This window comes from Falsirhodobacter sp. 20TX0035 (genome assembly GCF_028307215.1).
Taxonomy (GTDB): domain Bacteria; phylum Pseudomonadota; class Alphaproteobacteria; order Rhodobacterales; family Rhodobacteraceae; genus Falsirhodobacter.
The window spans coordinates 55,290-103,366 of sequence record NZ_JAQMHV010000011.1 but is presented as its reverse complement, the minus strand read 5'-3'; the positions used below and the strand labels follow the sequence as shown (position 1 = coordinate 103,366).

Genomic DNA, 48,077 nt, shown 5'->3' with positions numbered 1-48,077 from the left:
TCAGGCCCCGCGCAAACCGCATCAGGGGGGTCAATATTGGGCGCCGATAAGGGGTCAGTTTTGCGCGCCGATTGACACCTCGGTCGAAGGGTTCGGGCGCTTGGCGCGGGCGTTGGTCGAGGTCAGGACATAGTTCTGATCGCCCCGCATGTCGGGCTGGACCGGGGCCGAAGCCATGACGGCCACGCCGATCGATCCGACGACGCTGCCCGGCGTCATGGTGATGTCCCGGCATTGGCTGGCCAGCCAGTAGCCGCCCGAGGCGGCCAGCGGATTGACCAAGGCATGCACCGGCTTCACGGCCGCGCAGGCGGCGATGGCCTGCGCGGCCCCCGCGATGCCCGTGACGTAACCGCCGGGGCTGTCGCCCTCGATCACGACCGCCGTCACGTCCGCGTTGGCGGCCAGTTCGTTCATGGTCTGGATCAGCCCGAAGTAGGTGGCCCAGCCCAGATACCGCTCCAGGATAAAGCTGTTCGCGGTCAGCAGTCCACGAACGGGAACCACCGCCACCCCGCGATGGATGGTGAAGCGTTCGGCGTCGGACCGGGCCACCGCCCCGCCGGCCGCCACCTCGGCCTGCGCCTCGGTCGGAAGTTCGGCCGTCAACATGGTCTGGGCGTAGTCCAGCGCCATGGCGATGGGGGTGGAGCCAAAGAGGCTGGCAATGATCGGGCGCGTCATGCGTCGTCGCCTTTCGGTTCTGCGCCGCTGCCCTCTTTCCGGGTCATGTTCGGCGCGGGGTTCAGGATGTCGCCTCCTGCGGTGGGCGGCAGGCCCTCGCGGAAGCGCGCCTCGTTCGGGGTGATGAAGGGGCCGCCCGTGCCCTTGGCCAGCGCCTCGTAGCGTTCCTTGGTCGTGGCGCGCAGCAGGCTGTCGAAGTCGTGGCGCAGGAACAGCCCCGCCCGCCGTTCCTCTTCGGTCAGGATCGACAGGGACAGCTGATCCTCGACCTGGCTGCCCCAATGGTAGAGACAGTCGGTCAGGTAATCGATCGCGGCCTGTTCCGAGTTGGCCTTCACCCCGTATTCGAGGATCTGCAGCTTCGTGGGCGGCACCCGCCACATGCTGGCGATCTGCTCCCGATCGAGGCGGCGGCTGGCCAGCAGTTCGATGTCCGACGCCTTCAGGTCCAGGGTGGAGATGTCATCATCCTTGCCGAGGATCGGGAACCCTTCGATGTCGGGGTTCATCAAGGCTTCCTTGATGCGGCGCTGGTTGCGCCGGTAATCCTCATCGTTCTCGTAGCGGTCTTCCATCTTCACGACCGCCTTCATCGTGACGCCCGAGGCCGCCCGCGCCGCGGCTTCCTGCCCGGCCATGGCAAGGCCCATGCTCTCGAAGGCCACCTCGATCGGGGATCGGCCCGTCCAGCCATCCTCTGCCATGTAGCGCATGTGGACCATGGACCGGCCCGGCACCCGCCGGTTGATCTCCGCCCCGTCCGTGAAGTCGTAGAACCGGGCGCGGCCGTTGCGCAGGATCGACACCCCGTGCTGCGGGATCGTCTCGATCAGTTCCAACTCCCCCGCCCCGTCGCGCGGCGCGTAGGCGTAGGACACGCCCCGCAGCGCGAAGGCATAGGCCAGCATGTAGCGGGCGACGATCGAGGGGACGCCCGGCGAACTCTCAAAATTCAGCAGGTAGCTGGCCGGGTGCTGACGCACCTCGGATTCGCGGCCGTCGCTGTGCGTCTGGTAGACGTTCAATGGCACCTTCGACAGGTCGCCCGCGATGACGTTGCAACAGGAAAACACTGTGGCATGTCGCTGGGCGCTGGTCGGGGTGACGTGCGGCAGGGTCTTCACCCGGCTGCGGCCACCCCATCCCACGTCATGGACCCATCCGGCGGAGTGGGCCGTGCCCGTTTCCGGCACATCCACCTCCGTCGCGCTGGCCGAGATCACCGGCTCGGCGCGTTCGACAACAGGCACGGATGCCCCGCGCCCCATGATCCGACTGAGCAGGCTCATAGCACCTCGATTTCCCGCGCACGGCGTTTGCGATCCCCGGCGATCGCGCGGCCCACCGCCATGATGGCCGCGACCGCCGGATCAATCCGACCCTTGGATTTCTTCTTGTTCGGGCTGATGTTCTCGGCCTTGTCCATGTCCACCAGGACGTTGCCCAAGGCCCATCCTAGCACCGGGTTGCCCGCGTGGCGGATCCGGTTCTCGATCACCAGCTGCTCAAAGATCTTCATCGGGCTGGACATGCCCACGGCCCCCTGCCCGTGATCGACCAGCGGGAAGCGCCGGTTCTCCAACTCGCGGCGCATGTCGCGCATCCCCCAACGGTCGAAGGCCAGTTCCTGAAGGTCGAACCGCTTGCGGATCATCTCCAACCGATCGAGCAGCTTGTGCATCTCCATCGAACCGCCGGGGCCGTTGTGGACTTCCAGCCAGCGCTCATCGCGCCACGCCACGTAGTTACGGTTCTCGCTCTGCGCCCGTGCGATGAAGCCCTTCTCCCCAGCCGGCAGGAAGGAATAGCAGATCAGGTAGACAAGGCCGTTGTGCGGCACCGCCACCACGATCGCGGTCATGTCCGTGGTGCGCGACAGATCGAGGCCGACCCACGCCTTCTTGCCGTAAAGCATCCGGACATCGAACTCTTCCGATCCCCGGTCCCAGCTGTCGCGCCCGATCCACGTCTGTTCGCCCTCGGTCCAGAGGTTGAGGTGTAGGCGGCGGAAGTTCGGCATCCGCCCCTGGATGGCCTGCGCCCCGGCCAGGATCTCGCGGAAGTTCTCTTCCTTGAAGGCCACGCCGAGGTTCGGGTTGCCCATCTTCCACGCGATCGGGTCCGCCGGGTCCGCGTCCTGAGGCGGCTCGGCCACGTAGCCGAAGAAGCTGTCGTCGGTGACTTTGCCCGACACCACCTTCTCGGTGTATTCGCGCAACTCCCCGCAGATGGTGTTCCGATCGGCCCCGGCCGTGGTGATGGCCCAATCGATCGGCTGCGACCGCGCGATCATGGAGTTGGTGACGACCTCGGCCAGTTCCCGGTCGGTCCAGCGGTGAACCTCGTCGCGCGCGGCGAAGTGCGGGTTGATGCCGTCCGAGGTGTTGCCGTCCCGAGACAGCGCCTTGATGTAGCCCTCGGTCGGTGGCGTATCGATCTGCGACCGCCACGGCCGCATCAGCGCCGACAAGGCGGGCGAGGCGCGGATCATGCGCTTGATCTCGTTGAACAGCAGGCCCGCCTGGTCGCGGGTGGTGGCCGCGCAGTAACCTTGCGGGGCCGCCTCCCCGTCGAACAACTGCGTGAACAGCATCGGCACGGCCGTGTCGGTCGTCTTGCCGTTCTTCTTGGCCACCTGGTGGTAGGTGGACCGGAACCGGCGCAGCCGCGTGTCCTCGCGCTTCCACCCGAACACCGCCCCGTGCCGGAACACCTGCCACGGCTGGAGCGTCAGCGGCTTGCCCGCCATCGGCCCCGTGGTGTGCTGGATCATCTCGGCAAAGCGCGTGATCCGCGTGGCGGCCTTGGTGTCGAAGAACAGGCCCCGGTCCTGCGCCGTCTCAAGGTCGAGCAGATGGCGCAGACACGCCTTGTGAACCAGATCACCCGCAATCTCCCGCCCCTCGACCACGTCCAGGGCATAGCGGGAGACAGGGTGATCAATCGGGTCCATTCAGCATTTCCTTGAGATCCTTGAACAGGTCGCCCTGCCCGCCCACGGCCAGCCGCGCCTCATCGACGGGCGTCATCCCGAAGCGGGCGGCCAGCTGGTTCATGGTGGCGATCGCGTCCTGCCGCAGGCCCCACGTGGCCCGCTTCTTCTGCTGCAACCCGTTGCGGGTCTTCACTTCGTAGTAGTGGCCATAGGCGGCCAGATCGCCCGTGAACCGGATCAGGTCCGACACCGCCTCGCAATAGACGGCGAAGGGGTGGTGGTGATGCGGCTCAAGGCGCTTCTTCTGAACCATGATCGGGGCCAGTTCGCGCCAGGTCGTGCGGCCGTCCTCGCTCATCCAGTCGGGCGCATCGGGGACGCGGCCTTCGAAGTCGCCCTTCATCGGGACGATATTTGTCAGATGCGGCTTGGCACCCTTCATGCTCATCTCCTTCAAAAGTGGGCTTTTTTTCCCAAATCGCCGCGCGTGTGAAAAGAGGTACAGGCGTCGGTTAACGTGAGGGTGCCCCAATTCTCGAACACCCCCCGGTGGGGTCAGCCGATCCGATCGCCACGGCCGCCGTGCCAGACCTCGCGGGCTGTCTTGCGGGAATGGCAGGGCTTGCACAGCGCCTGCCAGTTCGATCGGTCCCACATCAGGCGCGTGTCTCCACGGTGCGGCGTGATGTGGTCGACCTCGGAGGCCGGGACCACCTGCCCCAACTCCCCGCAGTCCGCGCAGAGCGGATGCCGATCGAGGAACGCCTTGCTGCCCTCGCGCCACCGCCGCGTCTGATAGAACTCAATCCCCGCGCGCGCCGCCTTGCCCTGCTTCGCCGCCTGCTTCCGCGCTGCCTCGGACTGGAGCCACGGTCCGAGGTGATCGGCGCAGCGGTTGTGGCCCGGTTCGGCCAGATCATCGCAGCCCGGTTCGCAGCACAGCTTGCGCATGGCGACCTCCGGATACGAAAAAGCCCGCAAGGCGCGAACCTGCGGGCACAGTGGTGGATGATGACAAGAGATATGGATCGGACAGGACTAAGCGTCAATCCACTTTCTGATCTGTCAATCTACGAGCCGAAAGAAATCAGCGGAACGGAGCAAGATCGGCCACCGTTGTTGGACGCCACGCATCGCGCAGCAGGAGGCCATGATGCAATCCCCGATCCTCTACCACTCCAACGTCGAACAAATACAGGACGACGAAAAGCAGACCCATCACGATCTTGAGCAAGCACTTTTGCAAATCATGATGACCACATCCCAGAACTATGGTCACGCTGTCCGATCCGTTCATGCCAAAAGCCATGGGGTGATAGAAGCGGAGCTCGAGATCCTGCAGAACCTGCCGCCAGAACTGGCTCAAGGGATTTTTGCCACGGCCGGCCGACACCAAGCGATCATTCGCATCTCCACTAATCCTGGCGACCTTCTGGCTGACAGCATCTCGGTCCCACGCGGCCTCGCGTTGAAGGTCCTTGATGTGGAAGGCACGCGCCTGTCAGGCGCGCAAGGATCGACGCAAGACTTCATCTTCGTCAACGGCCCTGTATTTAGCGCCCCGAATGCAGCCGCGTTTGCGAAGAACCTCCAGCTTCTCGCGAAAACTACCGACAAGGCAGAGTGGGCGAAGAAAGCGCTTTCGGCTGTGCTTCAGGGCGCTGAGAAAACGCTGGAGGCGGTCGGCGGCGAAAGCAGCACCCTTCAGACGTTGGGCGGTGCGCCAAATGTCCATCCCTTGGGCGAGACGTATTACACGCAAACGGCCTACCGTTACGGCGACTACGTTGCCAAACTGTCCTTGGTGCCAGTGACTGAAACGCTCGAGAAGCACACCGGGGAAAAGATCAATACAAGAGGCCGCCGTGATGCGCTGCGCGAGGAAGTGGCGGAGGATATGCAGTCGGGCCCTGCCACATGGGACCTGCGTGTCCAGCTGTGCCGCGATCTCGAGAAGATGCCTGTGGAAGACCCGAGTGTTCTCTGGGATGAGGAACTGAGTCCGTTCGTTACCGTGGCGCGGCTGCATGCAGATCCGCAGGTGGGCTGGAGCGCAGAGCGCGCGAAGATCGCGGACGACCACATGCGCTTCTCGGTATGGACAGGTCTGGAGGCCCATCGCCCTCTCGGGTCGGTCAATCGGGCAAGACGCAGCACCTATGCCCTCTCCAGCGCATATCGTGCTGATTTCAACCGATGCCCCATTCACGAACCCGCAAAGATCGATCTTCCCTGAGCGATTGCGAAAGCCTGATTATGCCCGCTTCTCAGCGGGCGTAACCCTGCATCCGGTCGAGGGCAGCGGCCAGAGACTCCCGAAGCGAGGTCCGGTGCTTACTTTCGCTCAGCCATCCATGCGCCCGCAGCACCGCCGTCAGGTCCATTCCGCCAAGCACCACCATATCGACCAGCCGCCGATCGGTGATCCCCGACTTCGTGCCGCGCGCAGACGGCCGCACCCGCCGCACCGCCATCGCCTGACCCGTGCCGATGCGCCTATGGATCAGGTCCAGTTCCCGGCCCTCCGCCACGAACACGTCGATGAAGCCGCCGCCCTGCCCGCCACCGCCGTCCATGCGCGCCTCGAACGATGATCCCTTCATGCCGCCCGCGTTGTGCCGCTCCACCAGCGTGGCGTAGCGCTGGCCCATCTGGATCTGGCCCGGCGTGAACGGCGCGACGAACCCGTCCAGCGATCCCACCTTCTTGCGCCAAGCACGCTTGGCTACCATCACCATGGCGGTCAGCTGGCATACGCCTTCCCACCACTGGCCATCGACCCGCGACAGCACCTGCCATTCGCCAAGGTCGGACAGCCTCAGATCCTCCGCCACCTCGACGCTGTCCACCAGCCGCATCGGCCCGCGCGCCGGGGCCACGGCGGCCGCCGCCATCTCCTCGGGCGGCCGTGCCAGGATCAGCCGGCCGCGCACTCGCAAGGCTTCCTCGGCCATCCGATCCCGACCAGCCCGCCGCTGATCTTCCTCGTCTCGCGCGAACCGCACCCGATCGGCGTGGACGCCCAAGGTGTTCAACGCGCCCTGCCACGCCGCCTGCACCACGCGCTGGCTGATGGCGCGCAGCCCGTATTCCTCACCCAGATCGATAAGGCCCGCCATCGCGCCGTCCATCGTCATCGTCGTCATTCCGTCATTCCTTCACTGTCATCCGTCTTCGACGCGATCAGCGCCGTGCAAAGCTGGTGATCCCGGTGCCAGGCATCGAGCCATGCCGCGTCCGCCGGATTGGCCCGGTTCACCGCGTTCCATTCCCGCACCCGTTCCCGTCGCCGCCGGTTGTCTTCCGCCTCGGACCGCAGCTGACTGATCACATATCGGCCGGGCGGCGGGCCGAACTTCAGGGCGCAGTGGAACAACTCCACCACCCATCCCTCATCCAGCGCCTGCCGCCCCATGGCCGACTGGATCAGCGACATGGCATAGGTGTGTTCACGCGGCGGCGGCGGCTGGATTGCGTAGGCCCACTTCTGGATCATCACGAAGTCCGGCCACGTCGCCCCCGTCTTGCCCACCACCGCATGGCGCACGATTAGATCCCGCAGCCCGACCAGCTGGTCGCGCGGCAGGTAGGCCAGACGCTCGGCCAGCTTCCCCAGCCACTTCTCGTAATCGTCCGCGTTCGTGCCCTTGGGGCGCTTCATCCCGTCCTGCACCAGCGGTTCGATCAGAACCGCCTTCACCAGTGCCCGCCCGGTCGGTTCAACGTGATCCGTCATCGTCATCCCCTATTCCCCAGCATTCCAAGTTATCCACAGGCAAGGCGGCCAGAACTGTAGGCGGAGCGGAAAGTCTTCTTTCATTTCGTTTCCTCTCCTATGGCCCGGAACTGTTCCAAACTGTCGAAAACTGTTCCGGAACAGTTCCATTCTGTTCCACCCACAGAAATTATCTAACGGTGCCGGCTGTTTAACCCGCTGTCGAACCACTGTTCCCGCGCCCCGTGCATCATCGCGCGTTCATAGTCGGACTTGCGGCGGTTGCCCGTGCAGTTGGCCGTCAGCCAATCGTCCAGGCGGCGGACCAGCACGTCATCGGCCACGACCGCCTTGTCGCACCCGAAGGCCACCAGAGCCTCCCGGATGCGCTTCAGCCGCGCATAGACGGCCTTTTCCTCATTGCTCTGCTGGTGACGGATGCGCCCGTCCAGCGCCTCCAGCGCGAACTCGGTCACGACGCGATGCGCCAGCCGCCGTTCGCCCTCGCAATTCACCAGATACCACCCGTGCAGGGGCGACATGGCGCGGTTGCGCAGATCCTTCCAGCGGGCAAGGTCGAGGTGCAGCAGCTTGGCCAGCAGTTCGTCATCGTCCGGAAGGGTGCCCACCGGCCGCTGCTTCTGCGACAGCATGATCAGGTTCAGAAAGAACCAACCCGTTTCCGGCTGCATCTTCAGATAGGTGTCGCTGTTCAGCCAGCGATCGTGATTGAACATGACGAACCGATGCCCGTTCATGTTCGCGTCTTTGGTGATGGGGTATTCTTCCAGCGCGCCGACATCGACAAGCTGAACCCCGCTGCTGCGGGCTACGGCGTTCATGCCTTCACCCCTTCCACGGCCGCGCGAAGATCCGCAAGGAACGCCTCGGCCTTCGGCCCCGGCGCGGTGCGCAGGACCACCACGTCGCCCTCGATCGCTTCCGACCGGGCAAGGTAGTCGTCAGGCTGCGCGGACAGGCGCATGTCGCGGTGGAAGGCGGTGATCCGCTGCGGTCCATCCGGCAGGCGGCGGGCCAGCTGCTCCATCTCGTTCGCGGCCGACAGCCACGCGCTTTGGTCACATTGAAAAGTGGCACGGGACATCAGCGCACCGCCTGCCGCTTGGCGCTCACCGCCGCATCCGCTGCCAACAAGGAATACATGGCCAAGGTCAAGCGAATGCCCTCCTATCTTCGAAGTTGCGGGAATCATCGTGCAAGGCCACGGTCTTTGAAGAAGAAAGGGACTTGTGATGGTTAAACTGCTGGACTGGATATTCGCCCGCGCGGCCCACCCGGACATCGACTTCCGGAAGCTCGACACCAATGGATCGGTGACGCTGACGGTGACCTTGACGGCCGAGGATCTTAAAGACCTTGATGAAGAGGATCTGGATTTCGAAGATCATGACGACTTTGCGCCAGAGATGCCCCTCCCGCAGAAGGTTCCAGCGGGCCGCCAATTGGAGAACCTCTTCTGCTACATCGAATACCGCGATGCGAAGCGCAATCTTACCCGCCGCCCCATCACGATGCTGACCCTGAAGGGAGAAGGGGCTGATGTCGGCATCTTCGCCGTCTGCCACCTGCGCAAAAGCACGCGCTTGTTCCGTTGCGACCGGATCGAGAACGTCATCACGTCTGATGGAGAGATCACTGAAGGCCGTGCCTTTCTGCGCGACATACTGAATGTAGATATTGCCCCCGCACCCATTTTGGACGCTGCAGTTGCACTTCCGACCTTCCGCAGTCAGATCATGTCGCCGTTGACCGTTCTGGTTGCCGCAGCCAAGGCCGATGGCGACTACGACATCCACGAGATCGACAGCATTGTCTCTTATGCTGAGCGCGAGGCAATGCGCCTTCACATGGCGGGCTTGGTGTCCGACGACATGACGATCGAGGCGTCGGACGCACTTTGCACTGCGGTCCGAAACATGCGGCCCCAAGCGCGATCGCTTGAACGCCACATCATGAACGTGCTCACGCTGCCAGAGGATGCAAGACGACGCTTCAAAAAGGCGCTCGAAGCCGTCATCGTGGCCGATGGGCATATTCATGACCGCGAGACGGAGTTCTGGGTGGACTTTGATGCCTTGGCGCAGAAAGCGGGACATGACCCGATGGAAGCATGGGACGTCATCCAAAGCGCCGCCCGGCGCGCCGCAGAAAGCAGGGCTTAAGGCAGTCACCGCTGCCCCTCCAGTGCGTCTTCGGCATCCTCAATAGCCTCACGAACGTCAGCAAGCTCCTTCAACGCCTTTGCGCGTTTCTCGGGGCTGCTAGCATCGATAAGAGCCGCGACCAGTTCGCCGCTCTCGACAGCAATTCGCATGGCGGCTGCCTCGCGCGTGATCGCGCGCTGTGGGTCATCATCCAAAGACACAAGCCAGTCCGTGACCGGCGCCCGTCCTGCGGCCTCCTGCAACACGATCATGTCCATGATCGTCCAGTCCGCGTGTCCGTTCTTCTTCTGCGACAGCGTTCCGGCGGAATAAGGACGGTTTAGCCGTGCCTCCATCAGAGCCGCGACGGCAACGGGACCGCCAAGCTGGGCCATCAGTCCGTTCATGTGCGCTTTGACGGTAAGACGTTCATCGGTCACGACAAAACCTCATTTTCTGGCGGAAACGTTCGCGATGCTGCACATCGTGCATCGTAACGAGTGAAAGGGTTTACGAGTGGGCGGGAGGAGGTTATGGCGAGGCAGCCTCCCGCGTTCGTAAGAAATGCAGAAGGACCAGACGGCCGTGATGACGCAGACGCAGGACCACAGCTCATGCGGCGTCCCCCTGAGTGATCATGTTGCGGTGGCTTTCCGGCACCCACATTTCCACGGTGATGAGGCGGGCCGTCTCGCGCTGGATTGCTACTGCGAGTTCAAGGCCGGGTCTTTTGGACCCCTTCAGGATCTCGGAGAGGTAGCTCGGCGAACAGCCGATCAGGGCAGCGAACGCGCGCTGCGAGAGGCCGTTTTCGTCAAGGTAACGAGAAAGCTCGATCATGCGGCATTGATCGCAAATAGCGAACTACGCGTCAAGGACGATGTTCGCCATTTGCGACGTGCCTTCACAATGAGCGGACAGTATTAAGATTGCATGCGCTTGAAACTCAAAGAGCTACGCGAACGGAACGGCTGGACGCAGGACCAGGTCGCCAGTCGCGCCGGCATGAGCAAGAGCTTCTACAGTGAGATTGAAAGCGGAAAGAAAGCGGCCAACAGTAGACGGCTCCAAAAGTTCGCTGAGGTATTCCAAGTCTCGACCTTTGAACTCATCGACGACGCCTCGGTAGATGCTGAATTGTTCGATCATCTTCAAGTTTTACAGGGCTTGACGGATCAGGATCGGGCGGCAGTAATCCGTCACGCCCTCGGTCTCGCAGCAGACAAAGACTGATTTCCACCCTCACAACGACCTGCTTGCGCTGCTTAGGCGTGCTGCGGAGCAGCAACGCCAACAGCTTGGCACTCTCATCGTCGTCGATTCGCATAGGGTCTCCAGTGTTCCCTTTTGGTTCTAACACTGCTCCGCCGTATCGATCCACACCTTAGACGCGTAATCGCTGTTATTCGCAAATAGCGATTTGTCTTGTTGACACACAGTTCGCCATTTGCGAATTGTCCTCCATCGTATCCCCGATGGAGGCACCCATGCACTACATCCCCGACCAGCCTATCTCCGCCGTCACGACCCTGCGCGCGCCGCAGGTCCGCCGCCAGGTGGAAGGCGCGGCCCGCAACGCCATGATCGCCGTGCTGCTGATCTGCTGCGCCATCCTCCTCTACTTCATCCTGCACATTGGCGCGGGCATCCTGACCGACAAGACCGCGGCCACCGTGCAGCAGTCGATCGAGCGGGCGGCGATGTAATGGACGGCAGCACCATGTTTCCCGACGATGAACCGCCCCGCCCCGCCGGCCGCATCCCGATGCGCGAGACGGAGGCCGACAAGAAGGTCGCGCAGGACGTCTACAACGTCACAGCCGACGAACTGCGCCAGTTCATCGAACGCTTCGAGCAGCTGGAAAGCGAAAAGAAGGACGTGAACGAACAGCAGAAGGAATTGATGGCCGAGGCCAAGGGCCGTGGCTACGACACCAAGGTGATGAAGAAGGTCATCGCCCTGCGCCGCCGCAAGCCCGACGACATCGCCGAAGAGGAGGCGATTATGGACCTGTATAAAGCCGCATTGGGGATGCAGTGATGGCACCGGTCTACGTCAAACACGCCCGCCAACTGGTCGCCGTGGCTCAAGGCTTCGAACCGAACCCGGCCGACACCGTGAAGCTGCTGACCGACGCACTGGCCCACGCCATGCATCAGGCATCCACCTCACCCGATGACGCCATCGCCCACCTGCGCGACAGCTTCGAGACGATCGAGGCGGCCAAGGCACAAGCCCGCCACGCAAGCAGCGACCCCTACACCTTCAGCAGCACCGCCAGCACAGGAGGGTCATTCTGATGCCTCGTAATCTGATATCGCACATCCCTCAGTTTCCCTCCGGCTTTTGGATCGTGGGCGGCATGGCCATCAGTCCCATCTTCTACGTAGCTGCTGGCCTCTGCTGGTGGGTGTTCGCATGACGCCAATGCGCATCCTGATCGGCTGCGAAACGAGCGGCACCATGCGCCGCGCTTTCGCTGCGCGCGGGCACGACGTGTGGTCCTGCGACCTCCTGCCGGCCGACGACGGCAGCAACCGCCACATCATGGGCGACGTGCGCGATCATCTGGACCGGGACTGGGACATGATCGTCGTGGCGCATCCGCCCTGCACCCGCCTGTGCAACAGCGGGGTGCGGTGGCTGTCCGCTGCGCCCCGTGGCCGAACGCTGGAGGAGATGTGGGCCGAGCTGGAGGCGGGCGCGGATCTGTTCGCCGCCTGCTGGCGCGCCAAGGCCCCGCGTGTGGCAATCGAGAACCCGATCATGCACAAGCACGCAAAGGCCCTCATGCCGGCCGACCTACCCCGCCCGCAGATCGTCCAGCCCTGGTGGTTCGGGGAGCCCTACTTCAAGGCCACCGGCTTCTACCTGCGCGGCCTGCCGCAGCTGGTCGCGGCCAACCGCCTGACCCCGCCCCGCAAGGCCGAGGATCCGGCCCGCCACGCCGCCTGGTCGAAGATCCACCGCGCCAGTCCTGGCCCCGACCGCTGGAAGCTGCGCAGCGCCACCTTCCCCGGCGTGGCCGCCGCCTGCGCCGAACAGTGGTCACCTATGGTTGAGGAGATGGCCGCATGACCGCAGAACCACGGATCAGCACGATCTGGCTGTTGATGGCACAGTACGCCGGCAGACCGATTATTCCGATCGAGCAGGTGGCCGGCGACCACTTCCGGATGACCGTGCCCAAGCTTCTGGAGAAGATCAGCCGGGGTGAAATCGTGCTACCTGTTGTCCGCATGTCCGACTCGCAGAAGGCAGCGAAGGGTGTGCACCTCTCAGACATGGCCGACTACATCGATCTTCAAGCTGAGAAAGCACGGAAAGAAGCACGTCAGCTTAGCCGTTGACGCCGGTTGAACATCCGATGGGAGCGGCTGGATGTGGGATGAAGCGGCCATACGGACGAGCTTAACATATCTGCCCCAATGTAAGAAAGCTATACTCCTGAGCTTGCTTTGCGCTCGGTTTTCCAAGAAACATAAGGCATCCGTTTCAAAAGGCCGATGTCATGAACCACCTGTTCGATACTCGCACTGAGTGCTACTCACTCATGAGCACAATGACTATCGGAGATTACATCAGCCTGATCAAGGATGCACATGCTTCCAAAGGCGGCATCAAAGGCCAGCGCGACGCCTTGAAAACGACCAGCGCGAAGCGAATACGGGACCGTATGGTGTCCGATATTCGGCGTGGGGCAGTTCTCCCACCGGTGGTTCTGGGTGCGGTTGTTACTCAGGAAAGATTCCATGACCTTAGCGCGCGTATCGACAGCGCAAAAATATCAGAGGTGATGAGCGAAGATGAATTAGAGCAAGCGTCGATAATTGACGGCATGCAGAGAACAACCGCTCTTATGGAGGCGGTTGATATTGATATTGAAGTTGCGCGCCGTTCGATGCGAGTCGAGTTTTGGATAGCACAAAAGGTCGACAACCTCATCTATCGAATGCTTGTGCTAAACACTGGGCAGGTTCCGTGGACGTTATCAAGGCAGCTATCTGTAGTTTACTCCCCCCTACTAGCCGATATCCAAAAGAATGTTCATGGGCTGGGTCGGATATTCACACCAGATGACCCTGGCCGCAGGATTCAATCAGGTGAGTTTGGCGCTGAGGCCATAGTTGAGCTCTATATTGCGTTTTCACTTCGGAAAACTTCCGTTGATACCAAAGAGGCGCTTTCAGACGAGTTTTCGAGGCTCGACTTCGTCGACAACTTGTCCGATGCACATTTTCAAGAGCTGTTCTATGAAACGTTGTCCGCAATGGTAGCACTGGATAAATCGTTCTCGCGCTTTGATTCCGGAAAGAAGAGTAAGTTCAGCAAGGGCAGGAACATTTTTGACAGTCAGCCCGCCCGGATTGGCCTTATTGTAGCACTCGGGCAATACATCATTGGTCGTCCCGCAATGGAGCGAGAACATGATGTAAAGCTACAGCGCATCAAAGAAATGACACGTCAAGTGAGGGAACTTTGCCACAAACTTGATTCTCTGCAGGTCGAAGAAGTGGGGCACTTTCTTAAGCTTGACGTTCTATCCGAAGTGCTCGACAAGCGCGTTGGGCAAGTCGGCCGGTATGAACGCTCCGTATTTTTCGAGGCCTTTTCAGTTCTGATTCAAGAAGATTTCTCCGTGCCGTCTATGGAGCCGTGCTGGCGGGCCAACTGATGCCGAGGAATATGATTGCTGCGAACGTCGTCATCTTTGAACTGTTAGATGTGGCAGTATCCAGCGGTGGTTCCAAGATTCCGAATAGCGGATCGAAGCGTTGGATCAGCACCACACCGTCAGAAAGAGGATTTTTGCGAGATGCGCGCCTCGTGCATCTGATGAAGATTGGTGCGAAGCGATTGATATTGAACTTTGAGTATCAACAGCATTCGTATTTTGCCACTATCGGTTTTTCAGGTATTTTTGAAACAAAATACTTCGAAGAATTGCAAGTTAACTCATCCCACCTAACTGCTATCCTCTCGGAGGCAAACATTCCTCCATCAGCAAGTCCGCTAGAGATTATAGAAAATATTGGTGGACACGACAAAGACAGTGACCCTGATTACAACGGTCATGACGCTAAACTTTTATTTGATCTATATCCTAAAATTAAAGTGTTTAGAAGTGCGAATGGCATTGTTGCTGATTTCTGGCAGGCTTATTTTATAATATGCCTAGAAGAAACTATAGCCACAGGATCATGGATAAGTCAAAATCTGTTCGAATCTCTCACAACAATGTCCGAGTTAGACTCGACGAGAATTCCTTACTCAGTTCTTTGCAGGTCGATTTTCGATCATGATCAGAGCAGTCTATTTCTGGCGATGTATAGGTGCATCGAAGCTCTTTACTCCTATACGGCAACAATATCTCTGATGGCAAGTCTTGGCATCAAATCAAATTGGAAAACGGTTTCGAAACAACTGGAATTGGACCTCAAGTGGCATCCGCGGGAGGATGCTGCACTCCAAGGTTTATTCAAGAAGGTTGGACGCAAGGAGATCGACGATATCAGTTCTGCGATTTTTGTAGAGGCAGAGCCCAAAGACACATATGTGGCAAGAGTTGCGCGGGCAGTATACGACCTGCGAAATAAGACCGTCCATTATCGTCCAGTCCACCAAGAAGCAGATATCCAAGATATTGACTGGGGTAAACTTTGCTCCGCTATGAGTTGTGTCATTCTGGACGTATATAATGAATCCCTTTGAATTCCTTTCTCACATAAAATATCGAATATGATCTTCTTAAAGAGATATTTATCTTCACTTTGCGGGTGAACCGCTGAACGACTGCTATGGGGCTTTCGCGTGTCTGCCGGGCTGCTGGCCTGAAGACGGTAGCCAAGGGTCAAGCTTGGGGATCTAGGGCTGCGGGCTCCTTAAGTGCAGCATGGAACCATAGCTAAAACAGCGTGTTGTCTCTGCGACCGGCTTACGTCGGCTTAAGCTTTAGGAGACACCAATGATCAAACTGCTCGCATCCACCGCCGTTGTCGCCATGCTCGCGTCCCCCGTTGTTGCCCAAACTGCAACGCAACCGGCCGCAACAACGACCGCGACGTCCGACGCATCGGCGATGGGCTACAACTACACGTCCATGACCGGTGACAAGTCGGCTGAAACGTTCATCGGCAAGCGCCTGTATGTGTCAGAAACCGATGTCGACGCCAACGCCGAGATGACCGAGGTCGATCAGGAATGGGATGATGTCGGTGAGATCAGCGATCTGGTCATCGGCGAAGATGGGCAGGTGAAGGCTGTGCTGACGGACATCGGCGGCTTCCTAGGCATGGGAGAAAAGACGGTCGCAGTGTCGATGGATGATCTGGCGGTCATCAAGGACGGGGACTCCCCGAATGATTACTTCACCGTTCTGAAGTCCGACCGCGCGTCGCTCGAAAACGCACCCGAGTTCGAATGGCCTGAAGCTCAGTAATCCGTTATCACGCTCTTGATGAGGCGCGGCACCCGCCGCGCCTTTTTCATATGATCAGGCAGAGGCTGGCATCTTCGGTGGCAGAAGTCACTGAAATAGGGCCTGACAGGGCGGCCCGTACCACAAAAATCATACAAGCCCGAGCCGACCAGCAATAAGATCATGATTTTTTTAGACTAAGAGTCTTTGGCTGGGCCAATCGATCATCGGTGCAACGGCCAGCTTCGGCATCGGGTGGGAGAGGGTGTCTTCAACGCGCATTGGCGGATGGCCTTCCATGACAGCGCTAACTGCTTTGGCTTCTTCGGGCAGATCGTCATAAAGCAGAGGAGCGTCAAGGTCCACCGGGACCGAAGCGCCTTCGGGTGTGGCGCAGGCTGCGCAGGAAGGCGCTGACAGGCGGGCCCTGCTGTCCGCGTCGCGATATACGGGTGGTGAGGGGCCCTGTTCTTCGATATCGTGCCGCAAGTCATGGAACTGGAAGGCCGATGTTTCGAAAGTTGAAGGCGCGCGTCCGTTTTGCACGCGCGAATCTCGAGCTCTCCCTCCGGCGTCCAAGGCCCCGCGCTCACCGGCTGAACACCCCGCTGGTGGTGTCGGTGGCGAGCTATCCGCCCCGCTATGCCAATCTGGCACGCACGCTGAAAAGCCTGCTTCGCCAGACCGTTCGTCCCGACGCCACCATCCTGTGCGTGGATGAGGGGGACCGTGCCCAGCTCCCTTCCGATGTGCTGGCCCTGCAGGCAGAGGGGCTGACGATCCGGTCGGGCGAAGGGATACGCTCCTACAACAAGATCATCCCCGCGTTGCGTGCCTTTCCTGACAGTACGATCGTGACGGCGGATGACGATGTCCATTATCCGGCGGACTGGCTGGAAGGCCTTGTAGGGGTGAAGGAGGCCGAAGCGGAGGCGCGCGTCGTGTGCCATCGCGCCCACCGGGTGACGCTGGGCCCGGACGGAACACCTCTGCCCTATCGCCAGTGGCACTGGAACATCGACGGCCCCGACGCTGGCCCCCTGATTGTCCCCACCGGCGTCATGGGCGTGCTCTATGCACCCGGAGCCTTTCATCCCGACGTGACACGATCCGACCTGTTCATGAAGCTGTGCCCGAACACCGACGACATCTGGCTTTACTGGATGTTCCGGATGGGCGGCGAGCAAGCCCGCAAGACGCCCTCAATGATCCCGATCTACACCTGGCCCGGGTCGCAAGTCACCAACCTGCGTCGCAACAACGTTCGGGGCAACGGGAATGACCACGCGATTGCCGCTTTGGTGTCCCATTACGGATTTCCTTGACCGTCACGAACATGTCATGACGGATGCCGAGGGTCGGAGAAATCGAATCCATGCGTGAGCAGAATATCCGGATCGCCTACGGCACCGACATGGGACTGATCGGGCCGACCGCGCTGTCGCTCGACTCGGCGATCCGCTGCACGCCCGGGCTGTCGGATGTCGACATCCTGAGCGTGTCGCTCGACCACAAGGCGACCGACCTGCTTCGCCGCATCGCGGCCAACGGGAACGTCTCGCTGCACATCCACCCGATGAGGGACGAGCATTTCGAGAGTGCGCGTCATAAAGGCAAGCATGTTCCGAAGGCGGCGCTGGCCCGGATGTTCTTGCCGAGACTCGTCGACGGACGCGTGCTCTACATCGACGGGGACACCTTGGTGCGCCGCGATCTGGCGCCGGTCTTCGGCACGCCTCTAAACGGAAACCTTATCGGTGCGGTCCGGGATTTCGGTTGTTCCGAAGCGTTGAGCCGCATCAGGCGAGGCAAGTCCTGGTCCTACAAAGGGGCCACCAAGGACGCCATCGAGACGGTTGTCGCGCCATATGACGCGGATAGCTACATAAATTCCGGCGTGATCCTCATGGATTGCGCCGCCATCCGCGATGAGGATGGTCTGGCCGAGACCATGGTGCAGTTCGAGCGCGCGGCGGCCTTCCGGACCGTGGATCAGGACTTTTCCAACGCGCTGTTCAAGGGGCGCATCCAGCACCTGAACCCCGCTTGGAACGCATCCTGGGGGCGTAGTGAACGGCACCGATCGTGGATCCGGCAGATGGGCCACGAAGGTCCGGAAACCTTCCGGGAAAAGGACGGCATCCTGCACTTCCACGGCCCGTTCAAACCGTGGAAGGCGCTGCCCCGCAACCGCTGGAAGCGCAATCCGCTGGCCGTGGGGGCCTACAAGCTCGCCCTCTGGTCGTTCCGGCGGCGATACCCCGACGTCGCCTTCGACTGACGGTCGGGGGCACGCCCCTTCAGGGCATCAGGAACGACGGCAGCACATGCGCGGCGTGCAGCCAGTTCGTCATCTCGGCCAGCGGGATCAGACCCAGAAACACCAGCGCGTCGGCCGTGTTACGCGCCAGGGTGCCGGTGTCGAAAGTGACAGCGACGGGCGTGCGGAACTGGCCAAGGGCGGGCAGCATCCGCGGAACGCGGCGGGCGTAATTGTCGTATTGTGCGCCGAAGCTGTGGCGCAGAAAGCCTTCTTCCCGCGCGGCGGTCAGGGACAGGATCGTGAATACGATGCCGCCGAACAGTGCCGTCAGGATCAGGCTGCCCAGCATCAGCCCGAACCCGACCGCCCCGGCGGTCGAAAAAAGATAAAGCGGATGCCGACACAGCGAATAGGGTCCGTCCTGCATCACCGTCCGGTTCTTGCGCCCCCCGATGTAGAGGATGGACCAGAAGCGGCCCAGAACGGCAGCGACGACGCACAGGATGCCGGCTGTGTGCAGCAAAGTCTCGCCCAGCGCGTCCCAGGATGACGCGCTCAGCGCCAGCACGGGCAGCAGCGCCAAGGCGGACAGGCGCAACCCGGCGATGCGGATCTTCTGGTTGAAGGGTCGTTCAAAGGTGACGGTCATGCTGCCCTCATGATGAAAAGCCAAGCCAGCCTTCCAAAGCTTCCCAGCTTTGGTCCATCGGCCAGGCGGCGGTGTAGGGGATGGAGATGTGGCCGTAGCGGAACGAGATCTGGCGTTCGGCCGCGTCCTCATCATGGTTCAGGTTGGCCAGCAGCAGGGCTGAGGCGAGGCCGGTGCGGTCCGCGCCAGACATGCAGTGAATCAGCACGGGCTTGGGCGCCGCGCGCAGCAGGGCCATCAGCGGTGCCGCTTTCTCCGGCCCCAGCCGCTTGCCCGCCGACATGGTGAAGTCGTAATGCGCAAGGCCAAGATCGTGCGAGGCGGCGATCTCTTCGTCGTACCACGGCGTGCCTTCATGCGCGCCGCGCGCAGGTTGATCACGCTGCGCAGGCCCGCCCGATGGGTCCAGCGGGCCGAATCCTCGGCCGAGGGCTGGGCGGAGCGATAGGCCACCCCCTGTTCGACCGGGTGGAAGTTGCCCCGGATCTGCAGGTCGGCCAGATAGCCGCCCGGAAGGGCGAGGCATAGGAAGGCTATGGCGGAGAGGCGAAAAAGCAGGGTCTTCATGGCATCCACGAACAGGTGTTCCGCCTTGTCGTGCCCCAACCTGACACAAGCCTGAACGCTGGCGAATTTTCCCCGATCCCCTATGCTGCAGGGCGGAGGCGGCACATGCGGATCTTGCTGATTGAGGATGACAGGGGGCTCGGTTCGGCCGTGCGGGACCGGATCGGGGCGGACGGGCATGTGCCCGACTGGGCGCAGACGCTGGCCGAGGCGCGGGACTTTCTGTCCACGGTTCCTTATGACCTGCTGCTGCTGGACATGATGCTGCCGGACGGGCGGGGGCTGGATCTGCTGCGCGACATGCGGCGGGACCGGCTGGGCGTGCCCGTCATCATCCTGACGGCGCTGGACCGCATCACGGACCGGATCGACGGTCTGAACGCCGGGGCGGACGATTACCTTGTCAAACCGTTTGATCTGTCCGAACTGACGGCGCGCATCGGGGCCGTGGCGCGGCGCTATGCCGGCAACCCGAACCCCCATGTGCCCGTGGGCGGGTATCAGGTCAATCTGGCCGCCCGCCGGGTGGAGGGCCCCGAGGGCCCGGTGGATCTGGGCCAGCGCGAATGGGTCATCCTGGAAACCCTGCTTCAGGCGCGCGGCAGCGTCGTGTCGAAGTCGCGGCTGGAGGATCGCCTTTATTCCTTCGACGCCGAGGTGGAGAGCAATACGATCGAGGTCTATGTCAGCCGCCTGCGCAAGAAGCTGGGGCGCGACAGCGTGGAAACGCTGCGCGGCCTTGGCTACCGGATCGCGAAGTGACGGGGGCGCGCAGCCTGCGCCGCGATCTTGCGCTCGGCCTCGGAGCCGGGCTGACCGTGCTCTGGATCCTCGCGATGCTGGGCGCGTCCCTGATCATGCATGAAGAACTGGACGAGGTTTATGACAGCCTGATGGAGGAAACGGCCGACCGGCTGCTGCCCCTCGCCCTTGGCCGCGGCACGGAAAACCTGCCCCCGCAGGCCGAAGCGCTGCTGACCTGGGTGCTGCGCGACACCACCGGCGCCGTTCTTCTGCGGTCCGGAGAGGCGGAGGACGCGACCTTCGCCACCCCGGCCCCCGACGGGTTCAGCACGCTGGGCGATCACCGCCACTTCGTCCGCAGCCTGAACGGGCGCAGTCTGGACATCGCGAGCCCGCTGCAGGAACGGCGCGAAGCGATGCGCGGCGTGATGACGGCCCTGCTGCTGCCCGCGCTGATCCTGCTGCCACTGTGCCTTCTGGGGATCGTCTGGTTCACGAACACCCGCCTGTGCCCCGTGGCCGCCCTGTCGGCCGAGGTGGCGGGCCGTCATCCCGACGATCTGCGTCCCTTGGCCACCTCCGGCCTCCAGTCCGAGATCGTGCCCGTGCGGGACGAGATGAACCGCCTGATGGCCAGCCTGTCGCGGACGCTGGACGCCGAGCGTGCCTTTTCCGCCAACGCCGCGCACGAGTTGCGCACGCCCATCGCCGCCACGCTGGCCCATGTTCAGATGCTGCTGGCGGAAGCGCCCGACGGCCCGTTGCACGACCGCGCCCGGGTGGTGGAGGATGAGTTGAAGCGCGTGACGCGGCTGGTGGAAAAGATCCTGCAACTGGCCCGCGCCGAACACGCCGCGGTCGGCGGCGCCACGGCGGACGCGCGGGCGGTCCTGCGGCTGGTCGCGGGCGATTTCGGCCTGTATCCGGACCTGCCCGACGATCCGGTGCCCCTGCCCATCGACACCGACGCCTTCGCGATCATGGCCCGCAACCTGATCGAGAACGCGGTGACTCACGGGCAAGAGGTGGAGGTCGCCCTGTCGCCCGACAGCGTGCTGCGCGTGGCGAACGGCGGCCAGGTCGTGCCCGCCGCCGACCTTGCCCGCCTGACGCAGCGGTTCGAGCGCATGGGCACGCGCAACGCGGGCTCCGGCCTTGGCCTCGCCATCGTGGCGGCCATCGCCCGCAACGCGGGCTTCGGGCTGGAGCTTCTGTCCCCTCGCCCCGGCCGCCCTGACGGGTTCATGGCCGTCCTGCGACCGCCACAACCGGCAGCCAGTGTTCAGGCCGACTGATCGTCCTTCGGCAGCGCGGGCCGCGCGTCCGTATCGCCTTCACGGATGCCCGCCTTGAAGGCGCTCATCCCGCGGCCGACCTCGCCCATCATGCTGGCCACCTTGCCGCGACCGAACAGCAGCAGAACAACCACGCCGACGACCAGCAGATGGCTCATACTCATTGCACCGGACATCTCGAATCCCTTTCCCATGTCGCGCCAGATTACGCCCCGGGCGCTCCTTCCTCCAGAGAGGATGGCACCCTTGCGAGGTGACGCCGGGAAATGTGAATAGCCTGCAGATTGTGCATCTCTTCCCCCTCGGGTGGCCTTTTTTGTGCGTCCGACCTATAACCGCGGCAACAACAGAAGAAGGATCACGTTTTGCAAAGACTCCTGAGGGACGTCGCTCCTCTGCCGTTTTTCGGCTCCGCCATCGTGTCGCTGGGCCTGATCATCCTCGCCTGCGCCGCCCCCGAGACCGCCGCCGCCTGGTTCCAGGGCGCGAATGACTGGATCGTCCGCGAGGTGGGCTGGTACTACATGCTGGCCGTCGGCGGCTTCGTGGTGTTCCTTTTGATCCTTGCGATCAGCCCCTTGGGCAAGGTGAAGCTGGGGCCGGACGAATCCGTGCCGGATTACAGCCTCGGCACCTGGATCGCGATGCTGTTTTCCGGCGGGATGGGCATCGGCATCGTCTTCTATGGCGTGGCCGAACCCATCATGCACTTCTCTGCCCCGCCCGACGCGGCGGCGGGAACGCCGGCGGCGGCGCGGGATGCGATGGCGATCACCTTCTTCCACTGGGGCGTGCATGCCTGGGCGATCTATGCGGTCGTGGGTCTGGCGCTGGCCTATTTCGGCTTCCGCCGAAACCAGCCGCTGGTCATCCGCTCGGCCTTCCGTCCGTTGCTGGGCGACCGGGTGAACGGCTGGATGGGCGACATGATCGACATCTTCGCCGTGGTCGGCACGCTGGCGGGCCTTGCGACGTCGCTGGGTCTGGGCGTGGCGCAGCTGAACGCGACGGGCACCTACCTTCTGGGCCTGCCGCAATCGGTGAACGTGCAGCTGGTCCTGATCGTGATCGTCACGATCCTGGCCACGCTGACGGTGGCCACTGGCCTCGACAACGGCATCCGCCGGTTGTCGGAGTTCATCCTGATCCTGTCCTTCGTCCTGATGGGCCTGATCCTGATCCTGGGGCCGACGCAGTTCCTGCTGCGCGCCTTCGTGGAAAACATCGGACTCTACATCAACAGCTTCGTGTCGCGGACCTTCCACATCTACGCGTACGAGCCGACGGACTGGGTCGCCTCGTGGACGCTGTTCTACTGGGGCTGGTGGATTTCCTGGTCGCCCTTCGTGGGCCTGTTCATCGCCCGCATCTCGCGCGGGCGGACGATCCGGCAGTTCCTGCTGGGTGTGCTGTTCGCGCCGGCCGGCTTCACGGCGATCTGGTTCACCATCTTCGGCGATCTGGCCATCTGGCTGGACATGAACGTGGCCGGGGGCGACATCGCGCGCACCGTGTCCGAAAACATGCCCATCGCGCTGTTCACCGTGTTCGAATACCTGCCCGCCTCGAACGTGCTGGCCTGGCTGGCCGGGATGCTGGTGGCCATCTACTTCGTCACGGCGTCGGATGCGGGGGCGCTGGTCATCGCCATGATCACCTCGCGCCGCGACGTGGAGGAACCGGCCCTGTGGCTGCGTGTCTTCTGGGCCATCGTTTGCGGCGCCGTCGCAGGGTGCCTGCTTCTGGCCGGCGGGCTGGCCGCCGTGCAGATGGCGGCGGTCATCGCGGCCGCACCCTTGTCCGTGGTGATGCTGTTCATGTGCGTGGGCATCTGGAAGGGCCTTTCCGATGAGGTGGCGCTGACCGCCAGCGCCGCCCTGCCCAGCGCGCCCCTTGTCGTGAACGAAGGGGCGATGTGGCGCCGCCGCCTTGCGGCCATCGTCAGCCACCCGCGGCGCCAGCAGGTCGAAACCTTCCTGAACGGCCCTGTGGCGCAGGCGCTGGAAGCCGTGCAGACGGAGCTGAGCGCACGTGGCCACGCGGCCGAGGTGACGCGCGACGAAAGCGGCATCGCCCTGCGGGTGGATCTGGGCGAAACGGGCAGCGGCTTCACCTATGGCGTGCAGCCGATCAGCCAGCCGATCCCGGCCTTCGCCCTGTCCGACACGGGCGGGACCGCGCAGCCGCGCAACCGCTACTACCGCGCCGAAGTGTTCCTGGCGCAGGGAAGCCGCGGCTACGACATCTTCGGCTACTCCAAGGAGGAGATCATCGCCGACGTCGTGGCCCATTACGACCGCTTCCTGCACTTCGTGGCCCTGAAAGCCTGACGTATCGGCCCCGCGGTGGACATCCGCGGGGCCCTCCGGTATCCAACCCGGGCGAGGACGACCTCCCCCATCGGGCAGCATTCCGGGACGGCCCGGCCATCAGATGGGAAAGATCATGCGCACAACCTCCGACCGAATCCGCCACGCCCTCAGCTTCGAGGTCATCGGCCTTCTTCTTGTTATCCCGCTGGGTGCCGCCGGCTTTGGCCTGCATGCCGAGGACATGGGCGTCGTCGCCGTCGTCGCCGCCACCGTCGCAACGCTGTGGAACTTCGTCTACAACATGATCTTCGACCGGCTGATGAAGCGGTGGACGGGCAGCGTGCACAAGACCCTGCCCCTACGCGTCCTGCACACCCTGCTGTTCGAGGCGGGGCTTCTGCTTTTCACCCTGCCCTTCATCGCCCTCTACCTAGGGATCGGGTTGTGGCAGGCGCTGGTGATGGACGTGGCTTTCGTCCTGTTCTACCTTGTCTACGCCTTTGTCTTCAACTGGCTGTATGACAAGGTCTTCCCCCTGCCAAAGAACGCCTGAAAGGTCCGTGCGGCCACAGGTGAGCGGGCCCGTTCGGCAAGACCATGGACGCGCACAGCCGGTTCCTCACCCTCGCACGGATCGAGCTACGGGGCGTTAACCCTTCCGCCCTATCCTGCACGTGTTACGAGTTTTACAGACGTCAGTATCAAGGCCCGTACCTGTGGTGCGGGCCTTGCCTTGTCGAAGGCACCATGATCCGCCGGATCAGCCCATGCGCGGCGGGCGCTCTCTTCTCGGGCGTTCTGCCCTTGGACGCAGGGTGGTCCCCTTCTGCCCTGCGGCGCCCTGATCGTCGCCCCCATCCCCTGCGGGAACAAGCCCAGCGCTGATCAGGGCCGCCAGCATCGCATCCCGCGCATCCTCATGCCCCCGATCGCTTTCGAACGCCGAAAGGCAAATGCGGACCGCGTCATGATAAGCGCCCGCCCTGCGCCAGCGCCAGTGGTCCGTCAGGAAGATCAGCGCATGTCCACTCGCCCGAATGACATGGTGCACTCCGAGGACCGGGTTCTCGAACACAAGGGGAACAACCCAAAGATGCGACACATCCGCCTCCTGAGACTTTCATGCAAGTTTTATGAAATCGGTTGCACGACGATGTCCATCGTTAAACTTTGATGTCTCGGGTAACCTGTCCAAAAGCATATGAGCGTTTGTAGGAGGATGAGAGACGGGTAATACGACAAGTTACCCAGTAATCCTCCCCTTGATTAAGAGGATGCGGCAGTAGAATTTTCTCGTCGCTTGAGCCGCGGAGATTCAAACGCGGAAGACCCGATTCATCGAGCAGCAGATCATGGCGGTGCTGCGCCAGGCCGAAGGCAGCGTTGCGGTGCCGGACCTGTGCCGCAAGCATGGGATCAGCAGCGCAAGCTGTTACAAGTGGCGGCGAAGTATGCGGCATGGACGCGTCCATGATCACGGCGAAGGATCAAACGCGACAAGCCGGACATGCTCGCCGTTCCGGAAGCCCCGAACTTCGTCTGGTCGATGGGCGCCATGGAAGATCGCCTGACCGTGGTCGCCGGTTTCGGCTGCTGAACGTGCTGGACGACTTCAACCGCGAGGGCGTGGGCATCGAGGTCGATTTCTTGCTGTCCGCCGAGCGGGTTGTCCGGGCTGCTCCACAGATCATCGAATGGAGGGGCAAGCTTATAGCCATAAGGGTCAACGACCCGGAATACATCAGCGCGACGCTGACGATCTGGGCGGCAACGCAGGGGATCGCCTTGAACCATATTCAGCCCGGCAAGCCGCAGCAGAATGCCTATGTCGAGTGCTACAACAGCATCGCCCGATACGGATGACTTGACCTTTACATCTTCGAAACCATCGCGAAAGCCCAAACATCGCAACCGACTGGCTGTGGACTTACAACAACGAGCGCCCCAACATCGGCATCGGCGGGATAAACCGCCCAGAAACTGAAGATGGCTGCCTGATGTTTACTTCTGCGCTCCGTTGAAACGGGGAGGAGTACCATCGGACATCTATCAACCTGCACAACTTAAAGTAGATCATGAAGACGTTTCGTGTATCAGGTCGGCTGATCAGGGAGCGGTTTATCATGTTCAAGTTTCTTCTGCGCCTGCTCGGGCTGTCCAGCAAACCGAAGCGGCAACCTTCCTACCCTTCCGAGGAAGGCCCGTCCAATCGACCACCTCCGGGACACAAACCGCCAGGGGCTCCATCGTATCGTCTTCCGGTCCCCGCACCAGCGCCCGTGCCGTCTCACCTTCAGCCGGGACAAATCCTGAAGGGCAAGTGCCACGTCATCGATGGTGATACCATCGTCATCAAAGGCGCGCATATCCGCTTGGCGGGCATTGATGCGCCCGAGCTGAACGATCCATATGGGAAGGTCGCCAAGTTCGCGATGATCAAGCTCTGCAAAGATCAGGTTATAACGGCAACGATCAGCGAGGGCTTGACCTATGACCGCATCGTGGCGAAGTGCAGCCTTTCGGACGGCACCGATCTCTCTGCGGCACTGGTTAAACAAGGCTTGGCATTGGACTGGGCCAAATTCTCGCGAGGTGACTATCGGCATCTGGAGCCTGCCGATGTTCGAAAGAAACTCTGGCGGGTTGATGCGAAGCACAAGGGGCGCCTCAAGATGGCGGCGAAGTAAGAGTCTCCCCCTTGGATAAGAACCGGTAGACCACCGTCTCCGTCCGGTCATAGACCCGCTTGTCATCGCACTCGTGTTTGAGCGCCACATACCACTAGATCCGGCCGGGCCGCAGGTTCCGTGAGTATCACCACGCATGGCGCGGCAAGGGGCCCCATGCTTCTCGTCGTTGAAAAGCGACGTCCGCATCGGGTCCGCAGAGTATGTGGCCGCTCTGGCGGCCGCCGCGCCAGAGGGCGAGGTCTCAAAGGGCAAGTTCCGGGAGATCATCTTGGCCTACCTCGACAGCGCAGACGTCACGCTCCTCGCGCTGCACACCCAAGCCGACATCCGAAAATCGCTCCACCATCCGGCACATGCGATCGACGTGAGGTTTGGCGATGCCCCGCCCGCGCTTTCGATGAGGATCCGCGCCCAAGCGCTGGCATGCGCGACAAGATAGGGGGCAGGGTTGAGGACGACCGCGTCCGCCACCTGCAGCGGATTGTCGACTTCGCGCTCGATCGGTCGATGCTTCTGCATAACCGCCTGCAACGCATCAGGTCCGTCTACAAGTCGAATCGCGCCGAAATCTTCTGGATGTCAGCCGGGATCAAGGCGTTCGTGGCCGGCGCTCCCAAGGCTGTCGCGCGCATCCTTATTGCAGGGACAGAAACAGGCCCAAGACCCGGCGACCTTCAGGAGCTATGCCGCCAGCATATTTACAGGACGCCGCGGGGCCAATGCATCGTCATCTTCACGAAGAAGCGCCGGCGGGTGGCTTCCATCCCGGTCACGCCCCCCATGGCGGCGCTTCTGGCCGAGCTTCCAGAGACGCAGGACCGCATACTTCGTGAATCACGAAGGCGAGCCCTACCAGCACAAGAACTATCTGGGTGACGCCGTCACCACCTGGAGGGACAAGCTGAAGCTGCGGAAGGAACTGCGGCTGGACAACACCTGCGGCACGGCGGCCACGCGGCTGCTGGAACCCGGTGCCGAACTGAAGGAGATTGCGACCCACATGGCTGGTCCATCAAGCACGCGTCCGAGGTTCATCGAGCGCTACGTTGCCTTGTCGCAGGGTATGACTGACGGCCTCGCGGAGAAGCTGGAAGAGGCCGAACGGCGAACGAAGCTGTAAAATGAGGTGTAAACGCGCACCGCTCAAGGATGCCAACACTGGTCGGGGCGATAGGATTCGAACCTACGACCTACGGTACCCAAAACCGTCGCGCTACCAGGCTGCGCTACGCCCCGAACCAAGGCCGTTCCTATAACGCGCCTTCAGGAAAGGGAAGCCATCATTCGCAGGGCCAAGCCGCCAGATCCGCGTTCAGATAGGGAGAGCGCATGACGCTGCCCTCGCCGATGCCCAGCCGCCCGGCCAGACCACCATTGATCTCCAGCACGACGAGGACATCATTGCCGCCGTCGATGGGCGTGTCGTCCTTCGGGCGGGCGTTGGCGTGGACGTGGCGCACGGTGCCCGTCTGGTCCATGAAGATCATGTCCAGCGGGATCAGGGTGTTGCGCATCCAGAAGCTGGCCGGCTGCGGACGCTCATAGACGAACAGCATTCCCGCCGACGCGGCCATGTGCTCGCGGTTCATCAGGCCTTGGGCGCGTTCTGCCGCGTCATCCGCCACTTCGACGGAAAAGCGCGCGACGCCGCCGGCGTTGCGGAACTCCACCTGATCGGCGCGGCAGGCGGCCATGGCCCCTGCGGGCGCCGCCATCAGGCACAGCGCCAGCAGCCACTTCATGCGGAGGTCCGGGCGGCCGCGTCCCAGGCCAGGATCTGGACCGCCATAGGACCGCGCTTGCCGGTCACGGTCTTCAACGCCACGGCCTCCCCCGGGGCAACGCCGGCAAGGCCGGCCGCACGCAGCACGTCCACGTGCAGGAAGATGTCATCCAGACTTCCGAAGATGTTCGCGAAACCAAAACCCTTGGCGCGGTCGAACCACTTGATTCGCGCAGGCTCCATCGGCAGGGCCTCCAGCGCCTCGGCGTCCAGCGCGGGCTCGCCCTCGGCGCGGGCCACGACCGGAAGGGCCGCCTCCACCGAAAGCACCTCGATCGCCTGCACGCCGCGGTCGGTCTTCTGGATGCACACCTCGATCAGGGCACCGTCGGCAACGGTGCTTTGTCCGAAATTGCGAAGCACGTTCGCATGCAGAAGAATGTCCCGGGGAAGCGACTCTACAACAACGAAACCGAAACCACGCACAGGGTCAAACCACTTGACCCGCCCAGCCGCCACCACCGTACCGCCATTTTCCAGATCATCCAGTGTATGAGGCACAGTCGCTAAGCTCCGTCCTTTTGTTATTCTAGGTCTTTTGAAAGCATCGGCGGTCCGTTGCAAGGCATAATGACACTCGCAGTGTGCTTTTGTCGCTCAGGGATTCAACCTCCGGGTCGACCAGCCGCCGGACCCGGACGCATCGGGCGTCCACTGGAAACGGTCATGCAGGCGGAACGCACCGTCCGCCCAGAATTCTATCTGCGTCGGCACGATTCGGAATCCACCCCAAAATGGCGGCCGCGGAGGGTTTCCGACAAAGCGCGCCGTGACCTTGGCCACCTCGGCCACCAGCGCGCCCCGGCTCTCCAACGGGCGGCTCTGCTGCGAGGCCCAGGCCCCCAGCCGGCTTTGGAGCGAGCGGGAGTTGTAATAGGCGTCGGCCTGCGGCCCCTCCTCGCGCGTGACGGTGCCGCGGACGCGGATCTGGCGGCGCAGGGATTTCCAGTGCAGCACGAAGGCGGCCTTCCCCGACTGCGCGATCTGGACCCCCTTGGCGCTGTCATAGTTCGTGTAGAAGACAAAGGCACCGTCCTCGATCTCCTTCAGCAGCACCATGCGGACGTCGGGCATCCCGTCCGCATCCACCGTCGCCAAGGCGATGGCGTTGGGATCGTTGGGTTCGGTCGCCTCGGCCTCGGCCAGCCAGCGGCGGGCGATGGTGAAGGGGTCGGGGCCCGCGAAATGGCCCGCCGGGATGTCCATGGAAAGGTCCTGCCGTATCGTTCCCGTCAAAGCCTAGGGGATGCGCGCCAAAACGCAAGAGCGGCGGCTTGAAGCAGCCTTTCACATGTCCTAAACCCGCCAGATAACGCATAACGTGGCGAGGGAAGCCGGATGAACGGATTGCTGGCGGGAAAACGGGGCCTGATCATGGGCCTGGCGAACGACAAATCCATCGCCTGGGGCATTGCGAAGGCATGCGCCGATCAGGGGGCGGAACTCGCGTTCTCCTACCAGGGCGAGGCGCTGAAGAAACGGGTCGAGCCGCTTCTGGCCACCATCGGCAGCACCATCATGGTCGAATGCGACGTCGCCAGCGAGGAGTCGATGGACGCGCTGTTCGACACGTTGAAAGACCAGTGGGGCACGATCGACTTCGTCGTGCACGCCATCGGTTTTTCCGACAAGAACGAACTGCGCGGCCGCTATGTGGACACGTCGCCCGCGAACTTCGCGATGACGATGAACATCTCGGTCTACAGCTTCACCGCGATCGCGCGGCGCGCGGCGGCCATGATGCCCAACGGTGGCAGCCTGCTGACGCTGACCTATTACGGCGCCGAAAAGGTGATGCCGCATTACAACGTGATGGGCGTCGCGAAATCCGCGCTGGAAACGTCGGTGAAATATATGGCCGAGGATCTGGGCAAGGACGGCATCCGCGTCAACGCCATCTCGGCCGGGCCGATCAAGACGCTGGCCGCCTCGGGCATCGGCGATTTCCGCTACATCATGAAGTGGAACGAACTGAACTCCCCTCTCCGCCGCAACGTCACGCAGGAGGAGGTGGGCAAATCCGCGCTCTACCTGCTGTCGGACCTCGCCTCGGGCGTGACGGGCGAATGCCTGCACGTGGATGCGGGCTATCACGTGGTCGGCATGAAGGCCGTCGACGCGCCCGACATCGACGCCGCGAAGAAAGACTGACCCGATGAACGCGCGGGGGCAATCATGACGCTGGCCGCCTTTCTTGCGGTCTGGGCGGTCCATCTGGCGGCCGCCGCCAGCCCCGGCCCGGCCGTGCTGATGGCCGCGCGCACGGGCGCGGTCGAAGGGTTGCGCACCGGCCTGCTGCTGTCGGTCGGCCTGGGTCTGGGCGCGGTGGTCTGGGCGGCGGCGGCGCTGTTCGGTCTGTCCTTGCTGTTCACGGCCGCCCCGGCCCTCTTCGGCGCGTTCAAGCTGGTGGGCGCGGCGTTTCTTCTGTGGACGGCGTGGAAGATGTGGCGCCACGCCAGCGACCCGCTGATCCTTGACGCGCGCCCGCCCCGTGGCCTCTTCTCTGCCCTGCGTCTGGGCGTCACGACGCAGCTGGCCAATCCCAAGCCCGCGATCTTCTTCGGCGCGGTGTTCGTGGGCCTCGTGCCGCCGCACGCCCCCGCCCCCGTCATTGCCGCCCTTCTGGCCGTCGTCTTCGTGAACGAGGCGGGGTGGAACATGCTCGTCGCGCGCCTTTTCTCGATCGAACGGATCCGCCGCGGCTACATCCGTCTCAAATCCATCCTTGACCGCATCTTCGGTGGGCTGTTCGCCCTGCTGGGGATCCGGATCGCCTTGTAAGGAGGCATCATGTCCCCCGAACGTCTTCCCCATGAAAAGGGCTTCCACATCAGCTGGGACCAGATCCACCGCGACAGCCGGGCGCTGGCCTGGCGGCTGGACGGGCGCGGCCCGGACGACGGCCAGTGGCGCGCGGTCGTCGGCATCACGCGCGGCGGCCTTGTTCCCGCGATGATCGTCAGCCGCGAACTGGACGTGCGCATCGTCGACACGATCAGCGTGCGCAGCTACAACCACCAGTCGCGCGGCGAGGCGGTGGTGACCAAGGCCCCGCAGGCCGACCTGATGGGCGACGGCACCGGCATCCTGATCGTGGACGACCTCGTGGACAGCGGCAAGACGCTGGAACTGGTCCGCAGCCTGTATCCCAAGGCGCATTTCGCAACCGTCTACGCCAAGCCCTCCGGCCGGCCGCAGGTCGACACCTACATCACCGAGGTGAGCCAGGACACCTGGATCTTCTTCCCGTGGGACATGGCGCTGCAATACGTCCAGCCCTATCGCGGCACCGACTGATGGCGCCCCGGAACCCCGCCCTTGCCGCAACCTTTGCGCCCCCCGTCATGGAAGCGCGTCGCTGGCTGGACGGGGTTCGGTTTCCATCCGACCGGCCGCTGATCAATGTCAGCCAGGCCGCCCCCGTCGATCCCCCGCCCCTTGCCCTGCGGCAGGCGATGGCCGAGGCGGCGCTGCACCAGCCGCAGGCGCATCTCTACGGCCCCGTCCTCGGCAATCCCGACCTGCGGGCCGAACTCGCCTCCACGATGACGCGGCACTACGGCGGAACGATCCGCGCCGAACAGGTGGCGATCACGCAAGGCTGCAACCAGGCGTTCACCGCCGCCATCGCGACCCTCGCGGCGGCGGGGGACGAGGTGATCCTGCCCACCCCATGGTATTTCAACCACGCCATGTGGCTGCGCATGAACGACATCCGCGCCGTGCCCCTGCCCTGCGGCGCGGGCCTTCTGCCCGATCCCGAGGAGGCAGAGACGCAGATCACCCCGCGCACGAAGGCCATCGTGCTGGTCACGCCCAACAACCCTTCGGGCGCCGAATACCCGTCCGGGCTGGTGGCGGCGTTCCACGCCGTGGCGCGGCGGCACGGGCTGGCCCTGATCCTGGACGAAACCTATCGCGACTTCGATTCCCGCGACGGCGCACCTCATGACCTGTTCCTCGACCCCGACTGGCACCGCGACGTGATCCACCTCTACTCCTTCTCGAAGGCGTTCCGGCTGACGGGGCACCGCGTGGGGGCGCTGGTCACCGGCACCCCCCGCATGGCCGAGGTGGAGAAGTTCCTCGATTGCGTGTCGATCTCCGCCTCGCAGATGGGCCAGATCGGGGCGCTGTGGGGGTTGCGGAACCTGATGCCCTGGGTGGCCGGGGAACGCACGGACATCCTGTCGCGCCGCGCCGCGATGACCGCGGGCTTCGCGACCGCCGAAGGATGGGACCTGCTGGGCTGCGGCGCTTACTTCGCCTATGTGCGCCACCCGTTCGACCTCCCCTCCCCGGCGCTGTGCCAGAGGCTGGTGCGCGAGGCAGGTGTCCTGATGCTGCCCGGCACAATGTTCCGGCCCGAAGGCGGCGAGGACGAGGTGCGCATCGCCTTCGCCAACATCGACGCGGACGGCATCGCGCAACTCTTCACGCGCCTGAAGGCCGTCGCCCTCTGATCTTGCCCCGTTCGCCGCAACCCCGTAGGAAGGCGCGGACCAGATCCTGAGGGGGACCACGCATGGCGGAAGGCAAGAAACGCGGCAACAAGGCGATGTCCGTCGTGCTGTGGCTGCTGATGGCAATGCTGATCCTGGGCCTTGGCGGCTTCGGCGTCACCAATTTCGGCACCACAGGCCAGAACATCGCCACCGTGGGCGACCAGAAGATCGACGCGAACGCCTATTCGAACGCCTTGCAGCAGCAGCTTCAGGGCATCTCGCAGCAGACGGGGCAGGCCTTCACGCTGGCGCAGGCGCGGCAGTTTGGCCTCGACGCGCAGGTGCGCCAGTCGCTGATCGCCTCCGCCGCCCTGAAGGACGAGGCCGACCGCATCGGCCTTTCCGTGGGCGATCAGGTGGTCGCGGACGAGCTGCGCCGCAACCCGTCGTTCCAAGGCGCCGGCGGAACCTTCAACCGCGAAACGTACGAGCTGGTGCTGAAGCAGAACGGCCTCACCCCCGCCGATTACGAAGCGAACGTGCGCGAAAGCGTCGCACGCTCGCTTCTGGTCGGCGCGGTGGCGGGCGGCTTCGCGGCCCCGCAGGCGGTGACGGACACGCTCTACAACTACATCGCCGAACGCCGCGGTCTGTCGCTTCTGCCCGTGGCGGAGGGCGATCTGCCCCAGCCCCTGCCCCAACCGACCGAGGCCGACCTGCGCGCCTTTTATGATGCGCACAGCGACCGCTTCATGGCGCCGGAAACGCGCCAGATCACCTATGCCGCGCTGCTGCCCGAAACGGTCGCGCCGAACCTGCCGGTGGACGACGCCGCCCTGCGCGACCTTTACAACCAGCGGATCGACGAGTTTGTCCAGCCCGAACGCCGGCTGGTCGAACGGCTCGTCTTCCCCGACACCGCCGCGGCCGAGGCCGCCAAGGCCCGCATTGACGGCGGCGCGGCGTTCGAGGACATCGTGGCCGAACGCGGTCTGGAACTGACCGACACCGATCTGGGCGACGTTGCCAAAGAGGATCTGGGCGCCGCCGGCGACGCGGTCTTTGCCCTGGCCGAACCCGGGGTCGTCGGCTCGTTCGACAGCGACCTCGGCCCCGCCCTGTTCCGCATGAACGGCATCCTGTCCGCCCATGACGTCCCGTTCGAGGAGGCGCGCGACGACCTCGCGACCGAGTTCCAGGCCGACGCCGCCAAACGCGCCATCGCCGACCGCCGCAATGCCCTGGAGGATGTGCTGGCCGGTGGCGGCACGGTGGAGGATCTGGCCAAGCAGCCAGACTTCACCCTTGGCACCATCGACTACAACGCGGAGTCCGAAGACCCCATCGCCGGTTACCCCGCCTTCCGGCAGGCGGCCGAGGCCGCGCAGCCGGGCGATTTTCCCGAACTGGTGCAGCTGGACGATGGCGGCCTGATCGCCCTGCGTCTGGACGGCGTCACCCCCGCCGCCGCCCGCCCGTTCGAGGAGGTGCGCGATCAGGTGACCGAAGCCTGGCAAGACGACGCGCTGCACAAGGCGCTGATCGCCCGTGCCGAGGAGATCCGCACCGCGGTCCAGAACGGCACGAACCTGTCCGATTTCGGCACGGTGAACGTCACCGGCGACATCACCCGCGAAGGCAACGCGACGGCGGCCCCCTCCTCGGTCGTGGAAACGGCGTTCGGGCTGGACGAGGGCGCGGCGCAGGTAATCGACACCCCCGAATGGGTGGGCGTTCTGCGGGTGGACAGCGTGAAGCCCCCGGCGCAGGATGACGAAGGTGCCGTGGCCCTGAAGACGCAGCTGTCGGCGCAGATCGAAGGCGCGCTGGCGCAGGACGCGCAGCAGATGTTCACCCAGACCATCGCCGACACGGCGGGAGTCCAGATCAACCAGGCCGTCATCGACGCCGTCCACGCCCAGATCCCGTGATGCAGATCATCCCCACCTTTGCCGAATTCGAGGCCGGATGGGCCCAAGGCCGCAACCAGCTGGTCTATGCCCGTCTTGCCGCCGATCTCGACACGCCCGTCTCGCTCATGCTCAAGCTGACCGAGGCGCGGGCCGACACGTTCATGCTGGAATCCGTCACGGGCGGAGAGATTCGGGGACGGTATTCCGTGGTCGGCATGAAGCCGGACCTGATCTGGCGGTGCGAAGGGCAGCGCGTCTCCCTCAACCGCGAGGCGCGGATCGACCGCGACGCCTTCCGGGCCGAGGACGGCCACCCGCTGGACAGCCTGCGCGCGCTGATCGCCGAAAGCCGCATTGACATGCCGGCGGACCTGCCCCCTATTGCGGCGGGCCTGTTCGGCTATCTCGGCTACGACATGATCCGGCTGGTGGAGCATCTGCCGAACGTGAACCCCGACACGATCGGCGTGCCGGACGCGATCCTGCTGCGCCCCTCGGTCATGGCCGTCCTTGACGGCGTGAAGGGGGAGGTGACGGTGGTCGCCCCGGCCTGGGTCGCCTCGGGCCTGTCGGCGCGGGCGGCCTATGCGCAGGCCGCCGAACGCGTGATGGACGTGCTGCGCGATCTGGACCGCACCCCGCCCGCCACGCACACGCTGGGCGATCCGCAGCCCCTGGCCCCCGTCACGTCGAACTTCACGCAAGGCGGGTTCAAGGCCGCGGTGGACAAGGCCAAGGACTACATCCGCGCGGGCGACATCTTCCAGGTCGTCCCGTCGCAGCGGTTCAGCCAGCCCTTCCCGCTGCCGCCCTTCGCGCTGTATCGCAGCCTGCGGCGGACCAACCCGTCGCCGTTCATGTTCTTCTTCAACCACGGCGATTTCCAGATCATCGGCGCCAGCCCTGAAATTCTGGTCCGTCTGCGGGATGGGGAGGTGACGATCCGTCCCGTCGCCGGCACCCGCAAGCGAGGGCAGACCCTGGCCGAGGATCAGGCTCTGGCCGACGACCTTCTGGCCGACCCGAAGGAACTGGCCGAACACCTGATGCTGCTGGATCTGGGCCGCAACGACGTGGGCCGCGTGTCAAGGATCGGCACCGTCAGGCCGACCGAGAAGTTCATCATCGAACGCTACAGCCACGTCATGCACATCGTGTCCAACGTGGTGGGCGAATTGGCCGAAGGCGAGGACGCGCTGTCGGCCCTGCTGGCCGGTCTGCCCGCGGGCACCGTTTCGGGCGCCCCCAAGGTCCGCGCGATGGAGATCATCGACGAGCTGGAGCCATCGAAGCGCGGCGTCTATGGCGGCGGCGTCGGCTATTTCGCGGCCAATGGCGAGATGGACTTCTGCATCGCCCTGCGCACGGCCGTGCTGAAGGACCAGATGCTGCACATCCAGTCGGGCGCCGGCATCGTCTTCGACAGCGATCCGGAAAGCGAGTTTCAGGAAACGGTCAACAAGGCGCAAGCCTTGCGCCGCGCGGCCGAGGATGCGGGACGCTTCTCGGGCGGCCGGAACTAGGGCGCGGGTTGCGGCACCGGCAGGGCGGGCGCGGTCCCGCCTTCCGGCGTCGCGCCGATCGCGGGCGTGTCCGTCGGCACGGCAGGTCCGGGGCCGAAGGGCAGCGGCGTCAACTCCGACACGGCGACCAGCCCGATGCCGCTCAGCACGGCCCCGCAGATGAAGCCCGAAAAGATCCCGCCGGCCATGACGCCCCCTGTTGCCCTTGACGCCCACCGGTCGCCGGGGCCATCTATAGCCCGACCGTGGATGCGGTTCACCCCAAATCATGACGGCCTGCCACATGCTCCTGCTCATCGACAACTATGACAGCTTCACCTACAACCTCGTCCACTATCTGGGCGAGCTGGGGGCAGAGGTCGTCGTCAAACGCAACGACGCGCTGGACGTGCAGGCGGCCATGGCGCTGAATCCGCAGGCCATCGTGCTGTCGCCCGGCCCCTGCGATCCGGCGCAGGCGGGCATCTGCCTGGCCCTGACCGAGGCCGCGGCCGAAACGCGCATTCCGCTTCTGGGCGTCTGCCTTGGCCACCAGACCATCGGTCAGGCCTTTGGCGGCACCGTCGTGCGCTGCCACGAGATCGTCCATGGCAAGATGGGCACCATGCACCACGCCGACACCGGGATGTTCACGGGCCTGCCGAACCCCTTCCAGGCCACGCGCTACCATTCGCTGGTCGTGGACCGCGCCACCCTTCCCGACTGTCTGGAGGTGACGGCCTGGCTGGAGGATGGCACGATCATGGGCCTGAAGCACCGCGACCTGCCGATCGAGGGGGTGCAGTTCCACCCTGAAAGCATTGCCTCGGAACACGGGCACCGGATGATGCGCAACTTCCTGGAAGGCGCAAGGGTGCCGCTGACGGCATGAGCGTGCTGAAACCGCTGATCGGCACCGCCGCCACCCGCCCCCTTTCGCGCGACGAGGCGGACACCGCCTTTGCCGCCCTGTTCGACGGGCAGGCCACGCCCGCGCAGATGGGCGGCTTCCTGATGGCCCTGCGCACGCGCGGCGAGACGGTGGAGGAATACGCCGCCGCCGCCGCCGCGATGCGCGCCAAATGCGTGCCGGTCCGTGCGCCCGAAGGGGCGATGGACATCGTGGGCACCGGGGGGGACGGCAAGGGCACGCTCAACATCTCCACCGCAACGGCCTTCGTGGTGGCGGGCGCGGGCGTGCCGGTGGCCAAGCACGGCAACCGCAACCTGTCGTCGAAATCCGGCGCCTCGGACGCGCTGACCGCGCTGGGCCTGAACGTGATGGTCGGGGCCGAGGTGGTGGAGGACTGCCTGAACGAGGCCGGGATCGGCTTCATGATGGCCCCCATGCACCACCCCGCCACCCGCCACGTCATGCCCGTCCGGATCGAACTGGGCACGCGGACGCTGTTCAACATCCTTGGCCCCCTGACCAACCCGGCCGGCGTCACGCGGCAACTGACGGGGGCCTACAGCGCCGACCTGATCCGCCCGATGGCCGAGGTGCTGCAGCTTCTGGGCTCCGAAAAGGCGTGGCTGGTCCACGGCGGTGACGGGACGGACGAACTCGCGATCTCGGCCCCGTCGAAGGTGGCGGCGCTGGAAAACGGCGCGATCCGCGAATTCGAGGTGGCGGCCGAGGATGCGGGCCTTCCCGCCCATCCGTTCGAAGCGATCGTCGGCGGCACGCCTGAGGAGAACGCGCAGGCCCTGCGCCGCCTTCTGGACGGGGAAACCGGCGCCTATCGCGACGCGGTGCTCCTGAACTCCGCCGCGGCGCTGATCGTCGCGGATCGGGTGAGGACCCTGCCGGAAGGCGTTGAGCTTGCACGTGAAAGCCTTGATAGCGGGGCGGCGAAATCCAAAGTGGCGGCGCTGGTCCGCCTGACGAACAAGGGCACCGCATGAACGTTCTGGACCGCATCAAGGCCTACAAGCTGGACCACATCGCCGCCTGCAAGGCCGCGCGCCCGCTGGCCGAGGTCGAGGCCGCCGCCAAGGAGGCCCCCGCGCCCCGCGGCTTCCACCGCGCGCTGGCCAATGCCCCGCGCCACGCCCTGATCGCGGAGATCAAGAAGGCCAGCCCCTCCAAGGGCCTGATCCGCCCGGACTTCGACCCACCCGCCCTCGCCCGCGCGTATGAGGCCGGGGGCGCCCATTGTCTGTCCGTCCTCACCGACGGACCCAGCTTCCAGGGCGACGACACCTTCCTGACGGCCGCGCATGACGCGGTCGGCCTGCCCTGCCTGCGCAAGGATTTCCTCTATGACACCTATCAGGTGGCCGAGGCGCGGGCGCTGAAGGCCGACTGCATCCTGATCATCATGGCCTCCGTCTCGGACGCGCAGGCGCAGGAGCTGGAGGCCGCCGCCACCCATTGGGGCATGGACGCCCTGATCGAGGTGCACGACGCCGCCGAACTGGACCGCGCGCTGCGTCTGAAATCCTCCATGATTGGGATCAACAACCGCAACCTCAAGACCTTCGACGTGACGCTGGACACCACGCGTCAGCTGGCCCCGCACATCCCCGAGGATCGCATGATCGTCTGTGAAAGCGGCATCTTCACCCCTGCCGACATGGCCGCCATGGCGGACGTTGGCGCGAAGGCCTTCCTGATCGGCGAAAGCCTGATGCGGCAGGCGGACGTGGCCACCGCCACCCGCGCGCTGATGGAGGCGTGATGCTGACGCATTTCGACAACAAGGGCGACGCCCACATGGTCGACGTCTCGGACAAGGCGGTGACGTCGCGCATTGCGACGGCCGAAGGCTTCGTCCGCATGGAACCCGCCACGCTGGCGCTGGTGGAACAGGGCACGGCCAAGAAGGGCGACGTTCTGGCCGTCGCGCGCCTTGCCGGCATCATGGGCGCGAAGAAGACGGCGGAGCTGATCCCCCTCTGCCATCCCCTGCCCATCACCAAGGTGGCGCTGGACCTGCTGACGGATCCGTCCCTGCCCGGCGTGCGCATCACCGCCACGGTCAAGACCACCGGCCAGACGGGGGTGGAGATGGAGGCGCTGACCGCCGTGTCCACCGCCGCGCTGACCGTCTACGACATGTTGAAGGCAGCCGAGAAGTCGATGGAGATCGGCGGCCTTCGCGTGACCCTGAAGGACGGCGGCAAGAGCGGGCGGTACGAAGCATGATCTCAGTCGACGAGGCGCTGAAGCTGGTCTTGGATCTGGCCGCCCCTCTGCCCACCGAACGCGTGCCGCTGGCGCAGGCCGCAGGGCGCAGCATGGCGACGGGGGCACAGGCGCGGCGCGACCAGCCGCCCTTTGACGCCTCCGCGATGGACGGCTACGCTGTGGCCGTTCTTCCGCAGGTGGGCGACGTGCTGCGCCTTGTGGGGAAATCGCAGGCCGGCCGCCGCTTTGCCGGCCATTTGCAGGCGGGCGAGGCGATCCGCATCTCCACCGGTGCGCCGGTGCCGGAGAGTGCGAGCCACGTGATCATCCAGGAACACACCGTGCGCAACGGCGATCGGATCACGATCACCGAAGCCTCGGCCAAGGACAACATCCGCCGGCGCGGGCAGGATTTCCGCGCGGGGCAGGCCTTCGGACCCCGCCGGCTGCGCCCCGCCGATCTGGGCCTTCTGGCCGCGATGGACGTGGCGGAGGTGGAGGTCTTCCGCCGCCCCGTCGTCGCGATCCTGTCCACCGGGGACGAACTCGCCATGCCCGGCACGCCGATGCGGGACGACCAGATCCCCTCGGCCAACGCGTTCTCGCTGATGGCGCTGGTCGAGGCGGAGGGCGGCGTCGGCCGCATCCTGCCCATCGCGCGAGACGACCGCGACAGCCTGCGCGCCACCTTCGCTCTGGCGGAAGGGGCGGATCTGGTGGTGACCATTGGCGGCGCGTCGGTGGGCGATCACGATCTGGTGGGCGCGGTGGCGGCGGAGCTGGGTCTGGACCTGTCCTTCCACAAGATCGCCATGCGTCCGGGCAAGCCGCTGATGGCCGGCCGCCTGCGCGACATGCCGATGCTGGGCCTGCCCGGAAACCCGGTGTCGGCCTATGTCTGCGCGCATCTGTTCCTGCTGCCGATGCTGCGCGCCATGACCGGCCAGACGCCCGAGGCCGCCTCCCGGACGGCCGTGCTGGATGGCCCCGTGCCAGCCAACGGGCCGCGCGCCCATTACATGCGCGCGCGGGTGCGGGACGGGGTGCTGACGCCCTTTGCGGAACAGGACTCCTCCCTCCTCCTGCGGCTGACCGAGGCGAACGCCCTGCTGATCCGTCCGGTGGATGATCCGGCACGGGACAAGGGGGCGGTGGTGGACTATCTTCCCCTCTGACCGTCACACCCCTGTCACCCAACCGACGTAAAGGCCGCGCATGGCCCAGATCGACCTGCACGACGTTTCCCTACGCTTCGGAGTGACCACGGCGGTGGATGCCGTGTCCTTCAGCATCCCTTCGGGCGCGTTCTTCGCGCTGTTGGGGCCGTCGGGCTGCGGCAAGACCTCGCTTCTTCGGCTGCTGGCGGGGCTGGAACGGCCCAGCGCCGGGCGCATCGTGCTGGGTGGGCGCACTGTGGCGGGCGGTGGCACCTTTGTCGATCCGGGCGCGCGGGGGCTGGGGATGGTGTTCCAGTCCTATGCCCTGTGGCCGCACATGACCGTGGCCGGCAACGTCGCCTTCGGCCTGAAGATGCAGCGCATCCCCGCCGCCGAACGCGACCGCCGCGTGCAGGACGCGCTGGAGGTGGTGGGCCTTGGTCCTCTGGCCAGCCGCAAGCCGCATGAATTGTCGGGAGGACAGCGGCAGCGGGTGGCCTTGGCGCGGTCGCTTGCCGTGCGTCCGACGCTGATCCTGCTGGACGAACCTTTGGCCAACCTTGACGCGCATCTGCGCCAGTCCATGCTGACCGAATTCCGCCGCATCCATGCCGAAACCGGCGCTACCTTCGTTTTTGTCACCCATGACCAGAACGAGGCGATGGCCGTGGCCACCCATGTCGGCGTGATGAACGCCGGCCGGATGGAGCAGCTGGACACCCCCGACGCCCTGTTTGACCGCCCGGCCACGCCGATGGTGGCCCGCTTCGTCGGCCATGGCCGCACGCTGGCGGTGGAGGTGCGCGACGGGCTGACCCACCTGCCCCGCACCCGCCTGCGCCTGCCCGGCGCCGTGGATCAAGGCCCCGCCTGGTTGTGCCTGCGCCCCCGCGATCTGGCCGTGGCCGAGGATGGCCCGCTGGCTGGCCGCGTCGTGGGGCGGCGGATGGAAAACGGGATGCACATGCTGTCGGTGCTGCCGGACGACCTGGGGGACATCCCGCTGGACGTGGCGCATGACCGCGCGGTGCCCGTGGGCACGCCGGTCACCCTTCAAATCCGGTCCGCCTGGCTTTTGCCGCGCGACGGCGATCCCATGCCCCGCACGGCCGAGGCGCTGCCCGCATGATGCCCCTTCTGGCGCAGCCCTTTCTGTTCCTGCGGCACGGCCAGACGGCCTCGAACGAGGCCGGGACCATAGGTGGGGCCACCGATCTGCCACTGACCGCGCAGGGCCACGCCCAAGCGCAGGCCGCGGCCGAGGTGCTGCAAGAAGTGGAGATCGCATCCATCTGGTGTTCCCCCCTGCGGCGCGCACAGGACACGGCGGCTCCGGTGGCCCGGAGGAAGAACCTGCCCGTCCGGATTCTGCCCGACCTTCAGGAACGCAACTGGGGCGTCTGGGAAGGCCACCCGCGCAGCGTGCTGGTCCGCGACGCCACGCCCGAGCGCGGCGAAGGCCCCGACGCGTTCCGCGACCGCATCCGCCGCGCGCTGAACGCGATCACCGGCCCCTTTCCGGCGCTGATCGTCGCCCATTCCGGCACCGCGCGCGAACTCCACGCCCTCCTTTCCCCCGCGCCCTTCCGTCGCCCCACGAATGGCGAGGTGTCGCGCTGGGAATGCGACAACGGCGTCTGGGTGAACCGCCTTCTGTCACCAAATGGTCGCACAGCGGGCGTAGAAGCACGCGAACCTTCTTTGTAACAGGATTTGTCGATGTTCCGCACGCTCACCCTCGGTCTTCTTGGCGCAACGGCGCTGGCCGGCGCCGCCCTTGCCCAAGGCACGGGTACGATCACGGTCTACACCTCGCAGCCGACCGACCAGATGGACGCCGTGGTCAAGGCCTTCAACGCGGATCACCCCGAAATCACGGTCGAGGTTTTCCGTTCCGGCACGACGGAACTGATGTCGAAGCTGCAGGCCGAATTCGCCGCGGGCCAGACCCCGGCCGACGTGATGCTGATCGCCGACGCCGTGGCGATGACGCAGATGAAGAACGACGATCGCCTGTTCGCCTATGACGACGCCGCCACCGACGGCGTTCCGGCGGCCCTGATCGATCCCGACCACACCTTCTTCGGCACCAAGCTGCTGACCACCGGCATCATCTACAACACCGACAAGGTGACGACGCCCCCGACCAGCTGGAAGGATCTGGAGGCGCCCGAGGCGGCGGCCCAGACGATCATGCCCTCGCCCCTGTACTCCGGCGCCGCCGTGATCCACGTGGGCACCATGGTCCAGCAGCCCGGCCTGGGGTGGGAGTATTACGAGACGCTGGCCGACAACGGCGCCGTCGCCGGTCAGGGCAACGGCACGGTTCTGGAAGCCGTCGCGCGGGGCGAGAAGTCCTATGGCATGATCGTCGACTACATGGCGATGAACGCGAAGAAGGACGGCTCCCCCGTCGATTTCGTATTCCCCGAGGAGGGCGTGTCCACCATCACCCAGCCCGTCGCGATCCTGAAGGACAGCGACAACATCGAGGCGGCGAAGGTCTTCGTCGACTGGCAGCTGGGCCGCGCGGCGCAGGAACAGTCGGTCGCGCAGGGCTACTTCCCCATCCTGGAAGGCGTGGCCCAGCCCGAAGGCTATCCCGACCCCAAGACGCTGACGATCATGGAAGCCGATCCGGCCGTCATGCTGAAGGAAGACCAGAGCATGAAAGAGGAGTTCTCCGATCTCTTCGGCGGCTAACACCGGGCGACGCTCGACCTTTGGGGGTGGCCAGCACATGCTGGCCGCCCTTGTTGTTGTCTATGTCACGGTGATCGGCCTGTGGCCGCTGGCCCGCCTGTTCCTGACCGCCTTCGCGCCGGGGGATGAAGGGCAGGTTCTGGGCCTGATGCGCGACACGCTGGACAGCCGCGCGACCGGCCGTGCCCTGTGGAACACGCTGGAGGCGGGGGGCGGCTCCGTCCTCATCTCCGTCCTGCTGGGCGTGGCGCTGGCCCTGCTGATCGGCGCGCTGAACCTGCGCGCGCGCGTGGCCATGACCTTCCTGATCCTGTCCCCGCTGCTCGTCCCCTCGCAGATCATGGCCTTGGCGTGGATCGAGCTTCTGGGCAGTTCGTCCCCCATCCTTGGCCCGCTGGGGCTGGCGCCCGAGGGGACCAATCCCCTCTATTCCGGCGGCGGCATCGCCTTCCTGATGGGGATAGAGCATATGCCGCTGGTCTTCATCGCCACCCGTGCCGCACTCACCTCCATCCCCAACGATCTGGTGGAGGCGGCGCGGATCGCCGGGGCGCGCAACGCGGCCATCCTGATGCGGGTGATCCTGCCTTTGTGCCTGCCCGCCATCGCCGCCGGCGGCACGCTCGCCTTTGCCGCGGCCATCGGCAATTTCGGGGTGCCGGCGCTGCTGGGCATCCCCGGCCGCTATTCCATGCTGACCACGCTGATCTATCAGCGGCTGAACGGGTTCGGCCCGTCGGTCATGGGGCAGGTCGCGGTTCTGGCGCTGATCCTTGTCGCGATGGCGGGCGTCGCGCTGGCCCTGCGCGCGGTGGTCATGCGGCTGGCCGTTCCCGTGCCCGGCGGGCGCAGCTTTGCCCGCTTCGACGCCGGTCGCGCCCGCGGCCCGATCGAGGCGGGGCTGTGGATCTTCCTCGCGGTGACCATGGTGCTGCCGATCCTCGCCCTTCTGGGAACGGCCCTGTCGCCGGCGCTGGGGGTGGATCTGTCCTTCTCCACCGTCACCCTCGGGAACTTCGCGGAAACGCTGGGCAACGGCACCATCCGCCGGGCGCTGATGAACTCGCTGTGGCTGTCCTTCGCGGCGGCCGCGATCTCCATGATCGTGGCGGTGCCGTTCGTGTGGCTGTCGCATGTGGCCCGGCTGCGGTCGATGCGGGTGATGGACGTGCTGGCCGACCTGCCTTTCATCGTGCCGGGCACGGTGTTGGCGCTGGCGATGATCCTTGTCTTCCTGCCGCCGCTGCCGGGGATCGGGTCGATCTACGGCACGCCGATGATCCTGCTCGTGGCCTATCTGGCGCGCTTCCTGCCCTTGGTACTGCGCCCGGTCGCGGCCACCGCGACTCAGGCCGAACCCGCGCTGGACGAGGCTGCGCGCATCTTCAACGCCCCCACCTGGGCGCGGATCACGCTGATCTTCGCCCCGATGGTGACGCCCGCCGCGCTGGCCGGCGCGGTGCTGGTGGTGATGACGGCGATCAACGAACTGACGCTCTCCTCCCTCCTGTGGTCCTCCGGTTCGGAAACGGTGGGCGTGATGATCTTCTCGCTGCAATACGAGGGGAACTCCACCTCCGCCGCAGCCCTGTCGACGGTGTCGCTGCTTCTGGTCTTCGCGCTGGTGGTCGTGGCGGACCGTTTCGGCCGCCACGCCCCCGACGCCCTGCCCTGGCGCTAGTAGCGGTATCCCATCCGGGCGGCCGTGCGCTGCACCACGGCGATGCGGTCGCCATTCGCCGGGTGGGTGCCAAGGAACCGGTCGCCCGGATCGGGCAGGCGCTGGAAGAAGCCGATGCCGCGCACGGGGTCGTAGCCCGCGTTGATCGCGATCTCCGCCCCAAGCGAGTCCGCCTGCAATTCATGATCCTTTGAATAGATGCGGCTGCCAAGGCCCGCCCCGATGTCGGTGAAGGCGTCCGGGTTGAAGCCGCCCAGGGACGCCGCGATCCCGCCCAGAAGCGCTCCGGCCGTCGCCGTCTGCGACTGCTGGTCAATATGGCCCAGAATGTGGTGCGCCGTCTCGTGGCCCATCACAAAGGCCAGCTCGTCCACGTTGCGCGCGTCGTTCACCAGCGCCGTGGTGAAGCGGATGATGGGGCGCCCCTGCGCGTCGCGCGACTGGTAGGCGTTCGCCACCTCCCCCTGCCGCGTGTCGATGGAGATCTGGAAGTCGCAATCCACGCCCCGGGTGCGTTCGCGGCAGATGCGCTCGGCCACCGGCTCCACCCGGGACTGGGCCTGGGCGAAGGCCGCGCGGGCGGCGGCGGGCGACATCTTGGGCCCGGCGATGATGGGGGCCTGCAGCACGGGGGGCGCTCCCTCCGGCATGGGCATCGGCACCGGCTCGCACGCGGCCACCGTCAGGGCGGCGATCAGGCCTGCCACTCGCTTCATGAATGTCTCCTCCGTTGTCGCGAGGGGCAATATAAGCGACCCCTTGGCCAAGAAAATCCGTCTTGCGGGATATTTCTGTGGCGCGGTGGCAAAGCGCCGCCTAACCTTGATCCATGTTTACCATCGAGCACGACTTCGACGCCACGATCGTCACCCTCATCGACGAGGGGCGGCCGGACCTGCAGGAGGATGTGGTCCTTCACGCCTTTGACGATCAGATCACCGTCGAACAGGTGGACCGCAACACGCATGAACTGTGCCGCATCACCCTGTCGATGACGCAGATCCGCGATCTGGCCGCAGCGCTGAACCTGCCCGAGGGCAGCTACCGGCTGACGCCCAAGACGTGATTTGCCCGGCCGGGCCGCTTGCGATAGAATGCGGGGCATGATCCGGATCCTCGCCTTTTTCCTGTTCCTGTTCCCCGTTTCGGCCTTTGCCGAGGCGCAAAGCTGCACGACCTCGGTTGAAGGTCAGCAGATCAACCTGTTCTACGAACCCGACGACGAACAGGTGGGCGCGAACCAGTCGCGGCGCGAAGCGTGGCTGGGCGGTTGGGGCAAGCTGGACTGCCCGTCCTATGTCACGCTGCGCTATCTGACGCCGGACCTGACGGACGACCAGCGGCAGACCTTCTGTCTGCAATGGGACAACGCCGCCAACACCTATGCCGGTTATGCCGAAGGGGCGCGGGACGCCTATCTCCGCTGCCGCGCGCCGCGGCGGACGTTCTGCGAACGGGTGAACACCTCGGTCCAGACCTCCATGGCGGTGGCGGGGCTGGCGGATGCGCCCGAAGGCAGCGAGGGTGTCGTGAACGGGGTGCAGACCGTGACCCGCCCGGGCGGCGCCGTGGTCCTGTCGGGCGCGGGCGCGGCGGTGCAGCAGACGATCGCGGGCGCGTCGACCACCGCCGGGGCGGCGCTGGCCACGCCCATCGGTCTTGCCGCGGCGGCGGTCAGCGTGGTGGCCGTGGGCGGCGCCGTCTATCTGTGCAGCGAGTGACTTGACCCCGGCCGTCCCGCGTCCCAATCCTTCGGGCGACCGAAGGAGAGTGCCATGCCCATCCCAAACACCGTCGCGTTCGAGTTTCTGCGGACCCGCCGATCCCGCCCGCCGAAATCCCTGACGGGACCCGTTCCCACGCGCGACGATCTGCGCCCCCTTCTGGACATCGCCGCCCGCACGCCCGATCACGGGATGCTGGTGCCGTGGCGCTTTCTGGTGATCGAACCTGCGGCCATGCCGAAGCTGGCGGCCTTGGCCGAGGCACGGGCCGACGCGCTGGGTCTGGACGACGAAAAACGGGCCAAGGGGCGCGGGCAGTTCGATCTGGGCAATCTGGCCGTGATCGTCATCGCCAGCCCCAAACCCTCGGACAAGATCCCGCCGATGGAACAGACGCTGTCGGCGGGCGCGGTGTGCCTGTCGCTGGTGAACGCGGCACTGGCCACGGGCTGGGGCGCGGGCTGGGTCACCGGGTGGGTGTCCCATGATGCGGGCTTTGCCGAAGGTCTGGGCCTTGCGCCTGAGGAGTGGATCGCCGGCATCGTCCATATCGGCACGGACAGTGCCACCCCGCCCGAACGCCCCCGCCCCGACATCGACGCCATCACGACCTGGATCGACGCATGATCCTGACCTCGTTCCTGAAGGCCTTGGGCCAGATCTTCGACCGTCGGTTTCGGGGCGTGCTGCTGCGGGGCGTGGGGCTGACGATCGTGATGCTGATCGCGCTGACCGTGGTCGTTCTCTGGGGCCTCGAATGGTTGGTGCCCGACACCGTCACCTTGCCCTGGATCGGTCCGATCGGCGGGCTCGACTGGGCGGCGGGCGCGGGCGGGCTGGCCGTGATGCTGGTCGCGTCGATCTTCCTGATGATCCCCGTCGCCTCGGCCGTCATGGGCTTCTTTCTGGAAGAGGTCGCGGCGGCGGTGGAGGACAAGCATTATCCCGCCCTGCCCCCCGCGCGCCGGATGCCCTGGTCCGAACAGCTGGGCGAGGCCGCGACGGCCTTCCTGCTGCTGATCGTGGCCAACGTGCTGATGCTGGCGGCCTATGTCTTCGCCGGCCCACTGGCGCCGGTCCTGTTCATCACGGTGAACGGCTATCTGCTGGGTCGGGAATACTTCACGCTGGTCGCCATGCGCCGCGTCGGCCGGGCCGAGGCGAAGGCCCTGCACCGGCGGCATCTGGCCTTGTCCTGGCTGGCCGGTGCGCTTCTGGCGGCGCCATTGGCCATCCCGATCCTGAACCTGATCATGCCGGTCTTGGGCGTCGCGACCTTCACCCACATCTTCCAGCGGTTGAAGCGCTGACGAAAAGGGCCGCCGTTTCCACGGCGGCCCTTTTGCTTATTCCTTCGGAATGACCCGCAGGCTCAGTTCGCGCAGCTGCTCGTTCGTGGCCTCGGACGGCGCGTTCATCAGCATGTCCTCGGCCCGCTGGTTCATCGGGAACATGATGACCTCGCGGATGTTCGGCTCGTCCGCCAGCAGCATCACGATCCGGTCGATCCCCGCCGCGCAGCCGCCATGGGGGGGCGCGCCATACTTGAACGCCTTGACCATGCCGCCGAAGCGCTTTTCCACCTCGGAGTTCGGATA

At 64.8% G+C, this 48,077-nt stretch carries 62 protein-coding genes, 1 tRNA gene and 1 pseudogene (1 of these 64 only partly in view); 41 read left to right on the top strand and 23 right to left on the bottom strand.

Translation table 11 applies throughout. The features are described from left to right. Nucleotides 1–54 precede the first annotated feature (54 nt). From PIJ50_RS12505 to PIJ50_RS12485, 5 genes are all read right to left on the bottom strand, one after another. The gene (locus PIJ50_RS12505) at nt 55–684 is read right to left on the bottom strand and encodes a S49 family peptidase (protein ID WP_271975735.1); all 630 of its coding nucleotides are present in this window, start codon (nt 682–684) and stop codon (nt 55–57) included. Further along, nucleotides 681–1,973 carry a phage portal protein gene (locus PIJ50_RS12500; protein ID WP_271975733.1) on the bottom strand — a complete coding sequence of 431 codons (1,293 nt, stop codon included), beginning with the start codon at nt 1,971–1,973 and terminating at the stop codon, nt 681–683. The genes PIJ50_RS12505 and PIJ50_RS12500 overlap by 4 nt, the downstream gene beginning before the upstream one ends. Next, a complete protein-coding gene (locus tag PIJ50_RS12495) occupies nt 1,970–3,637 on the bottom strand; it encodes a terminase large subunit (RefSeq protein WP_271975730.1) in 1,668 nt (555 codons plus the stop codon). The genes PIJ50_RS12500 and PIJ50_RS12495 overlap by 4 nt, the downstream gene beginning before the upstream one ends. After that, nucleotides 3,624–4,061, bottom strand: a complete 438-nt coding sequence (locus PIJ50_RS12490) for a P27 family phage terminase small subunit (protein WP_271975729.1) — start codon at nt 4,059–4,061, stop codon at nt 3,624–3,626. Before PIJ50_RS12490 ends, PIJ50_RS12495 begins: the two co-directional genes overlap by 14 nt. 113 nt (nt 4,062–4,174) lie before the next feature. Beyond that, nucleotides 4,175–4,570 carry an HNH endonuclease signature motif containing protein gene (locus PIJ50_RS12485; RefSeq protein WP_271975728.1) on the bottom strand — a complete coding sequence of 132 codons (396 nt, stop codon included), beginning with the start codon at nt 4,568–4,570 and terminating at the stop codon, nt 4,175–4,177. A gap of 202 nt (nt 4,571–4,772) precedes the next feature. Here PIJ50_RS12485 and PIJ50_RS12480 point away from each other — a divergent pair, with 202 nt between their 5' ends. Then, the gene (locus PIJ50_RS12480; RefSeq protein ID WP_271975726.1) at nt 4,773–5,855 is read left to right on the top strand and encodes a catalase family protein; all 1,083 of its coding nucleotides are present in this window, start codon (nt 4,773–4,775) and stop codon (nt 5,853–5,855) included. 31 nt (nt 5,856–5,886) lie between these two features. Here the strand turns inward: PIJ50_RS12480 and PIJ50_RS12475 are convergent, their stop codons facing one another. The 4 genes from PIJ50_RS12475 to PIJ50_RS12460 form a co-directional block, all read right to left on the bottom strand. Continuing rightward, nucleotides 5,887–6,765 (bottom strand): hypothetical protein, encoded by an 879-nt coding sequence (locus tag PIJ50_RS12475; RefSeq protein WP_271975725.1) that lies wholly within the window; start codon nt 6,763–6,765, stop codon nt 5,887–5,889. After that, nucleotides 6,762–7,355 carry a hypothetical protein gene (locus PIJ50_RS12470; RefSeq protein ID WP_271975723.1) on the bottom strand — a complete coding sequence of 198 codons (594 nt, stop codon included), beginning with the start codon at nt 7,353–7,355 and terminating at the stop codon, nt 6,762–6,764. Before PIJ50_RS12470 ends, PIJ50_RS12475 begins: the two co-directional genes overlap by 4 nt. Before the next feature lie 173 nt (nt 7,356–7,528). After that, on the bottom strand, nt 7,529–8,176 hold the full coding sequence (locus PIJ50_RS12465) for a hypothetical protein (RefSeq protein ID WP_271975721.1): 648 nt from the start codon (nt 8,174–8,176) through the stop codon (nt 7,529–7,531). Continuing rightward, nucleotides 8,173–8,439 (bottom strand): hypothetical protein, encoded by a 267-nt coding sequence (locus tag PIJ50_RS12460; protein WP_271975719.1) that lies wholly within the window; start codon nt 8,437–8,439, stop codon nt 8,173–8,175. The genes PIJ50_RS12465 and PIJ50_RS12460 overlap by 4 nt, the downstream gene beginning before the upstream one ends. Nucleotides 8,440–8,587: 148 nt before the next feature. Here PIJ50_RS12460 and PIJ50_RS12455 point away from each other — a divergent pair, with 148 nt between their 5' ends. Further along, nucleotides 8,588–9,517 carry a tellurite resistance TerB family protein gene (locus PIJ50_RS12455; protein WP_271975718.1) on the top strand — a complete coding sequence of 310 codons (930 nt, stop codon included), beginning with the start codon at nt 8,588–8,590 and terminating at the stop codon, nt 9,515–9,517. A gap of 5 nt (nt 9,518–9,522) precedes the next feature. On the opposite strand, the gene PIJ50_RS12450 is transcribed toward PIJ50_RS12455, so the two are convergent. Beyond that, nucleotides 9,523–9,939 carry a hypothetical protein gene (locus tag PIJ50_RS12450; RefSeq protein ID WP_271975716.1) on the bottom strand — a complete coding sequence of 139 codons (417 nt, stop codon included), beginning with the start codon at nt 9,937–9,939 and terminating at the stop codon, nt 9,523–9,525. Between the two features lie 172 nt (nt 9,940–10,111). Continuing rightward, nucleotides 10,112–10,339: a helix-turn-helix domain-containing protein gene (locus PIJ50_RS12445; protein ID WP_271975715.1), complete on the bottom strand. Its 228-nt coding sequence runs from the start codon at nt 10,337–10,339 to the stop codon at nt 10,112–10,114. 93 nt (nt 10,340–10,432) lie between these two features. Between PIJ50_RS12445 and PIJ50_RS12440 the strand changes: the two genes are divergently transcribed. The 11 genes from PIJ50_RS12440 (at nt 10,433) to PIJ50_RS12390 (ending at nt 18,199) form a co-directional block, all read left to right on the top strand. Further along, a complete protein-coding gene (locus PIJ50_RS12440) occupies nt 10,433–10,732 on the top strand; it encodes a helix-turn-helix domain-containing protein (RefSeq protein WP_271975713.1) in 300 nt (99 codons plus the stop codon). Nucleotides 10,733–10,986: 254 nt separating this feature from the next. Continuing rightward, on the top strand, nt 10,987–11,205 hold the full coding sequence (locus tag PIJ50_RS12435; protein WP_271975711.1) for a hypothetical protein: 219 nt from the start codon (nt 10,987–10,989) through the stop codon (nt 11,203–11,205). 59 nt (nt 11,206–11,264) lie between these two features. After that, nucleotides 11,265–11,540 carry a DUF2312 domain-containing protein gene (locus PIJ50_RS12430; protein ID WP_334212729.1) on the top strand — a complete coding sequence of 92 codons (276 nt, stop codon included), beginning with the start codon at nt 11,265–11,267 and terminating at the stop codon, nt 11,538–11,540. Beyond that, complete coding sequence (locus PIJ50_RS12425) at nt 11,540–11,800, top strand: hypothetical protein (RefSeq protein WP_271975707.1); 261 nt, start codon at nt 11,540–11,542, stop codon at nt 11,798–11,800. Before PIJ50_RS12430 ends, PIJ50_RS12425 begins: the two co-directional genes overlap by 1 nt. A 118-nt stretch (nt 11,801–11,918) precedes the next feature. Beyond that, nucleotides 11,919–12,578 carry a hypothetical protein gene (locus PIJ50_RS12420; protein ID WP_271975705.1) on the top strand — a complete coding sequence of 220 codons (660 nt, stop codon included), beginning with the start codon at nt 11,919–11,921 and terminating at the stop codon, nt 12,576–12,578. Next, a complete protein-coding gene (locus PIJ50_RS12415; RefSeq protein ID WP_271975703.1) occupies nt 12,575–12,850 on the top strand; it encodes a pyocin activator PrtN family protein in 276 nt (91 codons plus the stop codon). Before PIJ50_RS12420 ends, PIJ50_RS12415 begins: the two co-directional genes overlap by 4 nt. Before the next feature lie 161 nt (nt 12,851–13,011). Next, nucleotides 13,012–14,175, top strand: a complete 1,164-nt coding sequence (locus PIJ50_RS12410) for a hypothetical protein (RefSeq protein ID WP_271975701.1) — start codon at nt 13,012–13,014, stop codon at nt 14,173–14,175. Next, complete coding sequence (locus PIJ50_RS12405; protein ID WP_271975700.1) at nt 14,157–15,212, top strand: hypothetical protein; 1,056 nt, start codon at nt 14,157–14,159, stop codon at nt 15,210–15,212. The genes PIJ50_RS12410 and PIJ50_RS12405 overlap by 19 nt, the downstream gene beginning before the upstream one ends. Nucleotides 15,213–15,465: 253 nt before the next feature. Further along, the gene (locus PIJ50_RS12400) at nt 15,466–15,939 is read left to right on the top strand and encodes a PRC-barrel domain-containing protein (protein WP_271975698.1); all 474 of its coding nucleotides are present in this window, start codon (nt 15,466–15,468) and stop codon (nt 15,937–15,939) included. Nucleotides 15,940–16,439: 500 nt separating this feature from the next. Further along, nucleotides 16,440–17,243, top strand: a complete 804-nt coding sequence (locus tag PIJ50_RS12395) for a glycosyltransferase (RefSeq protein ID WP_271975696.1) — start codon at nt 16,440–16,442, stop codon at nt 17,241–17,243. A 50-nt stretch (nt 17,244–17,293) separates the two neighbouring features. Then, nucleotides 17,294–18,199 (top strand): glycosyltransferase family 8 protein, encoded by a 906-nt coding sequence (locus PIJ50_RS12390; RefSeq protein ID WP_271975694.1) that lies wholly within the window; start codon nt 17,294–17,296, stop codon nt 18,197–18,199. Between the two features lie 19 nt (nt 18,200–18,218). Here PIJ50_RS12390 and PIJ50_RS12385 read toward each other — a convergent pair whose 3' ends face one another. The 3 genes from PIJ50_RS12385 to PIJ50_RS12375 are packed head-to-tail and all read right to left on the bottom strand — an operon-like array spanning nt 18,219 to nt 19,397. Continuing rightward, a complete protein-coding gene (locus PIJ50_RS12385) occupies nt 18,219–18,830 on the bottom strand; it encodes a methyltransferase family protein (RefSeq protein ID WP_271975692.1) in 612 nt (203 codons plus the stop codon). Between the two features lie 7 nt (nt 18,831–18,837). Then, nucleotides 18,838–19,068, bottom strand: coding sequence for a tyrosine-protein phosphatase (locus PIJ50_RS12380; RefSeq protein ID WP_271975691.1), 231 nt, complete (start codon nt 19,066–19,068; stop codon nt 18,838–18,840). Next, nucleotides 19,068–19,397, bottom strand: coding sequence for a protein-tyrosine phosphatase family protein (locus tag PIJ50_RS12375; protein WP_271975689.1), 330 nt, complete (start codon nt 19,395–19,397; stop codon nt 19,068–19,070). Before PIJ50_RS12375 ends, PIJ50_RS12380 begins: the two co-directional genes overlap by 1 nt. 105 nt (nt 19,398–19,502) lie before the next feature. Here PIJ50_RS12375 and PIJ50_RS12370 point away from each other — a divergent pair, with 105 nt between their 5' ends. Both PIJ50_RS12370 and PIJ50_RS12365 read left to right on the top strand, forming a co-directional pair. Then, complete coding sequence (locus tag PIJ50_RS12370; protein WP_271975687.1) at nt 19,503–20,159, top strand: response regulator; 657 nt, start codon at nt 19,503–19,505, stop codon at nt 20,157–20,159. After that, the gene (locus tag PIJ50_RS12365; protein ID WP_271975685.1) at nt 20,156–21,436 is read left to right on the top strand and encodes a histidine kinase dimerization/phospho-acceptor domain-containing protein; all 1,281 of its coding nucleotides are present in this window, start codon (nt 20,156–20,158) and stop codon (nt 21,434–21,436) included. Before PIJ50_RS12370 ends, PIJ50_RS12365 begins: the two co-directional genes overlap by 4 nt. On the opposite strand, the gene PIJ50_RS12360 is transcribed toward PIJ50_RS12365, so the two are convergent. Then, nucleotides 21,424–21,594, bottom strand: a complete 171-nt coding sequence (locus tag PIJ50_RS12360; protein WP_442900738.1) for a twin-arginine translocase TatA/TatE family subunit — start codon at nt 21,592–21,594, stop codon at nt 21,424–21,426. The genes PIJ50_RS12365 and PIJ50_RS12360 overlap by 13 nt on opposite strands. Before the next feature lie 207 nt (nt 21,595–21,801). Between PIJ50_RS12360 and PIJ50_RS12355 the strand changes: the two genes are divergently transcribed. Further along, nucleotides 21,802–23,766 (top strand): BCCT family transporter, encoded by a 1,965-nt coding sequence (locus PIJ50_RS12355; protein WP_271975683.1) that lies wholly within the window; start codon nt 21,802–21,804, stop codon nt 23,764–23,766. Nucleotides 23,767–23,881: 115 nt separating this feature from the next. After that, nucleotides 23,882–24,301: a PACE efflux transporter gene (locus PIJ50_RS12350; RefSeq protein WP_271975682.1), complete on the top strand. Its 420-nt coding sequence runs from the start codon at nt 23,882–23,884 to the stop codon at nt 24,299–24,301. A 207-nt stretch (nt 24,302–24,508) separates the two neighbouring features. On the opposite strand, the gene PIJ50_RS16435 is transcribed toward PIJ50_RS12350, so the two are convergent. Next, entirely contained in the window at nt 24,509–24,823 is a 315-nt protein-coding gene (locus PIJ50_RS16435) for a DUF982 domain-containing protein (protein WP_442900741.1), read from the bottom strand. Between the two features lie 238 nt (nt 24,824–25,061). Here PIJ50_RS16435 and PIJ50_RS16430 point away from each other — a divergent pair, with 238 nt between their 5' ends. The 5 genes and pseudogenes from PIJ50_RS16430 (at nt 25,062) to PIJ50_RS12330 (ending at nt 27,558) form a co-directional block, all read left to right on the top strand. Further along, nucleotides 25,062–25,319, top strand: a complete 258-nt coding sequence (locus PIJ50_RS16430) for a transposase (protein WP_442900740.1) — start codon at nt 25,062–25,064, stop codon at nt 25,317–25,319. Then, nucleotides 25,226–25,746: pseudogene (locus PIJ50_RS12345) on the top strand (integrase core domain-containing protein); the annotation flags it as partial. The gene PIJ50_RS16430 and the pseudogene PIJ50_RS12345, both read left to right, overlap by 94 nt. Nucleotides 25,747–25,871: 125 nt before the next feature. Then, complete coding sequence (locus tag PIJ50_RS12340) at nt 25,872–26,435, top strand: thermonuclease family protein (RefSeq protein ID WP_271975680.1); 564 nt, start codon at nt 25,872–25,874, stop codon at nt 26,433–26,435. 169 nt (nt 26,436–26,604) lie between these two features. After that, nucleotides 26,605–26,877: a hypothetical protein gene (locus PIJ50_RS12335; RefSeq protein ID WP_271975678.1), complete on the top strand. Its 273-nt coding sequence runs from the start codon at nt 26,605–26,607 to the stop codon at nt 26,875–26,877. A 390-nt stretch (nt 26,878–27,267) separates the two neighbouring features. Then, entirely contained in the window at nt 27,268–27,558 is a 291-nt protein-coding gene (locus PIJ50_RS12330; protein ID WP_271975677.1) for a hypothetical protein, read from the top strand. Nucleotides 27,559–27,597: 39 nt separating this feature from the next. Here the strand turns inward: PIJ50_RS12330 and PIJ50_RS12325 are convergent. The 4 genes from PIJ50_RS12325 to pdxH all read right to left on the bottom strand — a co-directional run bounded on the left by PIJ50_RS12325 (nt 27,598) and on the right by pdxH (nt 29,427). Beyond that, a tRNA-Pro gene (locus tag PIJ50_RS12325) sits at nt 27,598–27,674 on the bottom strand. A 44-nt stretch (nt 27,675–27,718) separates the two neighbouring features. Further along, a complete protein-coding gene (locus PIJ50_RS12320; RefSeq protein WP_271975675.1) occupies nt 27,719–28,180 on the bottom strand; it encodes a DUF192 domain-containing protein in 462 nt (153 codons plus the stop codon). Beyond that, entirely contained in the window at nt 28,177–28,683 is a 507-nt protein-coding gene (locus PIJ50_RS12315; RefSeq protein WP_442900739.1) for a cold-shock protein, read from the bottom strand. The genes PIJ50_RS12320 and PIJ50_RS12315 overlap by 4 nt, the downstream gene beginning before the upstream one ends. A gap of 135 nt (nt 28,684–28,818) precedes the next feature. Continuing rightward, the gene (gene pdxH, locus PIJ50_RS12310) at nt 28,819–29,427 is read right to left on the bottom strand and encodes a pyridoxamine 5'-phosphate oxidase (RefSeq protein WP_271975673.1); all 609 of its coding nucleotides are present in this window, start codon (nt 29,425–29,427) and stop codon (nt 28,819–28,821) included. A gap of 132 nt (nt 29,428–29,559) precedes the next feature. On the opposite strand from pdxH, the gene fabI reads away from it, so the two are divergent. The 6 genes from fabI to trpE all read left to right on the top strand — a co-directional run bounded on the left by fabI (nt 29,560) and on the right by trpE (nt 36,102). Next, nucleotides 29,560–30,372: an enoyl-ACP reductase FabI gene (gene fabI, locus PIJ50_RS12305; protein ID WP_271975671.1), complete on the top strand. Its 813-nt coding sequence runs from the start codon at nt 29,560–29,562 to the stop codon at nt 30,370–30,372. Nucleotides 30,373–30,396: 24 nt separating this feature from the next. After that, a complete protein-coding gene (locus PIJ50_RS12300; protein WP_271975669.1) occupies nt 30,397–31,002 on the top strand; it encodes a LysE family translocator in 606 nt (201 codons plus the stop codon). 9 nt (nt 31,003–31,011) lie between these two features. Next, nucleotides 31,012–31,518, top strand: a complete 507-nt coding sequence (gene gpt / locus PIJ50_RS12295) for a xanthine phosphoribosyltransferase (protein WP_271975667.1) — start codon at nt 31,012–31,014, stop codon at nt 31,516–31,518. Then, nucleotides 31,518–32,684, top strand: a complete 1,167-nt coding sequence (locus tag PIJ50_RS12290) for an aminotransferase (protein WP_442900737.1) — start codon at nt 31,518–31,520, stop codon at nt 32,682–32,684. The genes gpt and PIJ50_RS12290 overlap by 1 nt, the downstream gene beginning before the upstream one ends. 62 nt (nt 32,685–32,746) lie before the next feature. Then, the gene (locus PIJ50_RS12285) at nt 32,747–34,597 is read left to right on the top strand and encodes a peptidylprolyl isomerase (RefSeq protein WP_271975665.1); all 1,851 of its coding nucleotides are present in this window, start codon (nt 32,747–32,749) and stop codon (nt 34,595–34,597) included. Next, the gene (trpE, locus tag PIJ50_RS12280; protein WP_271975662.1) at nt 34,597–36,102 is read left to right on the top strand and encodes an anthranilate synthase component I; all 1,506 of its coding nucleotides are present in this window, start codon (nt 34,597–34,599) and stop codon (nt 36,100–36,102) included. Before PIJ50_RS12285 ends, trpE begins: the two co-directional genes overlap by 1 nt. On the opposite strand, the gene PIJ50_RS12275 is transcribed toward trpE, so the two are convergent. Then, nucleotides 36,099–36,290 carry a hypothetical protein gene (locus tag PIJ50_RS12275; RefSeq protein ID WP_271975661.1) on the bottom strand — a complete coding sequence of 64 codons (192 nt, stop codon included), beginning with the start codon at nt 36,288–36,290 and terminating at the stop codon, nt 36,099–36,101. The two genes, trpE and PIJ50_RS12275, sit on opposite strands and share 4 nt — an antisense overlap. Nucleotides 36,291–36,385: 95 nt before the next feature. Between PIJ50_RS12275 and PIJ50_RS12270 the strand changes: the two genes are divergently transcribed. From PIJ50_RS12270 to PIJ50_RS12230, 9 genes are read left to right on the top strand one after another with little or no spacing between them, the layout of a single operon-like run. Continuing rightward, nucleotides 36,386–36,973 (top strand): anthranilate synthase component II, encoded by a 588-nt coding sequence (locus PIJ50_RS12270; protein ID WP_271975659.1) that lies wholly within the window; start codon nt 36,386–36,388, stop codon nt 36,971–36,973. Next, on the top strand, nt 36,970–37,989 hold the full coding sequence (trpD, locus tag PIJ50_RS12265; protein WP_271975658.1) for an anthranilate phosphoribosyltransferase: 1,020 nt from the start codon (nt 36,970–36,972) through the stop codon (nt 37,987–37,989). The genes PIJ50_RS12270 and trpD overlap by 4 nt, the downstream gene beginning before the upstream one ends. Beyond that, nucleotides 37,986–38,765, top strand: coding sequence for an indole-3-glycerol phosphate synthase TrpC (trpC, locus tag PIJ50_RS12260; protein ID WP_271975656.1), 780 nt, complete (start codon nt 37,986–37,988; stop codon nt 38,763–38,765). Before trpD ends, trpC begins: the two co-directional genes overlap by 4 nt. Continuing rightward, nucleotides 38,762–39,232, top strand: coding sequence for a cyclic pyranopterin monophosphate synthase MoaC (gene moaC / locus PIJ50_RS12255; protein WP_442900736.1), 471 nt, complete (start codon nt 38,762–38,764; stop codon nt 39,230–39,232). Before trpC ends, moaC begins: the two co-directional genes overlap by 4 nt. Beyond that, nucleotides 39,229–40,389 carry a molybdopterin molybdotransferase MoeA gene (locus tag PIJ50_RS12250; protein WP_271975653.1) on the top strand — a complete coding sequence of 387 codons (1,161 nt, stop codon included), beginning with the start codon at nt 39,229–39,231 and terminating at the stop codon, nt 40,387–40,389. The genes moaC and PIJ50_RS12250 overlap by 4 nt, the downstream gene beginning before the upstream one ends. A gap of 40 nt (nt 40,390–40,429) precedes the next feature. Beyond that, nucleotides 40,430–41,500, top strand: coding sequence for an ABC transporter ATP-binding protein (locus tag PIJ50_RS12245; protein WP_271975651.1), 1,071 nt, complete (start codon nt 40,430–40,432; stop codon nt 41,498–41,500). Beyond that, nucleotides 41,497–42,078: a histidine phosphatase family protein gene (locus PIJ50_RS12240; RefSeq protein ID WP_271975649.1), complete on the top strand. Its 582-nt coding sequence runs from the start codon at nt 41,497–41,499 to the stop codon at nt 42,076–42,078. The genes PIJ50_RS12245 and PIJ50_RS12240 overlap by 4 nt, the downstream gene beginning before the upstream one ends. A 12-nt stretch (nt 42,079–42,090) precedes the next feature. Continuing rightward, nucleotides 42,091–43,074, top strand: a complete 984-nt coding sequence (locus tag PIJ50_RS12235; protein ID WP_271975648.1) for an ABC transporter substrate-binding protein — start codon at nt 42,091–42,093, stop codon at nt 43,072–43,074. 37 nt (nt 43,075–43,111) lie between these two features. Further along, a complete protein-coding gene (locus PIJ50_RS12230) occupies nt 43,112–44,755 on the top strand; it encodes an ABC transporter permease (RefSeq protein WP_271975646.1) in 1,644 nt (547 codons plus the stop codon). Here PIJ50_RS12230 and PIJ50_RS12225 read toward each other — a convergent pair. After that, nucleotides 44,752–45,471, bottom strand: coding sequence for a M48 family metalloprotease (locus tag PIJ50_RS12225; RefSeq protein WP_271975644.1), 720 nt, complete (start codon nt 45,469–45,471; stop codon nt 44,752–44,754). The two genes, PIJ50_RS12230 and PIJ50_RS12225, sit on opposite strands and share 4 nt — an antisense overlap. Nucleotides 45,472–45,584: 113 nt before the next feature. Here PIJ50_RS12225 and PIJ50_RS12220 point away from each other — a divergent pair, with 113 nt between their 5' ends. From PIJ50_RS12220 to PIJ50_RS12205, 4 genes are read left to right on the top strand one after another with little or no spacing between them, the layout of a single operon-like run. Continuing rightward, the gene (locus PIJ50_RS12220; RefSeq protein ID WP_271975642.1) at nt 45,585–45,821 is read left to right on the top strand and encodes a DUF8831 family protein; all 237 of its coding nucleotides are present in this window, start codon (nt 45,585–45,587) and stop codon (nt 45,819–45,821) included. 37 nt (nt 45,822–45,858) lie between these two features. Then, the gene (locus tag PIJ50_RS12215) at nt 45,859–46,476 is read left to right on the top strand and encodes a hypothetical protein (RefSeq protein WP_271975640.1); all 618 of its coding nucleotides are present in this window, start codon (nt 45,859–45,861) and stop codon (nt 46,474–46,476) included. A gap of 54 nt (nt 46,477–46,530) precedes the next feature. After that, the gene (locus tag PIJ50_RS12210; RefSeq protein ID WP_271975638.1) at nt 46,531–47,106 is read left to right on the top strand and encodes a nitroreductase family protein; all 576 of its coding nucleotides are present in this window, start codon (nt 46,531–46,533) and stop codon (nt 47,104–47,106) included. Beyond that, nucleotides 47,106–47,789, top strand: a complete 684-nt coding sequence (locus PIJ50_RS12205) for an EI24 domain-containing protein (protein WP_271975740.1) — start codon at nt 47,106–47,108, stop codon at nt 47,787–47,789. The genes PIJ50_RS12210 and PIJ50_RS12205 overlap by 1 nt, the downstream gene beginning before the upstream one ends. A 36-nt stretch (nt 47,790–47,825) precedes the next feature. Here the strand turns inward: PIJ50_RS12205 and aspS are convergent, their stop codons facing one another. Next, nucleotides 47,826–48,077, bottom strand: the end of a protein-coding gene (aspS, locus tag PIJ50_RS12200) for an aspartate--tRNA ligase (protein ID WP_271975636.1). The gene runs 1,524 nt beyond the window's last position; only the last 252 of its 1,776 coding nucleotides appear in the window; the start codon falls outside the window, past its right edge; it ends in the stop codon at nt 47,826–47,828.

Excerpts from the sequence above, each read along its gene's own strand:
- pdxH (WP_271975673.1), bottom strand. The coding sequence starts at position 29,427 with ATGGACATCCCGGCGGGCCATTTCGCGGGCCCCGACCCCTTCACCATC.
- PIJ50_RS12425 (WP_271975707.1), top strand. The coding sequence starts at position 11,540 with ATGGCACCGGTCTACGTCAAACACGCCCGCCAACTGGTCGCCGTGGCT.
- PIJ50_RS12215 (WP_271975640.1), top strand. The coding sequence starts at position 45,859 with ATGATCCGGATCCTCGCCTTTTTCCTGTTCCTGTTCCCCGTTTCGGCC.
- PIJ50_RS12455 (WP_271975718.1), top strand. The coding sequence starts at position 8,588 with ATGGTTAAACTGCTGGACTGGATATTCGCCCGCGCGGCCCACCCGGAC.
- PIJ50_RS12435 (WP_271975711.1), top strand. The coding sequence starts at position 10,987 with ATGCACTACATCCCCGACCAGCCTATCTCCGCCGTCACGACCCTGCGC.
- PIJ50_RS12505 (WP_271975735.1), bottom strand. The coding sequence starts at position 684 with ATGACGCGCCCGATCATTGCCAGCCTCTTTGGCTCCACCCCCATCGCC.
- PIJ50_RS12350 (WP_271975682.1), top strand. The coding sequence starts at position 23,882 with ATGCGCACAACCTCCGACCGAATCCGCCACGCCCTCAGCTTCGAGGTC.
- PIJ50_RS12245 (WP_271975651.1), top strand. The coding sequence starts at position 40,430 with ATGGCCCAGATCGACCTGCACGACGTTTCCCTACGCTTCGGAGTGACC.
- PIJ50_RS12400 (WP_271975698.1), top strand. The coding sequence starts at position 15,466 with ATGATCAAACTGCTCGCATCCACCGCCGTTGTCGCCATGCTCGCGTCC.
- PIJ50_RS12480 (WP_271975726.1), top strand. The coding sequence starts at position 4,773 with ATGCAATCCCCGATCCTCTACCACTCCAACGTCGAACAAATACAGGAC.
- PIJ50_RS12270 (WP_271975659.1), top strand. The coding sequence starts at position 36,386 with ATGCTCCTGCTCATCGACAACTATGACAGCTTCACCTACAACCTCGTC.
- trpE (WP_271975662.1), top strand. The coding sequence starts at position 34,597 with ATGCAGATCATCCCCACCTTTGCCGAATTCGAGGCCGGATGGGCCCAA.
- PIJ50_RS12340 (WP_271975680.1), top strand. The coding sequence starts at position 25,872 with ATGTTCAAGTTTCTTCTGCGCCTGCTCGGGCTGTCCAGCAAACCGAAG.
- PIJ50_RS12320 (WP_271975675.1), bottom strand. The coding sequence starts at position 28,180 with ATGAAGTGGCTGCTGGCGCTGTGCCTGATGGCGGCGCCCGCAGGGGCC.
- PIJ50_RS12390 (WP_271975694.1), top strand. The coding sequence starts at position 17,294 with ATGCGTGAGCAGAATATCCGGATCGCCTACGGCACCGACATGGGACTG.
- trpD (WP_271975658.1), top strand. The coding sequence starts at position 36,970 with ATGAGCGTGCTGAAACCGCTGATCGGCACCGCCGCCACCCGCCCCCTT.
- PIJ50_RS12460 (WP_271975719.1), bottom strand. The coding sequence starts at position 8,439 with ATGTCCCGTGCCACTTTTCAATGTGACCAAAGCGCGTGGCTGTCGGCC.
- PIJ50_RS12415 (WP_271975703.1), top strand. The coding sequence starts at position 12,575 with ATGACCGCAGAACCACGGATCAGCACGATCTGGCTGTTGATGGCACAG.
- PIJ50_RS12230 (WP_271975646.1), top strand. The coding sequence starts at position 43,112 with ATGCTGGCCGCCCTTGTTGTTGTCTATGTCACGGTGATCGGCCTGTGG.
- PIJ50_RS12490 (WP_271975729.1), bottom strand. The coding sequence starts at position 4,061 with ATGAAGGGTGCCAAGCCGCATCTGACAAATATCGTCCCGATGAAGGGC.
- PIJ50_RS12375 (WP_271975689.1), bottom strand. The coding sequence starts at position 19,397 with ATGAAGACCCTGCTTTTTCGCCTCTCCGCCATAGCCTTCCTATGCCTC.
- PIJ50_RS12420 (WP_271975705.1), top strand. The coding sequence starts at position 11,919 with ATGACGCCAATGCGCATCCTGATCGGCTGCGAAACGAGCGGCACCATG.
- PIJ50_RS12445 (WP_271975715.1), bottom strand. The coding sequence starts at position 10,339 with ATGATCGAGCTTTCTCGTTACCTTGACGAAAACGGCCTCTCGCAGCGC.
- fabI (WP_271975671.1), top strand. The coding sequence starts at position 29,560 with ATGAACGGATTGCTGGCGGGAAAACGGGGCCTGATCATGGGCCTGGCG.
- PIJ50_RS12290 (WP_442900737.1), top strand. The coding sequence starts at position 31,518 with ATGGCGCCCCGGAACCCCGCCCTTGCCGCAACCTTTGCGCCCCCCGTC.
- PIJ50_RS12410 (WP_271975701.1), top strand. The coding sequence starts at position 13,012 with ATGAACCACCTGTTCGATACTCGCACTGAGTGCTACTCACTCATGAGC.
- PIJ50_RS12275 (WP_271975661.1), bottom strand. The coding sequence starts at position 36,290 with ATGGCCGGCGGGATCTTTTCGGGCTTCATCTGCGGGGCCGTGCTGAGC.
- PIJ50_RS12385 (WP_271975692.1), bottom strand. The coding sequence starts at position 18,830 with ATGACCGTCACCTTTGAACGACCCTTCAACCAGAAGATCCGCATCGCC.
- PIJ50_RS12465 (WP_271975721.1), bottom strand. The coding sequence starts at position 8,176 with ATGAACGCCGTAGCCCGCAGCAGCGGGGTTCAGCTTGTCGATGTCGGC.
- PIJ50_RS12235 (WP_271975648.1), top strand. The coding sequence starts at position 42,091 with ATGTTCCGCACGCTCACCCTCGGTCTTCTTGGCGCAACGGCGCTGGCC.
- trpC (WP_271975656.1), top strand. The coding sequence starts at position 37,986 with ATGAACGTTCTGGACCGCATCAAGGCCTACAAGCTGGACCACATCGCC.
- PIJ50_RS12470 (WP_271975723.1), bottom strand. The coding sequence starts at position 7,355 with ATGACGGATCACGTTGAACCGACCGGGCGGGCACTGGTGAAGGCGGTT.
- PIJ50_RS12285 (WP_271975665.1), top strand. The coding sequence starts at position 32,747 with ATGGCGGAAGGCAAGAAACGCGGCAACAAGGCGATGTCCGTCGTGCTG.
- PIJ50_RS12225 (WP_271975644.1), bottom strand. The coding sequence starts at position 45,471 with ATGAAGCGAGTGGCAGGCCTGATCGCCGCCCTGACGGTGGCCGCGTGC.
- PIJ50_RS12300 (WP_271975669.1), top strand. The coding sequence starts at position 30,397 with ATGACGCTGGCCGCCTTTCTTGCGGTCTGGGCGGTCCATCTGGCGGCC.
- PIJ50_RS12475 (WP_271975725.1), bottom strand. The coding sequence starts at position 6,765 with ATGACGACGATGACGATGGACGGCGCGATGGCGGGCCTTATCGATCTG.
- PIJ50_RS12380 (WP_271975691.1), bottom strand. The coding sequence starts at position 19,068 with ATGGCCCTGCTGCGCGCGGCGCCCAAGCCCGTGCTGATTCACTGCATG.
- PIJ50_RS12360 (WP_442900738.1), bottom strand. The coding sequence starts at position 21,594 with ATGAGCCATCTGCTGGTCGTCGGCGTGGTTGTTCTGCTGCTGTTCGGT.
- PIJ50_RS12500 (WP_271975733.1), bottom strand. The coding sequence starts at position 1,973 with ATGAGCCTGCTCAGTCGGATCATGGGGCGCGGGGCATCCGTGCCTGTT.
- PIJ50_RS12240 (WP_271975649.1), top strand. The coding sequence starts at position 41,497 with ATGATGCCCCTTCTGGCGCAGCCCTTTCTGTTCCTGCGGCACGGCCAG.
- PIJ50_RS12430 (WP_334212729.1), top strand. The coding sequence starts at position 11,265 with ATGCGCGAGACGGAGGCCGACAAGAAGGTCGCGCAGGACGTCTACAAC.
- PIJ50_RS12250 (WP_271975653.1), top strand. The coding sequence starts at position 39,229 with ATGATCTCAGTCGACGAGGCGCTGAAGCTGGTCTTGGATCTGGCCGCC.
- PIJ50_RS12370 (WP_271975687.1), top strand. The coding sequence starts at position 19,503 with ATGCGGATCTTGCTGATTGAGGATGACAGGGGGCTCGGTTCGGCCGTG.
- PIJ50_RS12210 (WP_271975638.1), top strand. The coding sequence starts at position 46,531 with ATGCCCATCCCAAACACCGTCGCGTTCGAGTTTCTGCGGACCCGCCGA.
- PIJ50_RS12495 (WP_271975730.1), bottom strand. The coding sequence starts at position 3,637 with ATGGACCCGATTGATCACCCTGTCTCCCGCTATGCCCTGGACGTGGTC.
- gpt (WP_271975667.1), top strand. The coding sequence starts at position 31,012 with ATGTCCCCCGAACGTCTTCCCCATGAAAAGGGCTTCCACATCAGCTGG.
- PIJ50_RS12220 (WP_271975642.1), top strand. The coding sequence starts at position 45,585 with ATGTTTACCATCGAGCACGACTTCGACGCCACGATCGTCACCCTCATC.
- PIJ50_RS12485 (WP_271975728.1), bottom strand. The coding sequence starts at position 4,570 with ATGCGCAAGCTGTGCTGCGAACCGGGCTGCGATGATCTGGCCGAACCG.
- PIJ50_RS12440 (WP_271975713.1), top strand. The coding sequence starts at position 10,433 with ATGCGCTTGAAACTCAAAGAGCTACGCGAACGGAACGGCTGGACGCAG.